This window comes from Metapseudomonas resinovorans DSM 21078, assembly GCF_000423545.1.
Taxonomy (GTDB): Bacteria; Pseudomonadota; Gammaproteobacteria; order Pseudomonadales; family Pseudomonadaceae; genus Metapseudomonas; species Metapseudomonas resinovorans.
In genome coordinates, this window is sequence record NZ_KE384035.1 from 5,354 (window position 1) to 59,708 (window position 54,355).

General features: G+C 63.5%; 56 protein-coding genes and 1 pseudogene (1 of these 57 only partly in view). 27 read left to right on the forward strand and 30 right to left on the reverse strand.

Annotated elements, in window-relative coordinates; genetic code table 11:
• Nucleotides 1–380: 380 nt before the first annotated feature.
• From phnX to G559_RS0127930, 3 genes are all read right to left on the reverse strand, one after another.
• Entirely contained in the window at nt 381–1,208 is an 828-nt protein-coding gene (gene phnX, locus G559_RS0127920; protein ID WP_028631382.1) for a phosphonoacetaldehyde hydrolase, read from the reverse strand.
• A gap of 39 nt (nt 1,209–1,247) precedes the next feature.
• Complete coding sequence (locus G559_RS0127925; protein WP_028631383.1) at nt 1,248–2,576, reverse strand: MFS transporter; 1,329 nt, start codon at nt 2,574–2,576, stop codon at nt 1,248–1,250.
• A 286-nt stretch (nt 2,577–2,862) separates the two neighbouring features.
• On the reverse strand, nt 2,863–4,032 hold the full coding sequence (locus G559_RS0127930; protein WP_028631384.1) for a 2-aminoethylphosphonate--pyruvate transaminase: 1,170 nt from the start codon (nt 4,030–4,032) through the stop codon (nt 2,863–2,865).
• Nucleotides 4,033–4,161: 129 nt separating this feature from the next.
• Between G559_RS0127930 and G559_RS0127935 the strand changes: the two genes are divergently transcribed.
• The 4 genes from G559_RS0127935 to G559_RS0127950 all read left to right on the forward strand — a co-directional run bounded on the left by G559_RS0127935 (nt 4,162) and on the right by G559_RS0127950 (nt 7,406).
• Nucleotides 4,162–5,034 carry a LysR substrate-binding domain-containing protein gene (locus tag G559_RS0127935; protein ID WP_028631385.1) on the forward strand — a complete coding sequence of 291 codons (873 nt, stop codon included), beginning with the start codon at nt 4,162–4,164 and terminating at the stop codon, nt 5,032–5,034.
• Between the two features lie 96 nt (nt 5,035–5,130).
• A complete protein-coding gene (gene mpl, locus G559_RS0127940) occupies nt 5,131–6,483 on the forward strand; it encodes a UDP-N-acetylmuramate:L-alanyl-gamma-D-glutamyl-meso-diaminopimelate ligase (RefSeq protein ID WP_028631386.1) in 1,353 nt (450 codons plus the stop codon).
• 10 nt (nt 6,484–6,493) lie between these two features.
• Nucleotides 6,494–7,123: a flavin prenyltransferase UbiX gene (gene ubiX, locus G559_RS0127945; protein ID WP_028631387.1), complete on the forward strand. Its 630-nt coding sequence runs from the start codon at nt 6,494–6,496 to the stop codon at nt 7,121–7,123.
• Nucleotides 7,116–7,406 (forward strand): YceK/YidQ family lipoprotein, encoded by a 291-nt coding sequence (locus G559_RS0127950; RefSeq protein WP_028631388.1) that lies wholly within the window; start codon nt 7,116–7,118, stop codon nt 7,404–7,406. Before ubiX ends, G559_RS0127950 begins: the two co-directional genes overlap by 8 nt.
• 129 nt (nt 7,407–7,535) lie before the next feature.
• Here G559_RS0127950 and G559_RS0127955 read toward each other — a convergent pair whose 3' ends face one another.
• The 6 genes from G559_RS0127955 to G559_RS0127980 form a co-directional block, all read right to left on the reverse strand.
• Nucleotides 7,536–8,003, reverse strand: coding sequence for a YbaK/EbsC family protein (locus tag G559_RS0127955; protein WP_028631389.1), 468 nt, complete (start codon nt 8,001–8,003; stop codon nt 7,536–7,538).
• 73 nt (nt 8,004–8,076) lie between these two features.
• Nucleotides 8,077–8,943 carry an MBL fold metallo-hydrolase gene (locus tag G559_RS0127960; RefSeq protein WP_028631390.1) on the reverse strand — a complete coding sequence of 289 codons (867 nt, stop codon included), beginning with the start codon at nt 8,941–8,943 and terminating at the stop codon, nt 8,077–8,079.
• 59 nt (nt 8,944–9,002) lie between these two features.
• The gene (locus tag G559_RS0127965) at nt 9,003–9,614 is read right to left on the reverse strand and encodes a class I SAM-dependent methyltransferase (protein ID WP_028631391.1); all 612 of its coding nucleotides are present in this window, start codon (nt 9,612–9,614) and stop codon (nt 9,003–9,005) included.
• Nucleotides 9,615–9,701: 87 nt separating this feature from the next.
• A complete protein-coding gene (locus G559_RS0127970; protein WP_028631392.1) occupies nt 9,702–10,343 on the reverse strand; it encodes an oxidoreductase in 642 nt (213 codons plus the stop codon).
• A gap of 28 nt (nt 10,344–10,371) precedes the next feature.
• Complete coding sequence (locus G559_RS0127975) at nt 10,372–12,099, reverse strand: C13 family peptidase (protein ID WP_028631393.1); 1,728 nt, start codon at nt 12,097–12,099, stop codon at nt 10,372–10,374.
• A gap of 84 nt (nt 12,100–12,183) precedes the next feature.
• On the reverse strand, nt 12,184–12,639 hold the full coding sequence (locus G559_RS0127980) for a MaoC family dehydratase (protein WP_028631394.1): 456 nt from the start codon (nt 12,637–12,639) through the stop codon (nt 12,184–12,186).
• Between the two features lie 212 nt (nt 12,640–12,851).
• Here G559_RS0127980 and G559_RS0127985 point away from each other — a divergent pair, with 212 nt between their 5' ends.
• Genes G559_RS0127985 through G559_RS0127995 form a run of 3 tightly spaced genes read left to right on the forward strand, consistent with a single transcriptional unit; the run spans nt 12,852 to nt 14,527 of the window.
• The gene (locus G559_RS0127985) at nt 12,852–13,214 is read left to right on the forward strand and encodes a CidA/LrgA family protein (protein ID WP_028631395.1); all 363 of its coding nucleotides are present in this window, start codon (nt 12,852–12,854) and stop codon (nt 13,212–13,214) included.
• Nucleotides 13,211–13,927, forward strand: a complete 717-nt coding sequence (locus G559_RS0127990; RefSeq protein WP_028631396.1) for an LrgB family protein — start codon at nt 13,211–13,213, stop codon at nt 13,925–13,927. The genes G559_RS0127985 and G559_RS0127990 overlap by 4 nt, the downstream gene beginning before the upstream one ends.
• 9 nt (nt 13,928–13,936) lie before the next feature.
• Nucleotides 13,937–14,527 carry an LON peptidase substrate-binding domain-containing protein gene (locus G559_RS0127995; protein WP_028631397.1) on the forward strand — a complete coding sequence of 197 codons (591 nt, stop codon included), beginning with the start codon at nt 13,937–13,939 and terminating at the stop codon, nt 14,525–14,527.
• Between the two features lie 16 nt (nt 14,528–14,543).
• On the opposite strand, the gene G559_RS0128000 is transcribed toward G559_RS0127995, so the two are convergent.
• Together G559_RS0128000 and G559_RS0128005 are read right to left on the reverse strand one after the other, a co-directional pair.
• Nucleotides 14,544–15,860 (reverse strand): bifunctional DedA family/phosphatase PAP2 family protein, encoded by a 1,317-nt coding sequence (locus G559_RS0128000; protein WP_028631398.1) that lies wholly within the window; start codon nt 15,858–15,860, stop codon nt 14,544–14,546.
• Nucleotides 15,857–16,567 (reverse strand): DNA-3-methyladenine glycosylase, encoded by a 711-nt coding sequence (locus G559_RS0128005; RefSeq protein ID WP_028631399.1) that lies wholly within the window; start codon nt 16,565–16,567, stop codon nt 15,857–15,859. Before G559_RS0128005 ends, G559_RS0128000 begins: the two co-directional genes overlap by 4 nt.
• A gap of 115 nt (nt 16,568–16,682) precedes the next feature.
• Here G559_RS0128005 and G559_RS0128010 point away from each other — a divergent pair, with 115 nt between their 5' ends.
• Entirely contained in the window at nt 16,683–17,528 is an 846-nt protein-coding gene (locus tag G559_RS0128010) for a class I SAM-dependent methyltransferase (protein ID WP_028631400.1), read from the forward strand.
• Between the two features lie 4 nt (nt 17,529–17,532).
• On the opposite strand, the gene G559_RS0128015 is transcribed toward G559_RS0128010, so the two are convergent.
• Nucleotides 17,533–18,762, reverse strand: a complete 1,230-nt coding sequence (locus tag G559_RS0128015; RefSeq protein ID WP_028631401.1) for an alpha/beta fold hydrolase — start codon at nt 18,760–18,762, stop codon at nt 17,533–17,535.
• A 270-nt stretch (nt 18,763–19,032) separates the two neighbouring features.
• Between G559_RS0128015 and G559_RS0128020 the strand changes: the two genes are divergently transcribed.
• From G559_RS0128020 to lipB, 11 genes are all read left to right on the forward strand, one after another.
• On the forward strand, nt 19,033–20,298 hold the full coding sequence (locus G559_RS0128020) for a glutamate-5-semialdehyde dehydrogenase (protein ID WP_028631402.1): 1,266 nt from the start codon (nt 19,033–19,035) through the stop codon (nt 20,296–20,298).
• Nucleotides 20,298–20,942 carry a nicotinate-nucleotide adenylyltransferase gene (gene nadD, locus G559_RS0128025; protein WP_028631403.1) on the forward strand — a complete coding sequence of 215 codons (645 nt, stop codon included), beginning with the start codon at nt 20,298–20,300 and terminating at the stop codon, nt 20,940–20,942. Before G559_RS0128020 ends, nadD begins: the two co-directional genes overlap by 1 nt.
• 22 nt (nt 20,943–20,964) lie before the next feature.
• Nucleotides 20,965–21,318 (forward strand): ribosome silencing factor, encoded by a 354-nt coding sequence (gene rsfS, locus G559_RS0128030; protein ID WP_028631404.1) that lies wholly within the window; start codon nt 20,965–20,967, stop codon nt 21,316–21,318.
• Nucleotides 21,319–21,330: 12 nt separating this feature from the next.
• Nucleotides 21,331–21,798, forward strand: coding sequence for a 23S rRNA (pseudouridine(1915)-N(3))-methyltransferase RlmH (gene rlmH / locus G559_RS0128035; protein WP_028631405.1), 468 nt, complete (start codon nt 21,331–21,333; stop codon nt 21,796–21,798).
• Between the two features lie 9 nt (nt 21,799–21,807).
• A complete protein-coding gene (mrdA, locus tag G559_RS0128040; RefSeq protein WP_028631406.1) occupies nt 21,808–23,706 on the forward strand; it encodes a penicillin-binding protein 2 in 1,899 nt (632 codons plus the stop codon).
• On the forward strand, nt 23,703–24,848 hold the full coding sequence (gene rodA / locus G559_RS0128045) for a rod shape-determining protein RodA (RefSeq protein ID WP_028631407.1): 1,146 nt from the start codon (nt 23,703–23,705) through the stop codon (nt 24,846–24,848). The genes mrdA and rodA overlap by 4 nt, the downstream gene beginning before the upstream one ends.
• A gap of 35 nt (nt 24,849–24,883) precedes the next feature.
• Nucleotides 24,884–25,873 carry a lytic murein transglycosylase B gene (gene mltB / locus G559_RS0128050; RefSeq protein ID WP_036997987.1) on the forward strand — a complete coding sequence of 330 codons (990 nt, stop codon included), beginning with the start codon at nt 24,884–24,886 and terminating at the stop codon, nt 25,871–25,873.
• A gap of 3 nt (nt 25,874–25,876) precedes the next feature.
• Nucleotides 25,877–26,887: a septal ring lytic transglycosylase RlpA family protein gene (locus G559_RS0128055; RefSeq protein ID WP_036997974.1), complete on the forward strand. Its 1,011-nt coding sequence runs from the start codon at nt 25,877–25,879 to the stop codon at nt 26,885–26,887.
• Nucleotides 26,888–26,948: 61 nt separating this feature from the next.
• On the forward strand, nt 26,949–28,112 hold the full coding sequence (locus G559_RS0128060) for a D-alanyl-D-alanine carboxypeptidase family protein (protein WP_028631410.1): 1,164 nt from the start codon (nt 26,949–26,951) through the stop codon (nt 28,110–28,112).
• A 73-nt stretch (nt 28,113–28,185) separates the two neighbouring features.
• On the forward strand, nt 28,186–28,467 hold the full coding sequence (locus G559_RS0128065) for a DUF493 domain-containing protein (RefSeq protein ID WP_028631411.1): 282 nt from the start codon (nt 28,186–28,188) through the stop codon (nt 28,465–28,467).
• A complete protein-coding gene (gene lipB, locus G559_RS0128070) occupies nt 28,467–29,093 on the forward strand; it encodes a lipoyl(octanoyl) transferase LipB (RefSeq protein ID WP_028631412.1) in 627 nt (208 codons plus the stop codon). Before G559_RS0128065 ends, lipB begins: the two co-directional genes overlap by 1 nt.
• A 150-nt stretch (nt 29,094–29,243) precedes the next feature.
• Here the strand turns inward: lipB and lipA are convergent, their stop codons facing one another.
• The 6 genes from lipA to leuS all read right to left on the reverse strand — a co-directional run bounded on the left by lipA (nt 29,244) and on the right by leuS (nt 36,419).
• Nucleotides 29,244–30,296 carry a lipoyl synthase gene (gene lipA / locus G559_RS0128075; protein ID WP_028631413.1) on the reverse strand — a complete coding sequence of 351 codons (1,053 nt, stop codon included), beginning with the start codon at nt 30,294–30,296 and terminating at the stop codon, nt 29,244–29,246.
• A 142-nt stretch (nt 30,297–30,438) separates the two neighbouring features.
• A complete protein-coding gene (locus tag G559_RS0128080; protein WP_028631414.1) occupies nt 30,439–31,755 on the reverse strand; it encodes a lytic murein transglycosylase in 1,317 nt (438 codons plus the stop codon).
• A 65-nt stretch (nt 31,756–31,820) separates the two neighbouring features.
• Nucleotides 31,821–31,979, reverse strand: a complete 159-nt coding sequence (gene arfA / locus G559_RS29485; RefSeq protein ID WP_036997976.1) for an alternative ribosome rescue factor ArfA — start codon at nt 31,977–31,979, stop codon at nt 31,821–31,823.
• A 71-nt stretch (nt 31,980–32,050) separates the two neighbouring features.
• Nucleotides 32,051–33,088 carry a DNA polymerase III subunit delta gene (gene holA / locus G559_RS0128090; RefSeq protein WP_028631415.1) on the reverse strand — a complete coding sequence of 346 codons (1,038 nt, stop codon included), beginning with the start codon at nt 33,086–33,088 and terminating at the stop codon, nt 32,051–32,053.
• A 40-nt stretch (nt 33,089–33,128) separates the two neighbouring features.
• On the reverse strand, nt 33,129–33,737 hold the full coding sequence (locus tag G559_RS0128095) for an LPS-assembly lipoprotein LptE (RefSeq protein ID WP_028631416.1): 609 nt from the start codon (nt 33,735–33,737) through the stop codon (nt 33,129–33,131).
• A gap of 60 nt (nt 33,738–33,797) precedes the next feature.
• Nucleotides 33,798–36,419 carry a leucine--tRNA ligase gene (gene leuS / locus G559_RS0128100; RefSeq protein WP_028631417.1) on the reverse strand — a complete coding sequence of 874 codons (2,622 nt, stop codon included), beginning with the start codon at nt 36,417–36,419 and terminating at the stop codon, nt 33,798–33,800.
• A 253-nt stretch (nt 36,420–36,672) separates the two neighbouring features.
• On the opposite strand from leuS, the gene G559_RS0128105 reads away from it, so the two are divergent.
• Together G559_RS0128105 and G559_RS0128110 are read left to right on the forward strand one after the other, a co-directional pair.
• Nucleotides 36,673–37,110: a hypothetical protein gene (locus tag G559_RS0128105; protein WP_028631418.1), complete on the forward strand. Its 438-nt coding sequence runs from the start codon at nt 36,673–36,675 to the stop codon at nt 37,108–37,110.
• Nucleotides 37,111–37,134: 24 nt separating this feature from the next.
• Nucleotides 37,135–37,896 (forward strand): YdcF family protein, encoded by a 762-nt coding sequence (locus tag G559_RS0128110; protein WP_028631419.1) that lies wholly within the window; start codon nt 37,135–37,137, stop codon nt 37,894–37,896.
• A 62-nt stretch (nt 37,897–37,958) separates the two neighbouring features.
• Here the strand turns inward: G559_RS0128110 and lnt are convergent, their stop codons facing one another.
• The 5 genes from lnt to miaB form a co-directional block, all read right to left on the reverse strand.
• On the reverse strand, nt 37,959–39,479 hold the full coding sequence (gene lnt / locus G559_RS0128115; protein WP_028631420.1) for an apolipoprotein N-acyltransferase: 1,521 nt from the start codon (nt 39,477–39,479) through the stop codon (nt 37,959–37,961).
• A 109-nt stretch (nt 39,480–39,588) separates the two neighbouring features.
• Nucleotides 39,589–40,428 (reverse strand): HlyC/CorC family transporter, encoded by an 840-nt coding sequence (locus G559_RS0128120; RefSeq protein ID WP_028631421.1) that lies wholly within the window; start codon nt 40,426–40,428, stop codon nt 39,589–39,591.
• A gap of 21 nt (nt 40,429–40,449) precedes the next feature.
• Nucleotides 40,450–40,914 (reverse strand): rRNA maturation RNase YbeY, encoded by a 465-nt coding sequence (gene ybeY, locus G559_RS0128125; protein ID WP_028631422.1) that lies wholly within the window; start codon nt 40,912–40,914, stop codon nt 40,450–40,452.
• The gene (locus G559_RS0128130; RefSeq protein ID WP_028631423.1) at nt 40,907–41,923 is read right to left on the reverse strand and encodes a PhoH family protein; all 1,017 of its coding nucleotides are present in this window, start codon (nt 41,921–41,923) and stop codon (nt 40,907–40,909) included. The genes ybeY and G559_RS0128130 overlap by 8 nt, the downstream gene beginning before the upstream one ends.
• Before the next feature lie 92 nt (nt 41,924–42,015).
• Nucleotides 42,016–43,356, reverse strand: coding sequence for a tRNA (N6-isopentenyl adenosine(37)-C2)-methylthiotransferase MiaB (gene miaB / locus G559_RS0128135; RefSeq protein ID WP_028631424.1), 1,341 nt, complete (start codon nt 43,354–43,356; stop codon nt 42,016–42,018).
• Between the two features lie 134 nt (nt 43,357–43,490).
• Between miaB and G559_RS0128140 the strand changes: the two genes are divergently transcribed.
• Nucleotides 43,491–43,814 carry a DUF1820 family protein gene (locus tag G559_RS0128140; RefSeq protein ID WP_028631425.1) on the forward strand — a complete coding sequence of 108 codons (324 nt, stop codon included), beginning with the start codon at nt 43,491–43,493 and terminating at the stop codon, nt 43,812–43,814.
• Nucleotides 43,815–43,842: 28 nt separating this feature from the next.
• Here the strand turns inward: G559_RS0128140 and G559_RS29490 are convergent, their stop codons facing one another.
• The 5 genes from G559_RS29490 to G559_RS0128175 all read right to left on the reverse strand — a co-directional run bounded on the left by G559_RS29490 (nt 43,843) and on the right by G559_RS0128175 (nt 47,877).
• Entirely contained in the window at nt 43,843–44,391 is a 549-nt protein-coding gene (locus G559_RS29490) for a tetratricopeptide repeat protein (protein ID WP_036997979.1), read from the reverse strand.
• A 93-nt stretch (nt 44,392–44,484) separates the two neighbouring features.
• The gene (locus G559_RS0128160) at nt 44,485–45,132 is read right to left on the reverse strand and encodes a hypothetical protein (RefSeq protein WP_028631427.1); all 648 of its coding nucleotides are present in this window, start codon (nt 45,130–45,132) and stop codon (nt 44,485–44,487) included.
• Nucleotides 45,132–46,421, reverse strand: a complete 1,290-nt coding sequence (gene hemL / locus G559_RS0128165) for a glutamate-1-semialdehyde 2,1-aminomutase (protein WP_028631428.1) — start codon at nt 46,419–46,421, stop codon at nt 45,132–45,134. Before hemL ends, G559_RS0128160 begins: the two co-directional genes overlap by 1 nt.
• Before the next feature lie 32 nt (nt 46,422–46,453).
• A complete protein-coding gene (thiE, locus tag G559_RS0128170) occupies nt 46,454–47,083 on the reverse strand; it encodes a thiamine phosphate synthase (RefSeq protein ID WP_028631429.1) in 630 nt (209 codons plus the stop codon).
• Nucleotides 47,080–47,877 carry a hydroxymethylpyrimidine/phosphomethylpyrimidine kinase gene (locus tag G559_RS0128175; protein WP_028631430.1) on the reverse strand — a complete coding sequence of 266 codons (798 nt, stop codon included), beginning with the start codon at nt 47,875–47,877 and terminating at the stop codon, nt 47,080–47,082. Before G559_RS0128175 ends, thiE begins: the two co-directional genes overlap by 4 nt.
• A 252-nt stretch (nt 47,878–48,129) precedes the next feature.
• Between G559_RS0128175 and G559_RS0128180 the strand changes: the two genes are divergently transcribed.
• The 3 genes from G559_RS0128180 (at nt 48,130) to G559_RS0128185 (ending at nt 52,033) form a co-directional block, all read left to right on the forward strand.
• Nucleotides 48,130–50,526: a hybrid sensor histidine kinase/response regulator gene (locus G559_RS0128180; protein WP_028631431.1), complete on the forward strand. Its 2,397-nt coding sequence runs from the start codon at nt 48,130–48,132 to the stop codon at nt 50,524–50,526.
• 555 nt (nt 50,527–51,081) lie between these two features.
• Nucleotides 51,082–51,720 (forward strand): TniQ family protein, encoded by a 639-nt coding sequence (locus G559_RS31310; RefSeq protein ID WP_394296424.1) that lies wholly within the window; start codon nt 51,082–51,084, stop codon nt 51,718–51,720.
• Nucleotides 51,692–52,033, forward strand: coding sequence for a hypothetical protein (locus tag G559_RS0128185; RefSeq protein ID WP_028631432.1), 342 nt, complete (start codon nt 51,692–51,694; stop codon nt 52,031–52,033). The genes G559_RS31310 and G559_RS0128185 overlap by 29 nt, the downstream gene beginning before the upstream one ends.
• A 597-nt stretch (nt 52,034–52,630) precedes the next feature.
• Here G559_RS0128185 and parS read toward each other — a convergent pair.
• Complete coding sequence (parS, locus tag G559_RS30185) at nt 52,631–53,101, reverse strand: type II RES/Xre toxin-antitoxin system antitoxin (protein ID WP_081668180.1); 471 nt, start codon at nt 53,099–53,101, stop codon at nt 52,631–52,633.
• Nucleotides 53,102–53,359: 258 nt separating this feature from the next.
• Between parS and G559_RS31195 the strand changes: the two genes are divergently transcribed.
• Both G559_RS31195 and G559_RS31200 read left to right on the forward strand, forming a co-directional pair.
• Entirely contained in the window at nt 53,360–53,689 is a 330-nt protein-coding gene (locus tag G559_RS31195; RefSeq protein ID WP_338053637.1) for an inositol monophosphatase family protein, read from the forward strand.
• Nucleotides 53,690–53,757: 68 nt separating this feature from the next.
• Nucleotides 53,758–54,066, forward strand: coding sequence for a hypothetical protein (locus tag G559_RS31200; RefSeq protein WP_338053638.1), 309 nt, complete (start codon nt 53,758–53,760; stop codon nt 54,064–54,066).
• 214 nt (nt 54,067–54,280) lie between these two features.
• On the opposite strand, the pseudogene G559_RS29500 reads toward G559_RS31200, so the two are convergent.
• Nucleotides 54,281–54,355 (reverse strand): annotated as a pseudogene (locus G559_RS29500) (IS630 family transposase) (its annotated part continues 684 nt past the right edge of the window); the annotation flags it as partial.

Consider the following 54,355-nt stretch of genomic DNA (forward strand, 5'->3'; position numbering starts at 1 on the left):
CCCCCGGACGCTGCTTGCAGCGAACGCACTTCAGTGCGGCCCGAAGGGCGAGCGAAGCGAGTAACAACGATGGAGTGAGGGAACCCCGGCGAAGCCGGGGCCGGATGCAGGGGCAAGCCCTTTGGTTCCTTTCGGCGCTTGAGAAAGGGACTCGTCCGGGGGGACGAAACCAGAAACATCCGCAGAACTCGGCAAGCAGCTGGGCTCAGGACGTTCTAGCAACACTTAACGCAGACATAGCCAGTGAATTCGCCCCTACAGCCCAGTCGCCACCCGATGATTGAAAAGCCCGGCCCTCTTGCGAGGACCGGGCTTTTTCACGAGAGGTGCGGGCATCCTTGCCCGCTGGGGGAGGGGCCGACGGCTGACCCCGCTTCCACTCAGTTGGCCTGGGGCATCTCGCCGCGGGCCAGGCGCTGGTTGATGTCGTCGATCACTGCCGGCAGGTCGGCGATGGTGTCGATCAGGTAGTGCGGACGGGAGCCTTCGAACATCTGGCCGATGCGGGCGCGCTCCGCCTCCAGCTTGTCCGCTGGCAGGGCCTTGAACTGTTCGTAGGTCAGGCCGAGGGCGTTGCCCGAGCAGGTCAGGGCCACGGTCCACATGCCGGCGCTGCGGCCTTCGAGGATACCCGGCCAGGTGTCGTCCACCTTCACGCAGGCGGCGACGTCGTCGATGCCCAGGGCGATCACGTTGGCCAGCGCCTGGGCCGGGTGCGGGCGGCCGTTGGGCACTTCGTCGGTGGCGACCACATGGTCGGCGACGTAGCCGTTCTGGCGAGCCAGCTCCACCACCTTGCTCATGACCACGGCCGGGTAGCCGGAGCAGGAGCCGATCTTCAGGCCCTTCTCGCGCAGGGTGGCGATGGCATCGAGGGCACCGGGGATCAGTGCCGAGTGCAGGGCGATCTTCTCGATCTGTAGCGGCATGAAGCGTTCGTAGATGGCGGTGACGTCGTCATCTGTGGGCAGGCGGCCGAAGGCGGCGCGGTAGCGTTCGCCGATGGCCGGAATGTCGCACAGGGTGCGGATGTGGTCCCACTTGCCCATGCCCATCGGGCCGCGGGCTTCTTCCAGGGAGACGGCGACGCCGAACTCGGCGAAGGCCTCGACGAAGATCTGGGTCGGCGCGAAGGAGCCGAAGTCGACGACGGTTCCGGCCCAGTCGAGGATCGCGGCTTTGAGTTGGGTGGGTTGCTTGTAATGCATGGTGATGACTCCAGCGGATTGCAGGTTGGCTAAGGGAATTCAGGTCTTGGCCCCGGCCAGGGCCGGTTGACCGGTGGCCGGGAAGCTTTCCGGCGCTTTCAGGGTTTGCGGGCGGCTGTTCCAGAAGGGCACCAGCATCAGGCTGGCCAGCAGTGCCGCGGCGGTGAACACGACGAATACGGTGGTGGTGTCGAAGTAGCCCGGCAGCAGACCGCCGAGAATCGCGCCGATCGAACCGCAGCCGTTGACGAAGCCAGCAGCAGTGCCGGCGGCTTCCTGGGTGCCGAAGTCGATGGCGGCGGAGCTGCTGATCATCGAGTCCGGTCCGTAGAGGGTCATGCCCATCATGAACAGCAGGCCGACCACCAGATACAGGCTGCCGCTCTGCATGGCCGGCACGAACAGCGCCAGGCAGACGGTGAGGGCGATCAGGCTGAACACGCAGGCTGGCATGCGGCGGGCGCCGAAGAGCTTGTCCGAGGCGATGCCGATCAGGATCGGGCCCACCAGGCCGGCCAGTTCGAAGGCGGTGGGGACGATCGCCGAGGCCACCTTGCCAATCGACGGCATGCGTTCGTAGACGATCACCGGGCCCCACAGGAGGATGGCGTAGCGCGCGGGCTTGAGCAGGAAGTAAGCCAGGCCCAGGACCAGCACGGTGCGGTTCTTCATCACCTTGCGCAGGGCATTCCAGTGGCTTTCGCGAGGGCCGCTGCTGGTGGGCTCCACTTCAACCGGGGCGTGACCGACGTCTTCCGGCCGGTTGCGCTGCAGGAGGAAGAACAGCACAGCGACAACGCCGACCACCAGCGCGCTGGAGAGGAATGCCATGCGCCAGTCGTGGAACACGTCGTAGGCCCACCAGCCGGCGAAGGGCGTGGCCACCAGGCCGCCAAAGGCGTAGCAGGTGCTCCAGTAACCCAGCACGCGACCCCGCTCCTGGGTGGCGTAGAAACTGCCGATGTTCTTGCACAGCCCCGACCAGCCGGTGGATTGGGCCAGGCCCTGGACCAGCATGCAGGTCGCGAAGATCGGCAGGGTGGCGAAGGTGCCCATCACCACAGCGGCCAGGGCCGAGACGACCAGGCCACCGAGTACCACCACGCGGGGGCCGAAGCGGTCGGCGAAGATGCCCCAGGTGAATTGGCCCACGGCATAGGCGGCCAGGTAGAGGGCGTCGAGGTTGGCCATGGCGGCCTTGTCGAGTTCGAAGCTTGGGTCTTCGCCAATACCGAGCTTGGCGACGGAGAAGGCTTTGCGGGTGAAGTAGAAGGCGGCGTAAGCCAGCCAAGTGATGAGGAAAATCTGGACGCGCCAGCGCTGGAGGGACTTCCAGCCGCTTTCGAAGGCACCTGCGTTGTTGTTCATGGTTCTGACCCCGTGTGGGTATGCCGGACAGTGCAAATAGGGAGGTTGTTGTTGTTTTCAGTACTGCTGGGCTGTCTTAACGCACGGCCTTGGTCAGATGGCAGCGGTCGTGGCGTCAGGCGGGTTGATGAAGTTCGGCGCTAACTTTGGCTCCTGCCCGGCGCTGCCGAGCGGCTGGTTTACTACAGCGATGTTTCAGAAAAAGGTCACCGCACCACAGCCCCGCTACCCGCAGCGGGAACCGTCTCAGGACGGTGGGTGACCTTGAAGGGGTCTACCTGTCGACTCAGGCGACCGTTTGCTTCATGTCCACGCCCATGGCCTCAAGGGAGTCGGCGATAGCGCGCAGCAGCTGGCGCACGATGTGTTCGTCGATTTGCCCGATGCAGCCGATACGGAAGCTCTCGGCCACGGTCAGCTTGCCCGGGTAGATGACGAAGCTGCGGGCCTTCAGTTCTTCGTAGAAGCGCTTGAACTCGAAGTTCGGGTGCTCCGGGCTGAAGAAGGTGGTGATGATCGGCGACAGCCACTGGTCTTCCAGCAGCGTTTTGAAGCCGATTTCACGCATGCCGGCCACCAGTACGTCGCGGTTGCGGCTGTAGCGCGCCAGGCGCCCCGGCACACCGCCTTCCGCGGCGTGCTGTTCCAGTGCGGCGCGGAAGGCCACCACGCTGTGGGTCGGCGGGGTGAAGCGCCACTGGCCGGTGCGCTCCATGTAGAGCCACTGCTCGTAGATATCCAGGGCCAGGGAGTGGGCGCGGCCCTTGGCGGCTTCCAGAACCGAGCGACGGATGATCACGAAGCCGAAGCCGGGAATGCCCTCGATGCATTTGTTGGCGGAAGACACCAGCACGTCGAAGGCGACTTCATTCACGGTCAACGGCACGGCACCGAAGGAACTCATGGCGTCGACGATCAGGCTCTTGCCATGAGCCTTCACTACGTCGGCGACCGCACGCAGCGGGTTGAGGATGCCGGAGCTGGTTTCGCAGTGGACCAGGAAGACGTTGGTGACGTCCGGGTTGGCCTTCAGCAGGGCGTCCACTTCATCCGGTTGTGGTGGCAGGTAGTCACCCTTGTCCAGGGTGATGTAGGCGCGGCCCAGATAGTCCAGGGTCTTGGCAGCGCGCTGGCCGTAGGCGCCGTTCATCAGGATCAGGCACTTGCCATCGCGGGGGATGGCGGTGGCCAGGGCGGCTTCCACCGAGAAACTGCCGCTGCCTTGCAGGGGGACGCAGGCGAAACTGTCGTCCTGCACGCCGGCCATGGAGAGCAGTTCCTGGCGCACTTCGGCGGTCACCAGGTTGAAGGCGCCATCCCACGAGCCCCAGTCGCGCAGCATGGCTTCCTTGGTGGCTTTGGACGTGGTGAGCGGGCCGGGAGTCAGCAGGTAGGGCTCGCCGAGGGCGGGGGCTGCCAGCGGTTGGGCGTTGGTGGGGAATTCGGCTTTGGTCATGGTCGTCTCCAGCGTTGTTCTGGTGAGGGCGCGTTGCGATGGAGAGATAAAACCAATTCCTCAAAAATAAATAAAATCGATTTATAGTATTTCAAATATAAGTTGAGCTTATTTATTGAGGGCAAGCAGATGGCGGTTTCCCAGGCACAGCTCAAGGCCTTCCATGCTGTGGCCGTACACGGCAACTTCACCCGCGCGGCCGAGGCGCTCTTCCTCAGCCAGCCAGCGGTTTCCGACCAGGTGCGCAAATTGGAGGAGCGTTTCGGCATCCTGCTGTTCCACCGCAACAAGCGTTCCGTGCAGCTGACCGACTTGGGCGAGCGCCTGCTGACCATCACTCAGCGCCTGTTCGCCGCCGAGGCAGAAGCCCAGGAGCTGCTGTCCACGTCGCGGGCGCTGGAGACCGGCAGCCTGACCCTGGCGGTGGATTCGCCGGTGCACCTGCTGGGGCACATCGCGCGCTTCTGTGAGCGTTATCCGGGGATTCGCGTCAGCCTGGTCACCGGCAACAGCGACGAGTGCCTGCGCCGGCTGCAGGAGTACAAGGCGGACTTCGCCCTGCTGGGGCGGGTGGTTGAGGACGAGGGCCTGATCACCCAGGTACTGAGCAGCGAGCCGCTGGTGGCCTTCGTCGCCCATTCCCATCCCTGGGCATCGCGCGACTCCATCGTGCTCGCCGACCTGGAGGACATGCCCATGGTGCTGCGTGAGCGAGGTTCCATGACGCGGCAGATTCTCGAGGATGAGATGCAGCGCGCCGGTGTCGCCATCCGCCCGGCCATCGAGGTGGAGGGCCGCGAGGCGACGTTCGAAATGGTCGCCGCCGGCCTGGGCGTCGGTTTCGTCTCGTCGGCCGAAGTGGGGGCCAGCGCCAACGTCCATGTGCTGCCGATCCGCGATTGCCTGCAGCGCATGACCGAGACGCTGGTGTGCCTGCGTGAGCAGGGTTCGCGGCGGATCATCGAGACCTTTTTCGAGATGGTGAGGTCCAACGGCGGCTAGTGGGACGCAGTGGCTGAACCATAGGGTCGGCGGGGCCGCTGTGCTAACCTGCGACAGGTTTTTTCCGGGCCGGGCGGCCCGTTTCAGAGGTCATCCATGCATATCCACATCCTCGGCATCTGCGGCACCTTCATGGGTTCGCTGGCGGTGCTGGCCAAGGAACTTGGCCACCGTGTCACTGGCTCCGACGCCAACGTCTACCCGCCCATGAGCACCCAGCTGGAGGCCCAGGGGATCGAGCTGATGCAGGGGTACGAACCCGCCCATCTGGAACCCGCTCCGGACCTGGTGGTGGTCGGCAACGCGCTGTCCCGTGGCAACCCCGCCGTGGAGCACGTGCTGAACAAGGGGCTGCCCTACGTTTCCGGCCCGCAGTGGCTGGCTGACCACGTGCTGCAGGGGCGCTGGGTACTGGCTGCGGCGGGCACCCATGGCAAGACCACCACCAGCAGCATGCTGGCCTGGGTGCTGGAGCATGCCGGTATGAGCCCGGGCTTCCTGATCGGTGGTGTGCCACAGAACTTCGGCATTTCCGCGCGCCTGGGCGGCACGCCGTTCTTCGTGGTCGAAGCTGACGAATACGACAGCGCCTTCTTCGACAAACGCTCCAAATTCGTCCATTACCGCCCACGTACCGCAATCCTGAACAATCTGGAGTTCGATCACGCGGACATCTTCCCCGACCTCGCTGCCATCGAGCGGCAGTTCCACCATCTGGTGCGGACCATTCCTGGCGAGGGCCTGATCATCCATCCCACTTCCGAAATCGCCCTCAAGCGCGTGCTGGACATGGGCTGCTGGACCCCGGTGCAAACCACCGGCGAAGGCGGCCAGTGGCAGGCCCGTCTGCTGGCCGAGGACGGCTCGCGCTTCGAGGTACTGTTCGAAGGCCAGGTGGCCGGCACCGTGGATTGGGAGCTGACCGGCCAGCACAACGTCGCCAATGCCCTGGCCACCCTGGCCGCTGCTCGCCACGTTGGCGTGGTTCCAGAACTGGGCGTGGCTGCGCTGAGTGCCTTCAAGAGCGTCAAGCGGCGCATGGAGAAGGTCGCCGAGGTGAAAGGCGTGACCCTTTATGACGACTTCGCGCACCACCCCACCGCCATCGCCACCACCCTCGATGGCCTGCGTAAGCGCGTCGGTGACGCTCCGGTGATTGCGGTGATCGAACCGCGTTCCAACTCCATGAAGCTCGGCGCGCACCGCGACGGCCTGCCGGAGTCGGTGAAGTTGGCTGACCAGGTGTTCTGGTACGCGCCGCCGAACCTCGGCTGGGACCTGGCGGCTACCGCCATGGCCTGCCCGGTGCCGGCGCAGGTCTGCACCTCGCTGGAGAGCATCATTGCCGAGATCAAGGTGCTGGCGCGCCCGGGCACCCAGGTGGTGATCATGAGCAACGGCGGTTTCGGCGGCCTGCATGGCAAGCTGGCCAAGGCCCTGGAAGATTAAGGAACTGGCGATGACCGGACCCTCCCGCATCACCCTGGCGATGACTGGCGCTTCCGGCGCCCAGTACGGCCTGCGCCTGCTGGACTGCCTGATCCAGGAAGACCGCGAGGTGCACTTCCTGATTTCCAAGGCGGCGCAGCTGGTGATGGCCACCGAGACTGACGTCACCCTGCCGGCCAAGCCCCAGGCCATGCAGGCCTTCCTCAGCGAATACACCGGCGCGGGGCCGGGGCAGATCCGTTGTTACGGCAAGGAAGATTGGATGTCCCCGGTGGCCTCCGGCTCCGGCGCGCCCGCCGCCATGGTGGTGGTGCCGTGCTCCACCGGTACGCTGTCGGCCATCGCCACCGGCGCCTGCAACAACCTGATCGAACGCGCGGCCGATGTGACCCTGAAGGAGCGTCGCCAGTTGATTCTGGTACCGCGCGAGGCGCCGTACTCCAGCATCCATCTGGAGAACATGCTCAAGCTGTCCAATCTCGGCGCGGTGATCGTGCCGGCCTCGCCGGGCTTCTATCACCAGCCGCAGACCATCGATGACCTGGTGGACTTCGTGGTGGCACGCATTCTCAATCTGCTGGATATCCCGCAGGACATGCTGCCGCGTTGGGGTGAGCACCATCAGGGCGTCGATGACTAGGCGCCTCGCTTCGACCTTGCTGGCATTGGCGCTGTTGCAGGGCTGTGCCAGCGTCGGAACCCTCAACGCCGCCAAGCCGGGTGCGCCGATCATTTATTCGGGCACCCGCCTGGACTGGTATTCGCTCCATGGCGGTTGCTGCCCGATGGACCGCTTCGGCGCCTTGCCGCCGAAGTATCCCGCCCTCGACCTCCCCGCCAGCGCCTTGCTGGATACGCTGCTGCTGCCCTTCTCGGTGGCGGCGGAGCTGGGCGTGACGCTGGGCGTTACTGGCGGGTATTGAGCCGTAAACCTGTGGGGGCGAAATCATTCACCAACCGGGCCGTAGGCTCGGCCCTTGGGTTTGCAGGGGGATGCTGCGCATCCCTTGGCGAATGAATTCGCCCCCACAAGAGCGGTTGCCGCTCGTGATTCAGCCCGGCTCCTGGCAGACATCCACCCATTGGGCTTCCACCAGTTCGGCCATGTACGCCGGGGCGATACGTACCGCGCTGTGCACCGCGCCAGCCGCCGGCACCACTTCATCGAAGGCCCGCAGGGAACGGTCGCAGTAGACCGGCAGCGGGGTGGCGAGGCCAAACGGGCAGACGCCGCCAACCGGGTGGCTGGTAAGCGCTTCCACCGTTTCAGCGTCGAGCATCTTGGCCTTGGCGCCGAAGGTTTCCTTGAACTTGCGGTTATCGATGCGCGCGTCGCCGCGGGCGACCACCAGCACGGCGTCTTCTCCGACTCGGAAAGCCAGGGTCTTGGCGATTCGGCCGGGCTCGACACCATGGGCTTCGGCCGCCAGGGCCACGGTGGCGGTGCTGGTCTGCAGTTCGATGATGTCGATTTCCGGCGCCTTTCCAGCGAAGAAGGCGCGGACCGATTCAAGACTCATGGGCGATCCCTCTGGCTATAGGCCGAATCCTTGTCGACGGCTGGTCCGGCGTCAACCGCGCCTGCATGTCGCTTCAGGCGGCCAGCCCGCGAACCTCGGCGAGGCTGTCGGCCAGGCTGTAGCGGCCCTTGGCATCACGCACCACGCGGCCCATGGCGATGGCTGGGTCGTGGGTGAAGACCAACCGGCCGTTGCGTGTGAGCAGGTCGGCCAGCAGGGCTTCCTTCTCTTCGATCAGACCTTCGGGGAAGCGGTCGTAGCCCATGGTGATGGGCAGGTGTACCCAGGGCGCGCCGGGAATCAGGTCGCCGCTGAACAGCACCGGGCCGTCGGGCATATCCACTTCCGGCAGAAGCTGACCGGGCGTGTGGCCGTCGCTCCAGTGGAAGCGCCAGCCGGAACCGAGGGTGTCGCTGCTGCCACCTTCCTCGATCAGCTCCAGGCGACCGCTGCTTTCCAGCAGCTCGAGCAATTCCGGAATGTAGGAGGCGCGGTCACGGGCGTGAGGCTTGCAGGCCCGATCCCACTGACGTCGGCCCGTAACGAAGCGCGCCTCGGGGAATAGCAGGCGCGCGGGCTGGCCGTCTTCCCAGGGGGCGAGCAGGCCGCCGGCGTGGTCGAAGTGCAGGTGGGTGAGCAGGACGACGTCGATGTCAGCGTCGGTGAGACCCACCTCGGCCAGGCTGTCGAGCAGCACATGGCGCGCTTCCTGGACGCCGAAGCGTTGCTTCAGTTCAGGGGAGAAGAAGGCGCCGATGCCGGTTTCGACCAGGATGTTGCGGCCGTTGTCCTGGACCAGCAGGGCGCGACAGCCGAGGTCGATGCGGTGCTCGGCGTCCGGGGTCATCCAGCGCTCCCAGAGCGCGCGAGGGGCATTGCCGAACATGGCGCCGCCGTCGAGTTTCTGGCTGTTGCCGAGCAGGGTGGTGAGGGTACGCATGGCTGGGGTTCGCATTCGCTAGCAAGGGGGCAAGGCTAACCTGAACGCTGGGGCAGTGGTCAATCCGCCCATCCGCGATGGACGAATGTCATGGGGCGCGGGCCCGGCAGGTAGCTGCTGTGCAGTTCGCCGATCTTGAAACCGCCTGCTTCGATCAGGCGCGGAATGTCGCGGTCGAGGTGACAGCCGCCAGCCAACGGCTTCCACAGCGGGGTGAGCCGGTGCTGCCAGCGAACCACGGAAAGATCCGGCGCCAGCCCGTGTTCGGCGAAGTGCAGGCGCCCGCCGGGTTTGAGCACGCGGCGCATTTCGCCCAGGGCGGCCAGGGCATCGGGAATCGTGCAGAGGGTGAAGGTGCAGACGATGCTGTCGAAGCTGGCGTCGGCGGCCTGGATCTCTCCGAGTTCCAGGGCGATGGTCTCCACCGGGATGGCAATGGCCTCTGCACGTCGACGTGCCAGGGCCTGCATCTGTGCGGCAGGGTCTACGCCGGTCACCCGGCTGACCCGGGTCGGGTCGTAGAAGGCGAGGTTCAGGCCGGTACCGATGCCGATCTCCAGTACTTGCCCTTCGGCACAAGGCACCACCAGGGAACGGGTCTTCATGACGTGCCCCATTCCGCAGGCGAAGTCGATCAGGCGTGGCAGGACGTAGCGATCATAGAGGCCCATGACGGTTCTCGACGGTGAGTGATCTCGCTCACCTTAGCAGTGGGCTTCATGCGGGGCGCGGGGATTTCGGCCAATCACTGGTCGTCGTCAACGACCGAGGCGGCGCAACTCATCCGACTCGATGATGCGTACGCCGTCTTCTTCTTCGAGCGCCAGACGCCAGAGCGCACGGGCCAGCGTGCAGACGCCGATGCCGCGGTATTTTCCCGGCAGCCATCGCATGAAGGCCGCGGCCAGGCGTTCGCCGAGGCGGAACTCGCTACGCGGCCCCACTAGTAGTGAGGGGCGGGCGATGGTCAGCTGCGGCCAGTCCATGGCTTTGAGGGCTTCTTCCATCTCGCCCTTGACCTTGTTGTAGAAGATCGAGGATGTGCGATTGGCGCCTACCGCGCTGATCACGATGAAGTGCCGTGCACCCAGTTCACGGGCGCGCCGGGCGACGTCCAGGACCAGCTCCAGGTCCACCGCGCGAAAGGCTTCCTGGGAGCCGGCCTGGCGAATGGTACTGCCCAGGCAGCAGAAGGCGACGTCAACCCGGTCTTCCAGCTGCGGCAGCAGTTCGGCCAGCGGACCGACAGGGTTCTTCAGGTGCGGGTGCTCGGCCAGTGGGCGACGGGTCGGCGCCAGGACTCGGGCGACCGTGGGTTCGTTGAGTAGCCGGTCAAGCAGGTGCTCGCCGGTCAGACCAGTGGCGCCGGCGAGCAGTATGTGCTGGGGCGTCAAATGCATGCTGTTTCTCCGCTGATACACGCTGAGCTTAGTGGCTACGCACGGTTTTGTCGGGGTTCGCGGCGCTTTGGGCCGTCAGAGCCTGCTCCGCCTGATGCTCGCGTAGTGCGCGCCAGCGGGCAGTGACGGCCTTGGGAGCCCAGATCTGCGGTTCCGAGGCTTCGAAGTCGTCGGCCTTCTCGCGCTCGGCGACTTTCTCCTTGGCGATTCCGAATGCACGTTCCAGATCGTCCGTCTCGCTGAAGGCGTCGGCGAACAGGGCGCGCCCGAAGTAGGTGAAGTCGCTCTCCTCGGAGCAGCCAAAGGACACGCGGTCGGAGCGGGCCGCCGTCATGATCAGGGTCTTCTCGTCCTTCAACGGTGGAATGAAGCCGCCGGAGTAGCAGGCGGAGATCACCAGCACCTTGTACCTGTCCTTGAGGGGAGCAAGCAGGTCGGCAAGTTCCTGCGCCGGCAGGTGGCCGAGCTGGAGGCCGGGTTGCTCCAGGGCCAGTTCGTGGGTCGGTGAGCCGTGGCTGGTCAGGTAGATGAAGACGAGGTCTTCCGGGCCACTTCGCCTGGCGACGGCCTGGATCGAGCGGGACAGGCTTTCGCGGGTGGCCAGGGGGCGGTTGGCCATGTGTTCGCGGTGGTTGACCAGGTTGATCTGGCCGTGGGCGCCGAAGCGTTCGGCCAGGAGTTTGGAGACGTAGTCCACTTCACGCAGGAACACGCTCTGACGACCGTCGCCGGCGAGCGTGATGGAATAGAGCTCCACCGCAGGCGTGGAGGCCGGCAGCGCGTCGATCGCCTGATCGAGCAAGCGGCCCTGGGCCAGCAGGCCGAGTTCCAGGGGATTAGGCAGGGCCTTGCCCTGTTCGTCGCGGATGCGAGTGCCGTCCTGCCAGATGCCGGTCTCAAGCTTGCCATCCGATTGAGTCAGGCTGCCGATGCCGCTGTAGAGCCCTTCGTTGAAATGGCCGTGGTAGCGGCTGCCGTCGGCCAGCGACAGCGTGCCCTCGCCCTGGTAGCGCCAGTGCCGGAAGTGACCCTGGTAATGGCTGCCATCGGCACCGATGAACTCGCCCTGGCCAATCAGGTTGCCTTCCTTGAAGGTACCGCTCCAGACATCGCCATCAGCACTGGTGAAACGCCCCTTGCCGTCGAACAGGCTGTTCTTGAATTCGCCGATGTAGTGGGAGCCGTCTTCGCCCTGGTAGGCGCCCTGTCCTTGCAGTTGTCCCTTCTTGAAGCGTCCGCTGAAGCGGTTGCCAGCCTCGTCGGTACGAACGCCTTCGCCGTCCGGCTGACCGGCGCGGAACAGGCCCTGGTAGTTACTGCCGTCTGGCCATTCGAGGCTGCCGAAGCCTTGGTACTTGTCGTTGCGGAACTGGCCGCGATAGGTCACGTCACCCTGGCGCAGGGTGCCTTCGCCATCGAACTGGTTGCGGGCGAAACCGCCTTCGTAGGTGGTGCCATTGCCGTAGCCGAGGCGCCCTTGGCCGTGAAACAGGCCGGCCTTGAATTCGCCGGAATAGACCAGGCCGTTGGGGCCGTGCCATTCGCCCCGACCTTCCGGCTGGCCGTCCTTGAACTGACCTTCGAACCAGGTGCCGTTGTTGTAGTCCAGGCGCCCAGGCCCCTGCAGCAGACCGTTGACCAGTTCGCCGCGATAACGGGAGCCGTCCGGCAGGCGGGCGTCCGGCGGGGTCAGGGGCTCTCCCTCTCCGCAGGCCGTGAGCAGCAGGGCGAGGGTCAGGGGCAGAAGCGGTTTCATCGAGTGTCCTTGTCCAAACAGCTGCCTTTCAGTGTGGCGCAAAAAAGCCCGCGATTGCGGGCTTTTTTACCGTTGGTCTCTGGCTCAGACGAAGCAGAGGCTCAGGGATTCGGCGATGTAGGCGGGCTTCTGCTGGCCTTCGATTTCGAGGGTGCAGAGGGCTTTGATCAGCCACTGGCCGGGGTTCTTCTCGGTGATGTCGATGACCTTCACGGCCAGTCGCACGCGGGAGTCCACCTTCACCGGCTGGATGAAGCGCACAGTGTCCAGGCCGTAGTTGACCACCATCTTCACGCCTTCGGGCAGGACCAGCAGGCCGTCGATCAACTTGGGAATCAGAGACAGGCTGAGGAAGCCGTGGGCGATGGTGGAGCCGAAGGGCGTCTGCTTGGCGCGCTCCGGGTCGACATGGATGAACTGGTGGTCTTCGGTGCACTCGGCGAACTGGTTGATGCGGTTCTGGTCGATGGTCACCCAGTCCGAGTGGCCCAGTTCCTTGCCAACGTAGTTCTTCAGTTCAGCTACTGGTACGAACGCCATGCGTCATCCTCCGTGGATGCAGTGTTGTAATTTTTGTAATCCGGGGGCTTTGCCCCTCCCTTGCGTGCAGGGCGTAGATCAGCATGTCGGGCGGGCCCGGTCAAGACGGCATGCCCCCTGCGAATGGCGGGTTATAGCGTGAGGGCAGGCAAGCCTATAATGCCCCGTCCCGGCCGAAGCCCGCCCGACCGGACTGACCCATGGAGATTTTCATGCTGTTGCGCGGACTGACCTTGCTGGTGCTGTTCCAGCTGATCGGTAGCGGGCTCAATGCCCTGTTCCTGTCCATGCTGCCCGGGCCCATCATCGGCCTGGTGCTGCTCTTTCTCTATTTACTGGTGCGTGGCGAGGTGAGCGAGCCTCTGAGCCTGGCCGCCAGCAGCCTGTTGCGATACCTGCCGCTGCTGCTGGTGCCGCCGGCGGTGGGCGTGATGGTTTATGCCCAGGCCATCTGGGCGGACTTCTGGGCCATAGCCGGCGCTCTGGTGCTGTCGCTGCTGGCGGCGTTCCTCTTCTGCGGCTGGTTGATGCAGAAGCTGATCGATCGCCAGGTGCGCCGCCGGGAGGACGCATGAACCTCGACTGGCAAGCCGCGGTGCAGGCGGTGGTGCACCATCCGTTGTTCGGTTTCGGCGTGACCCTGGCGGCGTACCAACTGGCCCTGGCCGCCTACGAGAAGACCCGCTGGGTGTTCTTGCAACCGGTGCTGCTGTCCATGTTGCTGCTGATCGGCGTGCTGCTGGCCTTCGGCATCAGCTATCAGGAATACCGTGAGAGCACCCAGTTGCTGACGGTCTTCCTCGGCCCGGCCACCGTGGCGTTGGCGGTGCCGCTATTTCTCAACCTGCGGCGGATTCGCCAGTTGTTCTGGCCAACCCTGCTGACGCTGGTTTTCGGCGGGCTCTTCGCTACGCTGTCGGTAGCTGCGCTGGGCTGGTGGTTCGGCACCGAGCGCATGGTGCTGATGACGCTGTTGCCGAAGTCGGTGACTTCGCCCATCGCGATGCTGGTGGCCGAGCAGCTCGGTGGGGTAGCGGCCCTGGCGGCCGTGTTCGTGCTGATCACCGGCGTGCTGGGCGCGATCCTCGGACCGGAACTGCTGCGCCGCTGTGGCGTGCGTCATCCCGCTGCCCAGGGCATGGCACTGGGGCTCACTGCCCATGCCGTGGGTACTGCGCGGGCATTGCAGGAAGGCGAGGAGTGCGGTGCTTTCGCCGCCCTGGCAATGAGCCTGATGGGCGTTGCCACTGCGGTATTGCTGCCGCTCGTCGTTGCCATGATTGCTTGAGGTCGATGCATGAAGTTGCCGTTGTTTCCGCTCAACACTGTGCTGTTTCCGGGCTGCGCGCTTGACCTGCAGATATTCGAAGCACGCTACCTGGACATGATCGGGCGCTGCATGAAGCAGGGCGAGGGCTTCGGCGTGGTCTGCATTCTCGAAGGCCAGGAGGTCGGCGAGGCGGCCAGCCGCTTCGCTGCCATCGGTTGCGAAGCGTTGATCCGCGACTGGCAGCAGCGCCCCAACGGCTTGCTGGGCATCCGCGTAGAGGGCGGCCGGCGTTTCCACGTCGGCAAGGCGGAGGTGCTACGTGATCAGTTGACCCTCGCCGAGGTGGAGTGGCTGGATGATGAGCCCGAGCGGCCGCTGCGTCCGGAACATGCTGACCTGGCGGCATTGCTCAATGCCCTGGCCGAGCATCCCATGGTCCAGGGGCTGGGCATGGGCGGAGTGGTGGAAGGGCAACAGGCGTTGGCCAATCAGCTGTCGTACCTGTTGCCGTTCCACATCAAGGAAAAACTGCACCTGCTGACCCTGGCCGATCCCGTTGAGCGCCTGGACTTCCTCCAGGGCTTGCTGGATCAGTTGCAGGGTGAGTCCATCGCTTAAAGCGCTTGTCTGTCCCTCAATAGCTGTAGCGCGCCAGCGCATCCGGCAGGGCCCAGGTTGCGATGCCGCCCAACAGGGCCAGGCAGGCTGGCAGGATCAGCACCCATACACGTGGGTTCATGGCCGTCAGGGGCGCCGCGCGTTGCATCAGCGCCAGCCCGGCGGCCGCGATTCCGCCTGCCAGCAGACCGCCGGCGAGGATGTCCGTGGGCCAGTGCACGCCGAGATAGACCCGAGACAGGGCGATGGCCAGGGCCGGCAGGCTGGCCAGCAGCAGCCAGGTCAGTCGTAGTCTCCCGGGCTGGCCGCGGCCAGCGAGAATGCCCAGCACCAGGAAGAAGGCGAAGGCCGCTGAGCTGTGCCCGCTGGGGAAGCTGAAAGTGTTCAGCGGCTCGGCGAGAACCTCGGGCCGAGCCCGCGCAAAGAGATGCTTGAGTCCGGTGTTGGCCAGTGCCGTGGTCACCAGGGTGCCGATGGCGAAGCAGGCCGGGCGCCATTGACGCAGTACCAGCAGCAAGGTCGCGAGCAAAGCGCCGGCAAGGAGCTGGGTCTTGAAGTCGCCCACGCGGGTGACCAGCACCATCAGTTGGTCCAGGCTGGTGTGACGCTGTTCCTGGACCAGAGACATCAGCCCCTGATCCAGCGCTTGCAGATGTGGCCAACCGATCAGCAGGGCGGCCAGGGCCAGCAGGCAGAGCCCAGCCGCCAGTGGATTGGCCGAGCGTTTCTCGCGCAGGGTGCTGTGAACGATCAGCCCGAGCATGGCCAGTACCACGACAATCACCACCCCCGCTTCGCCCCAGAAACCCTCCGGCAGCGGCAGGCGCAGGGCCGCACCTGTGGCCCAGCCGGGCAGGAGGTAGGCCACCGCCCAGCCGGCGGCGGCCAGCATGCTGACGGCAATGAAGCGTGGGAAGGGCATGTCGAGCATGCCGGCCACCATCGGCAACATGGGACGCAGCGGGCCGATGTAACGGCCCACCAGCAGGCTGGCGACGCCGTATCGCTGAAAGTAATTCTCAGCGCCGCTGATCCACTCCGGGTGGTCGCGCAGCAGCGGTAGCCCGCGGATGTTCTGGTGGAAACGCCGGCCCAGGCCGTAGGAAATCAGGTCGCCCAGCAGGCCTCCGGTGTAGGCCAGGAGCAGCGTTTCCCAGAGTTCCAGGGCGCCGCTGCCGGCCATCACGCCGACGGCAAACAGCAGGGCGACGCCGGGCACCACAATGCCGGCGATGGCCAGGCACTCGATGCAGGCGATCAGGAAGATCGCCAGGCCCAGCCATTCCGGGTTGGCGCCTAGCCAGGTGGTGACCTGGTCGAACCATTGACTCATGGGTGTTTGTCCTCGATCAGCAGGTAGTCGCGTCCTTCGACCTGTCCGCGGCGCAGTGGGTTGCGCGAGCAATGGCGGGCGTAGGCAGCATCGACGAAGCGGTAGGGCAGGTGTTCATCGCGGCCGTGGGGAATGCCCAGGCGCGCGGTCTGGATGATGCGTGTCGGGCGCTCGCCAACGTCTTCGACGAACAGGCGTTGCCAGTCGAAGCGCTGGCCGTCCCAGACCGGTACCTTGAGGCCGAGAGCCTTGCACAGCAGGGTCTGGCCGGCGCAGAGGCGTTCGGCCGGGCGCGCCTGGCCCTGGGCGTCGGGGTTGTTGCGTTGCATGGTGGCCAGGGCGTCGGCGGGGGAAATGGCGTCGACCCAGGGGTGGCCGGATTTGATCAGCACCGCGTTACCGGCGCCATGGGCGCTGAAGTTCAGTGAGTCGCCGCCACGGGCGTAATACATATAGATGTGTCCGCCATCGAGGAACAGCGCGCGGCGCTTGTTGGTGTAGCCGAGGGATGCGTGGCTGCCCTTGTCCAGCAGGTAATAGGCCTCGGTTTCGATGATGCGTGCCGACAACCAGCGCCCGTCGACCCGGTGACGGATGACTTTGCCCAGCAGTTCCCGCGCAACGTGCTGGGCGTCGCGGTCGAAGAAGGCGTCGGGCAGTGGACGGGCGCCGGGCCAGGGCAAACTTAGGATGGGATCGCGGGACATGGGGCTGTCGCAGGGTCACGGGTCGGAATAGGCTCGCGATTATACGGAAGCATGCTGAGCCGAAGCTGAACACCGGCGTCGGAATCGTCACGCAAAATAACAAGAGCCCGTTGCCATGTCCCGAGCTGCCCGTCTTGACAGTGCCCACATCACCCCCAGTGCGCACTACACCGGTTACGTGTGGTATCGCCACCACCTGGCCGAAGAGCCTTTCGTCACTTCATTTGGGCGATTTGCCCATGGCGTGCTGACGCCCATCAGTTGGGGGGCGCGGGTGGCGTTCGGGCTGGATGTCGAGCGTTTCCTCCTGCAGCGTCACCTGCTGATCGATGCCCTGTTGCGCGAGGCCATCGAGCAGCGTGGCGTGCGCCAGGTGGTGGAGATTGCCTGCGGCCTGTCTCCCCGGGGGCGGCGTTTTTGCTCCCGCTACCCGGAGCTGCGTTACCTGGAGGCCGACCTGCCGCCCATGGCCGCCCGCAAGCGCCTGCTGTTGCACGAGGAAGGCTGGCTGGATTCACGGCATCAGGTGCGCCCTGTGGATATCCTCGCCGAACAGGACGCGAACGACCTGCAGGCACTGTTCTCCGGGCTGAATCATGACGAGCCGGTGCTGGTCATCACCGAAGGGCTGGTGAACTACTTCGAGCTGCCGGTGATTGAGGCCTTCTGGAGCCGGCTGGCAACGCAATTGCGACAGTTCCCATCGGCCACTTACCTCACTGACCTCTATCCCGACCTGCGCGAGCATCCGCGTTACCGTCAGTTGCGTTGGGGCATCGACCTCGTCGGCCGTCTGACCCGGGGCCGGTACTACCTGCACTACCGGGGAGACGCCGCCATAGTCGAGGGGTTCGAAGGCTGTGGTTTCGGCAGGGTGTGTGTGCATGACCCGAAGGAGCTTGAGTCGGCCCCGCTGGATGCCTGGCCGGCGCTGGTGCGGGTGGTGGAGGCTCGTACCTGATGTCTCAGGCGTAGGCCACCGCCCGTGGTTCCGTTTGGACCACCTGGGATGCCAGCGCGTCGCTGGCCTGCGCGTCGGTGTGGGGAAAGACCAGGGCCAGGCTATCGCCTTCATGGCGCAAGGGAAGCGCATCCAGCGACGGCAGGTCGCCAGCTTGCAGTCGCCAGCCCCGATTCGGTAGATTGGTCGGCAGTTCGCCGCGCACCAGCCCGCCAAAGAAGCCCAGTTCGCTGACCTCCACATGGAACTCGCCAGCCTCGGCATGCAGCAGTCGGCCGCGCCGGTTCAGTGGTGCTACGCGTGCCTCCTGGCGTCGTTCCAGGTGATCCAGGCGGTTGCGTGCCAGGCGGGTCGCGCCGGGGTTCGCCAGCGGCAAGGCTACGCCCTGGAGAAAGGGGCGATAGAAGCTGGCGCAGGCTTCGCGTTGTTCGAACTGGGCCAGGTGATCGCCGTTGTGGATAAGGGCGCAGTCGGCATCGGCGCAGGCGGCGGCAAAGCCAGCATGTTCCCATGGCTGGGTGAAATGATCGTATTCGCCGGCCAGGACCAGGGTAGGGCAGGCTGGGTGGTGATCGAAGCCGGAGAAGTCCAGCAGACGGCGGCTGTTCTGCCGGTAACGTTCGAGTTCCAGCGGTGAAAGGCGCTGCATCTGCCGCAAAAGAGCCTTTCGGAACACCGGCGAGATGCCGGTTTCCTCCAGGCGCAACGGGTTGATCAAACCGGTCAGGGCGCCTTGGGCGAAGTGCAGCACCTGGCCCTCGGACAGCAGTTCGAGTCCTTCTTCCAGCATGCGCCGGGCGCCAGGACGGCCGAATGCGGTGATCCCAGCGAGCAATAGGCGTGCGCAGCGTTGCGGATGGCGTACCGCGAACAATGCCGCCAGGGCCGAGCCATAGGACAAGCCGATGGGCATCAGCGGCGGCAGTTGGAATTCTTCGGCAAAGGCGGCGATCAGGTCGGCCAGTTGTTCAAGAGAGAGCTCCGGCGCGAGTTGCAGATTGCCGCCCTGGCTCGGCAGGTCGAGGAGGACCACCGGGTGGCGCGGCAGAAGCTCCTGCACCTCGGCACCGAAGGAGCGGAAGCTCTGGAAGGCGCCGCCAAGCATCAATATGGGTTCGCGCTTGTCCGTAACGTGCTGCGAAAAGGCCTGATAGTGCAGGGTCCAGGGGCCGATCTGGATGGTGCGGGGCGCGTCGGCCAGTTGTTGGGCGGCGAAGTCGGTCTGGTAACGCATGGCGGATTCTCCGGCGCCGGGGCGCTTCTTGTTCTTCTGCGACGACTGCAATTGGAAGGTAAACAGCGGAGACACTTTTGTTTACCCAACCTTCGGGCGGGCGTGTTTTCCGGGTGTCACCGTCCCAGCCGCGGCCCGCCTGGGCCGCGGCCTGCACCGTTACCGGTAAGGCCCGTGGAATGACCTGTCTACCATCCGCCCGGCGCCGCTGGGCGCGGGCGAGCGCGACCGCTATAATCAGCCGCTTTCCTTTCGCCAGAACCCGAGACCATGACCGAGTCCGTTCTCGATTACATGACCCGCCTTGGCCGCGCCGCCCGCGCCGCCTCGCGTGTGGCCGCCCGCGCCAGCACCGCGCAGAAGAACCGCGCCCTGCTGGCTGCCGCCGATGCCCTGGATGCAGCTCGTGCCGAGCTGACCGCCGCCAATGAGCAGGACCTGGCCAACGGCCGCGCCAATGGCCTTGAACCCGCCATGCTCGATCGCCTGGCACTGACCCCAGCACGCATCGACGACATGATCGAGGGCCTGCGCCAGGTCGCCACCCTGCCGGACCCCATCGGCGAGATCCGTGACATGCGCTATCTGCCGTCCGGCATCCAGGTGGGCAAGATGCGCGTGCCGCTGGGTGTGATCGGGATCATCTACGAGTCGCGGCCGAACGTGACCATCGATGCCGCCAGCCTTTGCCTTAAGTCCGGCAACGCCACCATCCTGCGCGGCGGTTCCGAGGCGATCCATTCCAACCAGGCGATTGCCATCTGCATCCAGAAGGGCCTGGCTGAAGCCGGCCTGCCGAGCGAGTTGGTGCAAGTGGTGGAAACCACCGACCGTGCCGCCGTTGGCGCGCTGATCAGCATGCCGGAATACGTGGACGTGATCGTTCCGCGCGGTGGCAAGGGCCTGATCGAACGCATCAGCCGCGAGGCCAAGGTGCCGGTGATCAAGCACCTGGACGGCATCTGCCACGTCTACATCGACATTGCCGCCGATCTCGACAAGGCCATTCGCGTGGCCGATAACGCCAAGACCCAGCGTTACGCGCCGTGCAACACCATGGAAACCCTACTGGTGCATGCCGGCATCGCCGCACGCGTGCTGCCGCCGCTGGCCGCCATCTACCGCGACAAGGGTGTTGAGCTGCGCGGCGACGCCGCCACCCGTGCGCTGCTGGGCAATGATGTGCTGGAAGCGACCGAGGAAGACTGGCGCACCGAGTACAACGCGCCCATCCTCTCGATCCGCATCGTCGACGGCCTGGATCAGGCCATCGAGCACATCAATGCCTACGGCTCGCAGCACACCGACGCCATCATCACCGAGAACTTCAGCGATGCGCGGCGCTTCCTCACCGAGGTGGATTCCGCTTCGGTGATGGTCAACGCCTCGACCCGCTTTGCCGATGGTTTCGAGTACGGCCTGGGCGCTGAGATCGGCATTTCCACCGACAAGCTGCACGCCCGTGGCCCGGTCGGTCTGGAAGGCCTGACCAGCGAGAAGTATGTGGTCTTCGGCGACGGTCACGTACGCACCTGATGGGCAAGCGCATCGGCCTCTTCGGCGGCACCTTCGATCCCGTGCATATCGGCCACCTGCGGAGTGCGGTTGAAGTGGCCGAGCAATTCGGTTTCGACGAGTTGCGCCTGATTCCCAGTGCGCGCCCGCCGCACCGGGAAACACCTCAGGTGTCGGCATCCCAGCGCCTGGCGATGGTGCAGCTGGCAGTGACAGGTGTCGCACCATTGGCAGTGGATGATCGCGAGCTCAAGCGCGAGCGGCCATCCTGGACCATCGAAACGCTGGAGTCCCTGCGCGCCGAGCTGGATGCCGAAGATCAATTGTTCCTGCTGGTCGGCTGGGACGCGTTCTGCGGTCTGCCGAGCTGGCACCGTTGGGGCGAGCTGCTGGACCATTGCCACATCCTGGTCCTGCAGCGTCCGGACGCCGACAGCGAGGCGCCGGAAACCCTGCGTGACCTGTTGGCCGCACGCAGCGCGGTCGATCCGCATTCCCTGCAGGGGCCTGCCGGGCAGATCTCCTTTGTCTGGCAGACGCCCCTGGCGATTTCCGCCACCCAGATTCGCCAATTGCTGGGGGAGGGGCGCTCGGTGCGCTTTCTCGTGCCCGACGCCGTATTGGCCTATATCCATGCGCACGACTTGTATCGTGCGTCGAACTGATTCACTGAGGTAGTTGAACCCGATGCAAAACGAAGAACTCGTCAAGGTCGCCATTGCGGCCCTGGAAGACCTGAAAGGTCAGGAAATCACCACCATCGACGTGCGTGGCAAGACCAGCATCACCGACTTCATGGTGATCGCCAGCGGTACCTCTGGCCGTCATGTCAAATCCCTGGCCGAAAACGTGCTGGAGAAGGTCAAGGAGCAAGGCGTCCGCGCGCTGGGTAGCGAAGGCCTGGACGGCGGCGAGTGGGCCCTGCTGGACCTGGGCGACGTGGTGGTGCATGTGATGCAGGTCGCCACCCGCCAGTTCTACGACCTGGAGCGCCTGTGGCAGGGTGCCGAGCAGAGCCGCGCCCACCACAGCCACGAGTAAGCGGGGCATCCCTTGCGTCTACGTCTGATTGCTGTTGGTACGCGGATGCCGCGCTGGGTGGAAGAGGGATGGCAGGAGTACGTCAAACGCCTGCCGTCCGAGCTCAGCCTGGAACTGGTGGAAATTCCCCTGACCACGCGCGGCAAGAATGCCGACGTGGCGCGGATGATCCGCCAGGAAGGCGAGGCGATGCTGGCCAAAGTGCAGCCGGGGGAACGCATTGTCACCCTGGAAGTCGAAGGTCGACCCTGGAGCACCGAGCAACTGGCGGTTGAACTGGACCGCTGGCGCCTGGATTCGCGCACTGTCAACCTGATGGTCGGCGGCCCGGAAGGGCTGGCGCCGGAGGTCTGCGTCCGTAGCGAGCAGCGCTGGTCGCTGTCGCCGCTGACGTTGCCGCATCCGCTGGTCCGCATCCTTGTTGGTGAACAGATCTACCGTGCCTGGACTGTGCTGTCCGGCCACCCTTATCACAAGTAAACCCTGTCCATGCCGCAACCGATCCGCCTGAAAGACCACGAGAAAGATGCCCGCCTGGTGCGTCAGCGCGTGATCGTGGGCGCCGTGGCAGTGCTGTTGCTGACTTGCGTGCTGATTGCCCGTCTTTATTACCTGCAGGTGATCCAGTACGAGTACCACTCGACCCTTTCCGAGAACAATCGCGTCCACGTGCAGCCGATACCGCCCACCCGTGGGCTGATTTTCGATCGCAATGGCGTAATCATCGCCGACAACCGGCCCAGTTTCAGTCTCAGCGTTACCCGCGAGCGGGCTGGCGACTGGAAAGCAACGCTCGATGTGATTGTCGAAGTGCTGCAGCTGACACCGGATGACCGTGCCCTGTTCGAGAAGCGCATGAGGCAGGGGCGGCGGCCGTTCGAGCCGGTGCCTATCCTTTTTGAACTGACCGAAGAGCAGATCGCCCGAGTGGCGGTGAACCAATTCCGCCTGCCCGGCGTAGAAGTGGTGGCGCAGTTGGTGCGGCACTATCCGCAGGGCGCGCACTTTGCCCACTCGGTGGGTTATGTCGGCCGCATCAATGAGAAAGAGCTGAAGCAGCTCGATCCGGTCAACTACAGCGGCACCCACCATATCGGCAAGACCGGGATCGAGCGCTTCTACGAAGACCAGCTGCATGGCGAGGTGGGTTACGAAGAAGTCGAAACCAACGCTCGCGGCCGCGTACTGCGCGTGCTCAAGCGCACCGACCCGAAACCTGGAAAGGACCTGGTGCTGACCCTCGACGTGCGTCTGCAGGAGGCCGCCGAGCAGGCCCTGGCGGGGCGTCGTGGTGCCATCGTCGCCATCGAGCCGTCCAGCGGCGACGTACTGGCGATGGTCAGTCAGCCGAGCTTCGACCCGAACCCGTTCGTCACCGGCATCAGCTTCAAGGCTTACGCCGAGCTGCGCGATTCCATTGACAGACCCTTGTACAACCGCGTGTTGCGGGGCCTGTACCCGCCAGGTTCGACCATCAAACCGATGGTGGCGGTCTCCGGCCTGGACTCGGGGGTGGTGACGCCGGCTTCGCGAGTCTTCGATCCGGGCTTCTACCAACTGCCGAACTACGACCACAAATACCGCAACTGGAACCGTTCCGGTGACGGCTGGGTGAACATGGAAACCGCGATAATGCGGTCAAACGACACCTACTTCTACGATCTTGCCCACAAGATGGGGATCGATCGTCTGCATGACTACATGAGTCGCTTCGGTTTTGGCCAGCGCGTGGCGCTGGATATGTTCGAAGAATCCGCGGGCCTGATGCCCTCCCGCGACTGGAAGCGCGCCCGCTACCGCCAGGCCTGGTACCCGGGGGAAACGCTGATCCTCGGTATCGGTCAGGGGTACATGCAGGCAACTCCGCTGCAACTGGCTCAATCGGTGGCGCTGATGGCCAACCGCGGCAAGTGGATCCGCCCGCACCTGGCCAAGACCATCGAAGGCCAAAGGCCGCTGGACCCCAATCCGATGCCAGACATCATCCTGCGTGACCCGAAGTTCTGGGATGCCGGGCGTATCGGTATGGAGCAGGTAGTCCATGGTGCCCGCGGCACGGCGCATAAGGTCGGCGCTGCGTCGGTCTACCGCATCGCCGGCAAGTCCGGCACCGCGCAGGTCGTAGCGATCAAGCAAGGCGAGAAGTACGACCGCTCCAAGGTCCAGGAACGGCATCGCGACCATGCGCTGTTCGTCGCCTTCGCTCCGGCCGAAGACCCGAAGATAGCCGTTGCGGTAATGGTGGAGAACGGCGAGTCCGGCTCGGGCGTTGCCGCACCTGTGGTCAAGCAGGTCATGGACGCCTGGCTCCTCGGTGAGGACGGCCAGCTGAAACCCGAGTTCCGCCCGCCGCAACCGCTGGCGGACCAGCAGAGCGCCATTCGATGAACAGCAACTTCGATCGCACCATCTCCCAGGAGGACGTGCTCAAGCGCCGAGCCACCCTCCTGCAGCGCCTGCACATCGATGGCTGGCTGCTGCTGATCATCCTGATGCTGGCGGCCGGTAGCCTGTTCGTCCTCTATTCGGCGAGCGGCAAGCACTGGGATCTGTTGATGAAACAGGCGAGCTCCTTCGGCCTGGGGATCGGGGCGATGATCGTCATCGCCCAGTTCGAGCCGCGCTTCATGGCGCGCTGGGTGCCGCTGGCATACGTGGTCGGGGTGGCCCTGCTGATAGCAGTGGAGGTCATGGGCCACACGGCCATGGGCGCTACCCGCTGGATCAATATTCCCGGGGTGATCCGCTTCCAGCCCTCGGAATTCATGAAGATCATCATGCCGGCGACCATCGCCTGGTACCTGTCTCGACACAACCTGCCACCCAAGCTCAAGCACATCACCGTCAGCCTGGTGCTGATCCTGGTGCCTTTCGTGCTGATCCTGAAGCAACCGGACCTCGGCACCTCTCTGCTGATCCTCGCCTCCGGTGCCTTTGTGCTGTTCATGGCCGGCCTGCAGTGGCGCTGGGTCTTCGGCGCGGTGGCGGCGGTGGTGCCCGTGGCAGTGGCCATGTGGTACTTCGTGTTGCACGACTACCAGAAGCAGCGAGTGCTGACCTTCCTCGATCCGGAGAGCGACCCGTTGGGTACCGGCTGGAACATCATTCAGTCCAAGGCAGCCATCGGCTCGGGTGGGGTATTTGGCAAAGGCTGGCTGCTGGGCACCCAGTCGCACCTGGATTTTTTGCCCGAAAGCCACACGGACTTTATCATTGCGGTCCTCGGCGAAGAGTTCGGCCTGGTGGGCGCCTGCCTGCTGCTGTTGGTCTATCTGCTCCTGATCGGCCGCGGCCTGGTGATTACCGCCCAGGCCCAGACCCTGTTCGGCAAGCTGCTGGCGGGCAGCCTGACCATGACCTTCTTCGTATACGTGTTCGTCAACATCGGCATGGTCAGTGGACTGTTGCCGGTCGTGGGGGTACCCCTGCCCTTCATTAGCTACGGCGGAACCCATCTGGTGACGCTGCTGTCAGGGTTTGGGGTGTTGATGGCGATCCATACCCATCGCAAATGGATCGCCCAGGTTTGAAACGAGTGAATGATTTGAAAGCACTGCGCAAGTTGATGCAGTTTGGGGCCACCGGGGTGGCCTTGGTCGGACTGCTGGGGGCAGCCGCACCGGCACTTTCCGGGGACTACGAGGGGTCGCCGCAGGTGGCCGAGTTTGTCGCCGAGATGACTCGCGACTACGGCTTTGCTGGCGAGCAACTGGTGGACCTGTTCCGTGAGGTGAATCGCAAGCAGTCCATTCTCGACGCCATCTCCCGGCCCGCCGAACGGGTCAAGCCGTGGAAGGAATACCGGCCGATCTTCATCACCCCGGCACGTATTCAGAAAGGCGTGTCCTTCTGGAACCAGCACGCCGAGGCGCTGGCTCGCGCCGAGAAGGAATATGGCGTACCGGCCCAGGTGATCGTCGCGATCATCGGCGTCGAGACCTTCTATGGTGGGAATACCGGCAACTTCCGCGTGATCGACGCCCTGTCTACCCTGGGTTTTGACTACCCGCCGCGTGCCGATTTCTTCCGCAAGCAGCTGAAGGAGTTCCTCTTGCTGGCGCGCGAGGAGCAGGTCGATCCGCTGATGCTCAAGGGCTCTTACGCCGGGGCCATGGGGCTGCCTCAGTTCATGCCGAGCAGCTTCCGCGCCTATGCTGTGGATTTTGACGGCGACGGCCATATCGACATCTGGAAAAACCCGGTGGACGCCATCGGCAGCGTCGCCAGCTACTTCAAGCGCCATGGCTGGGCAACCGGTGGTCCGGTGGTCAGCCGTGCCCAGGTTCGTGGTGATCGAATCGACGAAGGGTTGACCCAGGGACTGGACCCGGTGAAGAACGTCGGCGATCTTAGGACGCTGGGCTGGGCAAGCAGCGCCGCACTGCGCGATGATGTGCCGGTGACGGCCTTCAGGCTCGAGGGGGATGAAGGAGCGGAGTACTGGATGGGATTGCCGAACTTCTACGTCATTACCCGCTACAATCGCAGCGTGATGTACGCAATGGCCGTGCATCAGCTTTCCGAATTGCTGGTCAACGCAAGGGGCGGGCGTTAACCGATGCCACAACCGATAAGAGTCGTCGTCTACGGCGCCGTAGCATTGTTGCTGGCCAGTTGCTCGAGCAGTCGCGCACCCGAGCCGGTCCAACCCGGCGGCGCGATCTCCGGTCCCGGTGATTATTCGCGTCCGCACAAGGATGGCGCGCCTTGGTGGGAGGTCGACGTCTCGCGCATTCCCGATGCCGTCCCCATGCCGCACTATGGCTCGTTCAAGGCCAACCCTTACACGGTACTTGGCAAGACCTACTACCCGATGAGCGACGCGCGTCGCTATCAGGCAGTGGGCACTGCCTCGTGGTACGGCACCAAGTTCCACGGCCAGGCCACGGCCAACGGCGAGGCCTATGACCTCTACGGCATGACCGCTGCACACAAGACCCTGCCGCTGCCCAGCTACGTGCGGGTTACCAACCTGGATAACGGTCGCACGGTGATCCTGCGGGTCAACGACCGCGGGCCGTTCTACTCCGACCGCATCATCGATCTGTCCTTCGCCGCGGCGAAAAAGCTCGGTTACGCCGAATCGGGTACCGCCCGAGTCAAGGTGGAAGGAATCGACCCTCACGAGTGGTGGGCCGCTCAGGGGCGTCCGGTGCCGATGGTCCTCGCGCAACCGAAGATGGTTGCCCAGCCACAGCCGCAAGCCAAACCCCAGTCGGCCGTCCAGGTGGCCAGCGCGCCGATCGAGCAGTACACCCCGCCGCCGCAGCAACACGCCGCCGCGGTTCTGCCCGTACAGATCGACGCAAAAAAAAACGATTCACTCGCAGCGTCTGGCCTGTATCTCCAGGTGGGCGCCTTCGCCAATCCGGACGCTGCGGAGCTTCTCAAGGCCAAGCTGAGCGGGACGGTGAGTGCGCCGGTCTTCATCAGCTCGGTCGTGCGCAACCAGCAGATACTGCACCGGGTGCGCCTGGGGCCGATCGGAACTCAGGGTGAGGCCCAGCAGCTGCAAGACAGCCTGCGCCTGGCCAATCTCGGCCAGCCTACCCTGGTGAAGCCGGACTGACGGCTTCCTCAATTAGCCTGCAAGGGCCTGTTAGACCATTAGCTACTTCTCAGAGAGACGGATGAACATCTTCAGCTTCGCCAAACGCCTTTTACTGCCCGCAGCCCTGCTCATCGTCGCGCCGGCCTCCATGGCGACCCAGCAGATCGTCCCGTCGCCGCCCCAGTTGGCTGCCAAGTCCTATGTGCTGATGGACGCCCAGAGTGGCCAGGTGCTGGTCGAAAACAACGGTGACCAGCGTCTGCCGCCGGCCAGCCTGACCAAGCTGATGACCGCTTACATCGCCACCCTGGAAATCCGCAAGGGCCAGGTCGGCGAGAACGATCCGGTCACCATCAGTGAGCACGCCTGGCGTACCGGTGGTTCGCGCATGTTCGTCCAGGTCAATACTCAGGTGTCCCTGAGCGACCTGCTGCACGGCATCATCATCCAGTCGGGCAACGACGCCAGCGTGGCCGTGGCCGAGCACATCGCCGGCAGTGAAGACGCCTTCGCCGACATGATGAACACCACTGCCGAAAAGCTCGGCATGACCAACAGCCACTTCATGAATGCCACCGGCCTGCCCAACCCGGAGCACTACTCCACCTCCCATGACATGGCGACCCTGGCCCGCGCGATCATCTACGAAGACCCGGCCCACTACGCCATTTACTCCCAGAAGGAGTTCTTCTGGAACAACATCAAGCAGCCCAACCGCAACTTGCTGCTGTGGCGAGACAAGACCGTCGACGGCCTGAAGACCGGCCACACCGACGAAGCCGGCTACTGCCTGGTGGCTTCCGCTGTGCGTGACAACATGCGCCTGATCGCTGTGGTGTTCGGTACCAACAGCGAGCAGGCCCGTGCCGCCGAGACTCAGAAACTGCTGACCTACGGCTTCCGTTTCTTCGAAACCCAGACCTTCTATCAGAAGGGCGCCGAGCTGGCGAAAGCCCAGGTGTGGAAGGGCGCTACCCGGGAAGCCAAGGCGGGCCTGGCCCAGGACCTGACCCTGACCCTGCCGAGGGGCCAGGCCAAGAAGCTGCAGGCCAGCATGACCTTGAATCCGCAGCTGATCGCCCCCATCAAGCAGGGTGACGTGATCGGCAAGGTGGAGGTCAAGCTGGAAGACCAGGTAGTCCACAGCGCCGACCTGATCGCCCTCGAGACCGTTGAGGAAGGTGGTTTCTTCCGCCGCCTGTGGGATAGCATCCGCCTGTTCTTCTTCGGCCTGTTCAATTGACCTACTGAGCCGCCGCCTCGTGCCTTACCAAGCCCGGGGCGTCCGCATCGCGGATCACGAGTCCGCCGCCGCCATGACCGACACTCCTGACGTACAACCTCCAAAAATCGAGTTCCCCTGCGAGCGTTACCCCATCAAGGTAATCGGCGATTCAGGCGAAGGCTTCGCCGACCTGGTGATCGAGGTCATCCAGCGCCACGCTCCTGACCTCGACTCCACCACCCTGGTGGTGCGTGACAGCCGCAATGGTCGTTTCCTCTCGGTACAGGTGCTGATCACCGCCACCGGCGTCGACCAGCTGCAGGCGATCCACATCGACCTGCGTGCCACCGGTCGTGTGCACATGGTGCTCTAGTGGCATCTGCCGAACTTGTCGTGCGCCATCTGGGGTTGGTGGACTATCTGCCGACCCTCGAAGCGATGCGACGCCTGACTGCCGAGCGCGACGAACGGACACCTGACGAAATCTGGCTGCTGCAGCACCCCCGGGTATTTACTCAGGGTCAGGCTGGCAAGGCCGAACATCTGCTCGCACCGGGAGACATCCCGGTGGTGCAGGTTGATCGCGGCGGCCAAGTCACCTATCACGGCCCCGGGCAACTGGTGGCCTACCTGATGCTCGACCTGCGCCGTCTCGGACTGGGCGTACGCGAGCTGGTCACGGCCATGGAGCAGAGCCTGGTCGATGTCCTGGCTGCCTATGGCGTCGAAGCCGCGCCCAAGGCGGATGCGCCCGGTGTCTATGTCGACGGCGACAAGATCGCCTCGCTGGGGCTGAGGGTCAGCCGTGGCTGCTCCTTCCACGGCCTGGCGCTCAATGTGGACATGGACATGTCGCCCTTCTGGCGGATCAATCCCTGCGGCTACGCCGGGTTGAAGATGGTGCAGCTCAAGGACCTGCTTGAGACGGCACCACCCTTCGAAGAGTTGGCTCAGCGCCTGGAACGTGCTCTACGCCAGCGGCTGGGCTACGCCAGCTAGGCTGCGCGAGGCGTCTCGAACACGCGGAAATGAAACGCCCCCCTCCCTTTGGGAGGGGGGCGAGTCTTTTATGGGCTTTCGGATGGCGCCTGATTGCTGGGTGAAAACACCCTTTCGCCGACTTGCCGTAGCGGGCGGCGAATCGCCAGCTCAGCTCAGGTTGAGTGCCGGAATGATGCTGACGTCGAGGGGCTGGCCCGGCACCGGAACCGGCGCTGCCAGGCCCAGGTTGTTCTTCTCGAACACCCGGTCTGCCCGGTAACTGGAGCGCACCAGCGGGCCCGCCGCGACTTCCATGAAACCCTTCTGCAGGCCGATATCACGGAAGCGGTTGAACTCCTCCGGGCTGACCCAGCGCTTGACCGGCAAATGGTTGCGGGTGGGCTGCAGGTACTGGCCGAGGGTGAGGATGTCCACGCCAATGGCGCGCAGGTCATCCATGGTCTCGATGACTTCCTCGTCAGTCTCACCCAGTCCGAGCATCAGGCTGGTCTTGGCCAGCACGTCAGGACGGTGACGCTTGGCATGCTCCAGCACGCGCAGGGTCTTCTCGTAGCCGGCGCGCGGGTCGCGCACCACGTGGGTCAGCCGCTTGACCGTCTCGACGTTCTGCGCGAAGACCTCAAGGCCGGAGTCCACGACCCGTTCGATGGCCTGAAGGTCGCCGTTGAAGTCCGGGGTCAGGGCCTCCACGACCACTTGCGGCGTGCGCTCCTTGATCGCGCGCACGCAGGCGGCGTAGTGACTGGCGCCGCCATCATGCAGGTCGTCGCGATCCACCGAGGTCAGCACGATATAGCGCAACGCCATCAGCTCGACGGATTTGGCAGTGTTCTGGGGTTCTTCCTGGTCCAGCCAACCGTTGGGGTTGCCGGTGTCCACGGCGCAGAAGCGGCAGGCGCGGGTGCACACCGAACCCATCAGCATGATGGTGGCAGTGCCGTTGGACCAGCACTCGCCCATGTTCGGGCAGTGCGATTCCTGGCACACGGTGCTCAGGCGATGTTCACTGACATTGCGCTTGACCGCCTCGAAGCGGCTGCCGCCCGGCGCCTTGACCCGCAGCCACTTGGGCTTGGGTTCGAATACCTGCGCCTCGGCCGAGGTTCGGCGCTTCTGGCCATCCTTGATCGCGGTGATGCCCTGCGCAGTACGGAACTTTTCGCCGCTGGCGACGGGTTTGGAGGTGTCTGTATCGGACATGGGAAAACTGGCTCCGCTAGAGGCTCCGTGGGCTGCCGCAGGGGCAAAAAAGGGTGGCGCAGTGTATCACAAAGGCGTCTGCACGAACTGGCCGCCGTCCGGAAGCGAGCGCGCCGGAGGCTGCGAGGAAGGCGGGGGGGGCTTAGCGCCCCTCGCGCAACTGCATGAGCAGTTCCAGATTGGGGTAGCCGTCCGCTGGCCAGCCCAGGCGCTGCTGGTAGCCGCGAATGGCCTTGCGGGTGTTGGCGCCGATGATGCCGTCCGGCGCACCCGGGGAGTAGCCGGCGGCCGTCAGCGATTCTTGCAGTTCCACGCGCTCGCTGCGGCTCAGCGGGCGTTCGTCGCGAGGCCAATTGGCAGTGAGTTCGCCACGACCATCGAAGCGTTCGCCCAACAGGCTCACGGCAAGGGCGTAAGACGAAGAGTTGTTGTACTTGAGGATGGCGCGGAAGTTATCCAGCACCAGGAAGGCGGGGCCGCGATAGCCGGCAGGGAGCAACAGCGAGGCGGACTCCCCGGACAGGGATGCTGCTTGTGCGCCGGTCTGTACGCCCAGGGCTTGCCACTGTGCCACGGGCCTGCGGATGTCGGCGTCGGCCTGGGCATAGTCGAAGCCTTGGGGCAGTTGCACCTGCAGCGCGGCAGGCTGGCCCTTGCGCCAGCCGGAGGCTTGCAGGTAGTGCGCGGCAGAGGCCAGGGCATCGGCCGAGGAACTCCAGATATTGCGGCGGCCGTCGCCATCGAAGTCCACCGCGTGACTGTTATAGGTGGTGGGGATGAATTGGGTCTGGCCCATGGCGCCGGCCCAGGAGCCCAGCATATTGGCGGGCTGGATATCGCCGTGCTGGAGGATCTGCAGGGCAGCGAGCAGCTGTGCGTGAGCGAACGCCGGGCGACGACCTTCGTAGGCCAGTGTCGCCAGGGAGCGGATTACCGACTTGTCGCCCATGAACTGGCCGAAGCTGCTTTCCATGCCCCAAATGGCGACCAGGGGCTCGCGGTCTACCCCGAAACGCTGTTCGATAGCGTCCAGCGTGGCTGCGTGTTCGGTCATCAGGGCCTGGCCCTTGCGCACACGGTAGGGCGAGATGGCGCCTTCCAGATATTCCCAGACCGGCCGAGTGAACTCGGGTTGGCTGCGATCGGCGGAAATCACGCTGGGGTCTGGGGTGATGCCGGCAAAGGCTCGATCGAAAGTGTCGGGGTCTATGCCGCTGGACAGGGCTTCGCGACGAAAAGCGTCACGCCAGGCACTGAAGCTGACGGCCGGCATCACTATCGGGGCCTGGGCGGATAGTGCCGAGGTTGTGATGGGGGCGCTGGCGGGTTGGCTGACCTGGGGCTGTGGAGCGGAAGCGGGCTTCTGTGCCGGGGCGTCGGCGCAAGCGCTGAGCAGAGTGAAGGCAGAGGTCGCGGCCAGGCTGCGAAACATCAGGCTGGTGGCGGGAGCATCGAACATACGCGAGTCTCGAGGCAGACGAATCAAGCCGCGACCTTAACACGTCCGAGCCGATTTACGCCTACTCAGGCGGCCATAAGCGACGAAGCCTCCCAATCTTGGGAGGCTTCGCGGCGGTAACTTCCTTTGCCTTTCTGGGGCTTCTCCCGACGGCAGCGGAAGAGTGGCTGGGCTACCAGGGACTTTGCGCGTTCGGGCGCGCCTTGCTTGCGTTTCTTGGCCATGGCCGATCCTCGATTGCACCCGCACCACTGCGGGCGCGCGCATCATCAGCTTCTGTTCAGAAAATGTCCAGCTACTCGGCGGCCAGGGGCAGGCGTTGGCCGGCCAGCAGCAAGGCGAGACGGGCGAGGCCGTTCCAGGGATCACCTGGTGCCTGGCCCTTGATCTGCGCGTCAATGCGCTGGGCGTCCTGCAGCAATTGATTCCAGCGCGACGCCGGATGGCGCTGCAGGGCGCGGGTAACCAATGGGCGGCGTTTGTCCCACACGGGGGGGCGCGCGGCAGCAAAGGCCTTTTCCAGGGGGACGCCCTGGCTGTATTGCTGGGCCAGGCCAGCGAGCAGGCGCAGTTCGCGGGCCAGTGCCCAGAGGATTACCGGTGGCTCGACACCCTCGCCGCGCAAACCTTCCAGGGTGCGCAGGGTATGAGCGGGCTCGCCGTTGAGGGCCGCGTCTATCAGGCCGAAGATGTCGAAACGGGCACTGTCGGCCACTGCTGCCTGGACGGTAGCGGCATCGATCTGCCCACCTTCGGCCACCAGCTTGAGCTTTTCGATTTCCTGGGCGGCTGCCAGCAGGTTGCCTTCTACCCGTGCGGCTATCAGGTCTACCGCTTCCTGGTTGGCGGCAAGCCCGGCCTGGGACAGGCGCTGGCGAATCCATTGCGGCAGGTTGTGCGCGTCGATGGGCCAGATCTGGATGAACTGGGTATCCGGCCCGTCGATCAGTGCCTTGGCCCACTTGGTCTTCTGGGTGCTGCCGTCGAGCTTGGGCAGGTTCAGCAGGAGAACGGTGTCTTCCGGCGGTCGTGCCAGGTATTCCAGCAGTGCGGCGGCGCCCTTGTCCCCAGGCTTGCCCGAGGGCATGCGCACTTCCAGCAGTCGCTTCTCGGCAAACAGCGAAAGACTGGCGCCGGCTTCCAGCAGCAGGCCCCAGTCGAAGTTGGCTTCGGCATTGAACACCTGGCGCTCGCTGAAGTCCCGTGCTCGGGCGCTGGCGCGAATGGCGTCACAGGCTTCCTGGCAGAGCAGCGGCTCGTCGCCGCTGACGATGTAGACCGGTGCCAGCGGGCCCTGCAGGTGTTTGCCCAGTTGTGCGGGATTGAGCTTCATAGGCGCAAATGACCGGGGCCGCTCGTGCGGCCCCGTGTACTCACTGGATGGGCAGTTGCAGCGGCGATTGCTGCGGTTGCTGGGCCTTCTCGGCCTGGCGCGCGGCTTCCAGCGCTTCGGCTTCGGCCTTGGCCTTGGCTTCTGCGGTCTGTTGCAGCTGGTCGAGTTGGGACGGGGTGATCAGCTGCAGGCGCATGAGCATCTGCTGGACCATTTCCTGGCGCATTTCCTGGCGCAGCTGTGCAGCTTCCTGGTCGGAACCGATCAGGTTGTTGCTGTCGTGCACGTAGTACTTCTGCACGGTCAGCTTGTCGTCCATCAGCAGCAGGTCGTTGTTGCCGTGGATTTCGTATTGCAGGGTCTGGGTCAGTTCGTACTCTGCGCTGCGGGCGCCAGTGGTGTAGGAAGCAGTGCGCTGGGATTCGTCCTCGCGGGCCAATACAAGGGTGTAGGGTGCGCCGGCGTGGACATTCACGCCGTTGTCTTCCAGTGCTGCGCGCACGGCCTTGACGGTCGGGCCGTACAGGTTGCGAGCGGTCACGTCCATTTCGGTCAGGGCGAAGCTGGCGTCGCCAGTGCCGCGCAGCTGAAAACCGCACGCACTCAGCAGTGCGGCAAGGCCTAGGACCAGCAGATTCCGTTTCATCATTTCTTGCTTTCCCCTTGCGAGCAGTCCGGCGCCGTTCCTGGAGGAGGGCGCCGGCTTCGATCAGTTGGCGACGATATTGACCAGTTTGCCTGGTACGACGATGACCTTGCGGATGGTCAGGCCGTCGGTGAAGCGCAGTACGTTTTCGTTGGCGCGCGCAGTGGCTTCCACCGCCTCGCGGCTGGCGTCGGCCGGCACTTCGATATGACCACGCAGCTTGCCGTTGACCTGAACCACCAGTTGCAGGCTGTCCTGCACCAGGGCGGCTTCGTCCACGGTCGGCCAGGTGGCGTCGATGGAAGCACCGGAGTGGCCCAGTTCGCGCCAGACCACGTGGCTGATATGCGGAGTGATGGGGGCCAGCAGCAGCGCTACGGTTTCCAGGCCTTCCTGCAGCAGTGCGCGGTCTTCAGCGCTGGCTTGCGGAGCTTTCTCGAGCACGTTCATCAGGGTCATCACGGCAGCGATGGCAGTGTTGAACTTGTGGTGCTGGCCAATATCCTGGCTGGCCTGCTTGATGGCCAGGTGGATGGCGCGGTGCACGGCTTTCTGTTCGTCGTTCAGCGCGCTGCGATCCAGGGCGGCCGGCAGACCCGCGGCGACATGCGCCTGGGCCAGTCGCCAGACGCGACGGAGGAAGCGGCTAGCGCCCTCGACACCGGAGTCGGACCACTCGAGGCTCATGTCCGGCGGCGAGGCGAACATCATGAACAGGCGGCAGGTGTCGGCGCCGTAGGCGTCGATCATGGCTTGCGGGTCGACGCCGTTGTTCTTCGACTTCGACATTTTCTCGGTGCCGCCGATTTCCACCGGCAGGCCGTCGGTTTTCAGGCGGGCGCCGATGACCTTGGCCTTGGCGTCGCGCTCGACTTCGACGTCGGCCGGGTTGAACCAGTCCTTGCCACCGTTGGCTGCAACGCGGTAGTAGGTCTCGGCCACCACCATGCCCTGGGTGAGCAGGTTCTTGAACGGCTCGTCGGAGCTGACCAGGCCTTCATCACGCATCAGCTTGTGGAAGAAGCGCGCGTAGAGCAGGTGCAGGATCGCGTGTTCGATACCGCCGATGTATTGGTCCACCGGCAGCCAGTGGTTGGCTGCGGCCGGGTCGACCATGCCCTTGTCGTAGTTTGGCGAGGCGTAGCGGGCGAAGTACCAGGAGCTCTCCACGAAGGTATCCATGGTGTCGGTTTCGCGCTTGGCCGCTGTGCCGCATTTCGGGCAGGTGCAGTTATAGAATTCGGGCATCTTCGCCAGCGGGCTGCCGGCGCCGTCCGGCACCACATCTTCCGGCAGGATTACCGGCAGTTGGTCTTCCGGCACGGGCACGTCACCACAGCTCGGGCAGTGGATGATCGGGATCGGGCAGCCCCAGTAGCGCTGGCGGCTGATGCCCCAGTCACGCAGGCGGAACTGGGTGCGGGCTTGGCCGAGGCCTTTCTTTTGCAAGGCCACTTCGATGGCGTCGAAGGCGCCCTGGTAGTCCAGACCGTCGAACTCGCCGGAGTTGATCAGTTGCCCGTGCTCGCCATAGGCGTCTTGCCACGGGGCGGGCGTTTCGTCGCCGGCAGCGGTGCGGATCACCGGTTTGACCGGCAGGTCGTACTTGTGGGCGAAGGCGAAGTCGCGCTCATCGTGGGCCGGCACGGCCATCACGGCACCTTCGCCATAATTCATGAGGACGTAGTTGGCGACCCAGACGGGCAGCTTGTCGCCGGTCAGCGGGTGTTCGACGAACAGCGGAGTGGGCAGGCCCTTTTTCTCCTGGGTGGCGATGTCGGCTTCGGCGACGCCACCGCGTTTGCATTCGTCGATGAAGGCTTGCAGCTCAGCGGCCTTGTCGGCCGGCAGCTTCTGCACGGCCAGGGTGGCCAGCGGGTGCTCGGCGGCGACAGCGACGTAAGTGGCGCCCAGCAGGGTGTCCGGACGAGTGGTGAAGACTTTCAGTGCCCCGGCCTGGCCAATGCTGGATGGGTCGTAGGGGAAGCTGACTTCCATGCCGCGGGATTTGCCAATCCAGTTGCGCTGCATGGTCTTGACCTGCTCGGGCCAGCCGTCCAGGTCGTCGAGGCTGCTCAAGAGTTCATCCGCATAGGCGGTGATCTTGAAGTAGTACATCGGGATCTCGCGCTTCTCGACCAGCGCACCGGAGCGCCAGCCGCGGCCGTCGATGACCTGCTCGTTGGCAAGGACCGTCTGGTCTGCCGGGTCCCAGTTGACGGTGCCGTTCTTGCGGTAGATCACGCCTTTTTCGAACAGTTTGGTGAACAGCCACTGCTCCCAACGGTAGTAGTCGGGCTTGCAGGTGGTGACTTCACGGGACCAGTCGATGGCCAGGCCCAGGCTTTTCAGCTGGGTCTTCATGTAGTCGATGTTTTCGTAGGTCCACTTGGCCGGTGCGACGTTGTTCTTCATGGCGGCGTTTTCTGCCGGCATTCCGAAGGCGTCCCAGCCCATGGGCTGCAGCACGTTCTTGCCCAGCATGCGCTGATAGCGGGCGATCACGTCGCCGATGGTGTAGTTGCGCACGTGCCCCATGTGTAGCTTGCCGCTCGGGTAGGGGAACATCGACAGGCAATAGAAGGTGTCCTTGCCGGGCTGCTCACTCACTTCAAAGGATTTATGCGCGTCCCAGTGGGCTTGCGCGGCGGCTTCGATTTCGCGGGGCTGATACTGTTCGTGCATGGCTACTGGCGCTGGAGGATGGGGTTCCTCGGGTCCGGGGGCGCTGGCCTTGGCCACGCTGCCGGACCCTGGAGGAAACAGAAATTCAAGCGACGTAGCATACATGACCCCTGTCGGCCTAGGGAAACCCTGAATGCACGGCCGGCGTCCGTCGGCAATCCCCGCGCCGTTTGTCGCTGGCACCTTGCAGCGGAGAACCGAACGCTAAGCTTTTCATAAGCAACGCAAGCGTTTACGCAGTTCGAGGTGTTGGATGGGTGAGTTGCGGCGGACGGACTCAGGGAGCGGGCTCTACGAGCGGTTGTTACACCGGCTGGCCCTGGCGCTGGATGAAGCGGATACGGCGGTTCGCTTGCGCGACGAGGAACCGCTCGAACTGGAGCTCAAGGGACTGACTCCTGCCGAGATGGAGTTGATCCGCGCCTATCTGGATCGCGACATGCGCTGGTTGCGTGGCTGGCATGCCGCCGCCGAGGAGCTGGCGGCCATCGAGGAGTTGCCCCGTCGATCCCCGCGTGCCGACAGTGGCCCACCCAAGAGCTTCGCCCTCAAGCCTAAACCCCAGTTCAAGCGCCGCCAGCAACTGTGCTGCGCCATGTGCGGTACGCCGGCCATCTGGCAGCGCGGCCAGGGTGTGCCGGCCTGCATGTCCTGTGGGTCACAGCTTTTCCGCACGTCCAATCCCCGTTAGGCTCCGGGCACCCTGGAGGTGCCCATGCCGATTCGCTACATCATCAAGCAATTCCTGCTCCCGCCCGGTGGCCTGCTGCTCTTGCTGCTGCTGGCCTGGTGGTTGCGTCGGCGCATGCCGCGCCTGTCTCTGGCCTGTTTCATTACGGGGCTTGGGGGGCTCTGGCTGATGAGCCTGCCGATCGTGGTCGAATGGTCGGCCAAGGCGCTGGAGCGCGAGCCGCCCCTGGCCATGGCGGAGTGGGCTCAGTTGGCTGGGCGGGTGGACGCCATCGTTGTGCTGGGTGGTGGCCGTGAACAGGCCGACCCGGCCTGGGGTGCGGATCAGCCTTCGCCCATGGCCATGGAACGCCTGCGCTATGCCGCGCGTCTGGCCCGTGCAAGTGGCCTGCCGCTGTTGACCAGTGGCGGCCTGCACTATGGCGAACCGCCCTCCGAGGCGCGGATCATGGCCGATACACTTGGGCGCGATTTCGGCCTGGAGGTGCGCTGGCAGGAGGGGGAGAGTCGTACTACCTGGGAGAACGCCACCTACAGCGCCGCGCTGCTCCAACCTGCCGGGGTGCGCCGGGTTCTGCTGGTGACTCAGGCTTCGCACATGCCCCGGGCCCGCTGGAGTTTCGAGCGGGCGGGGTTCGAGGTGGTGGCGGCGCCCGTGGGTTACCTCGGCGTACCCAATGGCCGCCCGCTGGGCGGCTGGTTGCCGGAGTCCAAGGCCGTCTGGCAGAGCGGAATGCTGCTGAACGAGGTCGTCGGACTGCTGGCCTATCCACTGGCCTATGACTGAGAGGGCCGCGTTCCTTGTCGGGTGTGAGTGCGTTCACCCCCAACAAGGAGCGGCCAGCGCCGCTAAACCGTCTTGGCGATGCGGCTGGCCAGCAAGGCCCAGGCGAACAGCAGGCCGCAGAGAATGACCAACGGCCAGGCGCGCCACTGCAGGTAGGGCGTCATGCCCTGCATGGGCAGGACTTCGCCGTAGAGCACGCCTTGCTGGAACTGCGGGATGCCTTCGGTGACCTGGCCGAACGGGTCGATCAGTACGGTTACGCCGTTGTTGGTGGCGCGGATCATCCAGCGGCCGGCCTCCAGGGCGCGCATCTGGGCCATTTGCAGATGCTGCAGCGGGCCGATAGAGGTGCCGAACCAGGTGTCGTTGCTCACCGTCAGGAGGATGTCGCTCTGGGCGGCCAGTCCGGCAGCGAATTCCGGATAGACCACTTCGTAGCAGATGTACGGGGCGATGCGGTACCCCTTGGCCATCAGCGGCCCCTGGCTGGAGTCGCCGCGGGCGAAGTCGGACATGGGCAGGTCGAAGAAGGCGATCAGCCCGCGCAGCACTTCCTGTAGCGGCACGTATTCGCCGAACGGCACCAGCTTCTGCTTGAGGTAAGTCCCTTCGCCCTGGCCGACCACGGTGATGCCGTTGTAGTAGCGCTTCTCGCCCCGTTCATTGTTCTGGCGGATCGGTACGCCCGTGATAAGGGCGGACTGTCGATCAGTGGCGAAGCGATTCATCACACCGAGGTAGCCCTCGACGAATTCCTTGAGCACTGGCACGGCGGTTTCCGGCCAGATGATCAGGTCGGCCTTCTGCGCGCTGAAGGTCATGTCGCGGTAGAGCGCGAGCTGAGCGTTGAGTTGCTCCGGGTCCCATTTCAGGTTCTGTTCGATGTTGCCCTGCATGGCGGCGACCTTCAGCGGCGCGCCGGCAGGCTGGGTCCAGGCGTGGTCCTTGAGTGCCAGGCCGCCGACCCAGGGCGCGATCAACAGCACGATGCCGGCACCAAGGAACGCGGGACGGCTGCGCAGGCGAGCAAGGTTCACCAGCACGGCGGCGGACAGTGCCAGCGCGAAGGACACCAGCCAGACGCCGCCCACCGGCGCAAGGCCGGCGAGCGGGCCGTCGAGCTGGCTGTAGCCGGCGTAAAGCCAGGGGAAGCCCGTGAGGAACCAGCCGCGGAAGGCTTCCTGGGCCAGCCATAGGGCGGCGAACGCCAGGGTGTCGGCCAGGGCTGCTTCGCTGCGACGTATCCAGCGAGCCCAGACCAGTGCGGGCAGGGCGAAAAACAGGGCGACACCGGCGCTGAATCCGATGGTAAGGAAACTCGCCAGCGGCACCGAGGCGGCGCCGTAGTCGTGAATGCTGACGTAGATCCAGCTGGTACCGGTGCTGAACAGGCCAAAGCCATAGCACCAGCCGCGCCAGAAGGCTGCCTTGGGTGCCAGGTCGCGCAGGCCAAGGTAGAACAGGGCCAGGGACAGCAGTTCCAGGGGCCAGAAGTCGAAGGGGGCGAAAGCCAGGGGTGTGAGGGCGCCGGCGGCCAGGGCCAACAGGTTGCCCGGCCAGCCGGGGCGAGTGATCCAGTTCATGCTCGGTCCTTGGGCGGATAGGGAGCTGGAATAGCGAGCGAGCGGAGCCTTTTTCCGGCTCCGGGCGCGATTATCCACGGGCGCCCCTCCGCTGTGGAGGGGGCGCGTATCAACGGGAAAGCGGGGAAAGGCGCAGCAGATGAATGCGGCGGCTGTCCGCGTTGAGCACGCGGAAGCGGAACTCGCCGATCTCGGTGGTTTCGTTGCGTTTGGGTAGATGGCCAAAGGCACCCATGACCAGACCGCCTACGGTGTCGAATTCGTCCTCGGAGAATTCCGTCTCGAAGAACTCGTTGAAGGCATCCACCGGAGTCAGCGCCTTGACGATGAAGTCGCCACTGGGCAGCGGCTTGATGTAGCTGTCTTCCTCGACGTCGTGCTCGTCCTCGATATCGCCGACGATCTGCTCCAGCACGTCCTCGATGGTCACCAGGCCAGCAACGCCACCGTATTCGTCGATGACGACGGCCATGTGGTTGTGGTTGGCGCGGAACTCCCGCAGCAGCACGTTGAGGCGCTTGGATTCGGGCACGAACGTGGCCGGGCGCAAAAGGTCCTTGATGTTGAACGACTGGCCGTTGTCCTGAAGGATCAGTGGCAACAGGTCTTTGGCCAGGAGGATACCCATGACGTCATCCAGGCTTTCGCCGACGACCGGGTAGCGGGAGTGAGCGGCGTCGATGATCGACGGGAGGAACTCCTTGGGCGTCTGATTAGCCCTGATGCTGATCATCTGCGAGCGCGGCACCATGATGTCGCGTACTTGCAGATCAGCGACCTGTATGGCGCCTTCGACAATCGACAGCGCTTCGCTGTCGAGCAGTTTGTTCTGGTGGGCTTCGCGCAGCAGCTCGAGGAGCTCCTGGCGGCTTTTCGGCTCATGGGCAAAGGCCTGGGTCAGCTTTTCCAGCCAGGACCTGTGCCCGTTGCTCGATCGATCTTCGCTCATATGTCCTTTGCTCGGTGCTTCTTATTGGTCTTCGTCGTCGCGGTAAGGGTCGGGGTGGCCAAGTTCAGCCAGCAATTCCCGTTCCAGTGTTTCCATTTCCTCGGCTTCCGCATCTTCGATGTGGTCGTATCCGAGCAGGTGCAGGCAACCGTGGATCACCAGGTGCGCCCAATGTGCCTGAAGGGCCTTGCCCTGTTCGGCTGCTTCCCGTGCCACCACCGGCGCGCAGACCACCAGGTCGCCGAGGAGCGGGATATCCAGCAACTCGTCCGGTACATCGGCAGGGAAGGAGAGCACGTTGGTAGCGTAGTCCTTGTGTCGCCAGGTGCGGTTCAGTTCGCGGCCTTCGGGCTCATCCACCAGTCGGATGGTCAGCTCGGAGTCGGCGCTGCGCTGGCGCAGGGCCAGCTCGCACCAGCGACGGAAGTCCGCCTCGCTCGGCAGGCCCGGGGCCGTGCTTGCGAGTTGCAGGTCAAGTTCAAGCATTGTCGTTTATCGCGCCCGGGTCGTTGTCGGCCGGCTTGGCCTTGGCTGGCTGCTGGCGGCTGTCGAAGCGGTCGTAGGCTTCCACGATGCGTTGCACCAGCGGGTGGCGCACCACGTCCTGGGACTTGAAGTGGGTGAAGCTGATGCCCGGAACATCGCGCAGCACATCGATCACATGGGTCAGGCCGGATTTCGTGCCGCGCGGCAGGTCGATCTGGGTGATGTCGCCAGTGATCACGGCGGTGGAACCGAAGCCGATACGGGTCAGGAACATCTTCATCTGCTCGAGGGTCGTGTTCTGACTCTCGTCGAGAATGATGAAGCTGTTGTTAAGGGTGCGGCCGCGCATATAAGCCAGCGGGGCGACTTCGATGACCTGCTTCTCGATCAGCTTGGCTACCTGTTCGAAGCCGAGCATCTCGTAGAGTGCGTCGTACAGCGGGCGCAGGTAGGGGTCGATCTTCTGCGAGAGGTCGCCAGGGAGGAAGCCGAGCTTTTCGCCCGCCTCGACCGCCGGTCGAACCAACAGGATGCGTCGCACTTGCTCGCGTTCCAGGGCGTCCACGGCGCAGGCGACTGCCAGGTAGGTCTTGCCGGTGCCGGCCGGGCCGATGCCGAAATTGATGTCGTGATCGAGGATCGATTTCACGTAGCTCTGCTGGTTGGCACCGCGGGGGCGGATGTTGCCTTTGCGGGTGCGCAGTGTCACGGCTTCGGTCCTGGGGCTGGCTTCTTCCATTCCCGTCTCGCGGAGGAAGAGGTGCACCAGGTCGGGCGACAATTCGATGGCTTCGGTTTCGCGGTAGAGGCGACGCAGGAGGTTTTCCGTGGCGCGGGTGCGTTGAGGGTCGCCAACCAGTTCGAACTGGTTACCTCGGTTACGGATCTCGATTTCCATGCGTTGTTCGATCAAGCGCAAATGCTCGTCGAACTGGCCGCAGAGATTGGCGAAGCGGCGGGCTTCAAAGGGTTCCAGGGTGAAGCGGTGCAAATCCAGGGAGGCGTTCAATGTCGTGTGTTCGCCCTTGGGCGGTAGGAGTGGAGTGACATGAAGAATAACCCCGGGGGCCCGCCTGGAAAAGCACGGACCCCGAAGGTCGATCAGTGCGGGGCTTCCTCGAGCAGGCTGCCGCGCAGGGAGTGGGGCAGGGCATCGTCGATGCGCACATCGACGAACTGGCCGATCAGACGCGGGCTGGCGCTGCGGAAGTTGACGATGCGGTTGTTTTCGGTGCGGCCCTGGAGCATGCCCGGGTCCTTCTTGGAAAAGTCGCTGACCAGGATGCGCTGGATGCTGCCAACCATTCGTCGGCTGATCTCGAAACCCTGCTGGTGGATGCGGCCCTGGAGTATCTGCAGGCGCTGCTTCTTCACCTCTTCCGGGGTGTCATCCACGAGATCGGCTGCCGGGGTGCCCGGACGCGAGCTGTAGATGAAGGAGAAGGAGAAATCGAAGCCGACGTCTTCCACCAGTTTCATGGTGGCTTCGAAGTCCTTGTCGGTCTCACCCGGGAAGCCGACGATGAAGTCCGAACTGATGCAGATATCCGGTACCGCGGCTTTCAGCTTGCGGATGCGCGACTTGTATTCGAGTGCGGTGTGGTTGCGCTTCATGGCCGCCAGGATGCGGTCGGAGCCCGCCTGCACTGGCAGATGGACGAATTTCACCAGCTCTGGCACTTCGGCGTGGGCCTGGATCAGCGCGTCGGAGAACTCCAGCGGGTGCGAGGTGGTGTAGCGGATGCGGTCGATCCCCTCGACGGCGGCGACCACGCGGATCAGCTCGGCGAATTCGGCGATGCGCCCATCATGGGTCAGGCCGCGATAGCCGTTGACGTTCTGGCCCAGAAGGGTCACTTCGCGGACGCCGTTCTCGGCCAGGTGGATGACCTCGGCCAGTACGTCGTCGAATGGACGGCTGACTTCTTCGCCGCGGGTGTAGGGCACGACGCAGAAAGTGCAGTACTTGCTGCAGCCTTCCATCACCGAGACGAAAGCGCTGGGGCCATCTACACGGGGCTCGGGCAGGCGGTCGAACTTCTCGATCTCGGGGAAGCTGATGTCAACCTGGGGTTTGCGGGTGAGGCGTGCGGCGTCGATCATTTCCGGCAGGCGGTGCAGGGTCTGCGGGCCGAACACCACGTCCACGTAGGGCGCGCGCTCACGGATGGCGGCGCCTTCCTGGCTGGCCACGCAGCCACCGACGCCAATCACCAGTTCCGGGTTCTGCTGTTTCAGTTCGCGCCAACGGCCAAGTTGCGAAAACACCTTCTCCTGCGCCTTCTCGCGGATTGAGCAGGTGTTGAGCAGAATCACGTCGGCTTCTTCCGCGCGTTCGGTGACCTCCAGTGCCTGATGTTCGCCGAGCAGGTCGACCATGCGCGACGAGTCGTACTCATTCATCTGGCAGCCGTGGGTTTCGATATAGAGCTTCTTGGCCATGCACTTCAGATCAGGTGGTTCGAAGAACCGCGCATTATAGTCGCCATCCCCCTGCGTTCCTAGCGCCGGCTGCCTGATGGCTATGCTATGATCTGCGCCCCCGAAAACGCCCCGCGACGACCCGCCGAACCGCCATGAGCAAGTCCACCCCAATCTACAAGGTGATCTTCCTGAACCAGGGCCAGGTGTACGAGATGTACGCCAAGCAGATCTACCAGAGCGATCTGTGGGGCTTTCTGGAGGTGGAGGAATTTGTCTTCGGCGAGCGCACTCAGGTAGTCGTCGACCCCAGCGAAGAGAAGCTCAAGGCCCAATTTGAAGGCGTCGTGCGCAGTTTCCTGCCGATGCATTCGATCATTCGCATCGACGAAGTGGAGCGCCTGGGCACGCCGAAGATCAGCGAAGCGAAAGGCAGCGGCAACGTAATGCCATTCCCCATGCCGATGCCGGAGAAGTAAGCGGGTATCGGTATGTGTGCCGCTGCCGTCAGGGCAGGGGCGAGAAAGGCGAGCCGCCGTCAGCGGCCTGCAGTTCCAGCAGGTAGTTGCGGAAGATCTGTCCCAGTACCTGGGTAGCGATTTCCAACTCATCACTACGCATCTGCGCGGCCACCAGGTCGGCGCTGTCCATTGCCTCGTCCGAACCGTTCACTGCGGCCATCTTCAGCACGATGTACGCCTGCACGTTGTTGGCCGGTACGCCTTCGCCCCGGAAGAACATGTTGCCCAGGCGCAATTGGGCCACGGCATGACCATTGAGGGATGCTTGCTCGAACCATTGCAGGGCCTGGGCCAGGTCGCGTGGGGTGCGTTTGCCGTCGTAGTAGAACTCGCCGAGCTCATACTGGGCTTCGGCGTCGCCACCCTTGGCGGCCTGTTGGCAGGCGGAAATGGCTTCCGAGAGGTTTTCCGGCAGGCTGTTCAGGTTGCAGCGGCCGGTTGCAGGGATCAGCAGGGAGTTACCGCCGGCATTGGCCAGCAGCGGCAGGAAAAGCAACAGGCAGCCCAGAATAAGGGTGCGGCCGGTGCGGTTCATGGGGATCACAGCGCCTCGGAAGCAGTGCAGGCATCATGCCCGGTCGGCGAGAAACGCGCCGACCGTCACATTATGAAATAAGCCGGGGCGATCTTACAAAGCCTTTACTTTGTTTGCGTTTGTCTCGGTGCCGCGAAGGTGCAGCAGCAGCCAGGCTAGAAGCGGATAGGCGGGGGTGAGCAGGGCGTGGAACAGGTCGACTCGGCGTAACGGACCGATAAAGCCGTCAGTCCCCACGATCAGCCCAGCCGCCAGGAACAGACCAATGGTCGCCAGCGCCGCCAGCAGCGGCAGGAGCGGCTCCGGTAGCCGGCCAAGGCTGGCCAGTAGAATCAGGGCGAAGGCGGCGAGACTCAACAGGAGGCGGTATTCGCTCAGCAGCCCGAAGCGCCGGGCCAGTTCGAAGAAGACGCACAAGCCGATCACCAGGCGACCCCAGCCAGCGCGACTCCCGATAGTGCCCCTTGCGAAGGCGAAGATCGCCAGGGCGACCAACGGTAGCGCGAGGAAAGTCCCGGCCTGGCTGAACAGGCTGTGGATTTCGTGCCAGGAAGGATCGAGCGAGAAACGCACCGCCCCGCACAGGGCGGCGGCGGCCGGGATCAGCAGTCCGAGCAAGGCGCAGAACCAGGCCGGCCGCTCTGCTTCGGCGAACGTCTTGCCCGCTCGGACCAGCGCGAAGGCGCTGGCCAGGCAGGCGAGGGCGAGAATGCCGTCGGAGAGGGCCGTGCTGTACTGCATCAGGCCTGCTTGAGTTTGGCGAAGGCGCGCTCGGCGGCGTCCAGGGTGATCGCCAGTTCCTTGTCGCCGTGGGCGATGGAAGTGAAGCCCGCCTCATAGGCGCTTGGCGCCAGGTACACGCCGCCGTCCAGCATCAGGTGGAAGAAGCGCTTGAAGCGTTCGGCATCGCTGGCCATTACGTCCTGGAAGGTGATGATGTCGTCGGCGCCGCTGAAGTAGAGGCCGAACATGCCGCCCACCTGGGTGGTCACGAAGGGGATGCCGGCGGCATCCGCGCGCTGCTGCAGGCCGTCGAGCATGCGGGTGGTGTAGTCGGTCAGCTCTGCGTGGAAGCCAGGGCGGCTGATCAGTTTCAGGGTGGTCAGGCCGGCGGCCATGGCCAGCGGGTTACCGGACAGCGTGCCGGCCTGGTAAACCGGGCCCAGCGGGGCGATGCACGACATGATTTCGCGCTTGCCGCCGAAGCAGCCCACCGGCATGCCGCCGCCGATGATCTTGCCGAAGGTGGAGAGGTCCGGGGAGATGCCGTAGTGGGCCTGGGCACCGCCGAGGGCGACGCGGAAGCCGGTCATCACTTCGTCGAAAATCAGCACCACACCGTGCTTGTCGCACAGGCTGCGCAGACCTTCGAGGAAACCCGGGGCCGGCGGCACGCAGTTCATGTTGCCGGCCACCGGCTCGACGATGATGCAGGCCACCTCGTTGCCCACTTCGGCCAGGGTCTTTTCAACCGCGTCGATGTCGTTGAACGGTAGGGTCAGGGTGTGCTGGGCGAAGGCCGCCGGCACGCCGGGGGAGCTTGGCACGCCTAGCGTCAAGGCGCCGGAGCCGGCTTTCACCAGTAGGGAATCAGAGTGACCGTGGTAGCAGCCTTCGAACTTGATGATGCTGTCGCGGCCGGTGTAGCCGCGCGCCAGGCGAATGGCGCTCATGGTGGCTTCGGTGCCGGAGCTGACCATGCGCACCATCTCCATGGACGGCACCAGGGAGCAGACCAGATCGGCCATCTCCACTTCCAGCGCGGTGGGCGCGCCGTAGGACAGGCCGTGTTCCAGTTGCTTGCGCACCGCGTCCAGCACGTCCGGATGGCTGTGGCCGAGGATCATCGGGCCCCAGGAGCCGACGTAGTCCACGTAGCGCTTGTCATCCTCGTCCGTTACGTAGGCCCCGATCGCATGCTTGAAGAACAGAGGGGTGCCGCCGACGCTCTTGAAGGCGCGGACCGGCGAGTTGACACCGCCGGGGATGTGTTTCTGGGCGTTGGCGAACAGGGTTTCGGAACGGGACATGGGCAGGACTCTCTTTACAAGCGAATTCGGGTTCAGGCGGCGTCGAACAGGGCGCTGAAGGCGTGGGCGCGGCGTTCTACTTCAGCGGCAGAATCTGCGCCGAACAATGCGTGGACCACCGCCACCATGCTGGCGCCGCGGGTGATCAATTCGGGAGCGTTATCCAGGGTCACGCCGCCGATGGCGACAATCGGCGACTGGAAGCGCTGCTTTGCCTGGTCCAGCAGGTCCAGGGTGGCAGCCGGTGCGCCCGGTTTGGTCTGGGAATTGTAGAAGCGGCCGAAGGCGATATAGCTGGCGCCTTCCTTGATCGCTGCGGCAGCCAGGTCGAGGCTGGCGTGGCAGGTGCCGCCGATGATGGCCTGGCGGCCGAGCAGGGCGCGGGCTGCTGCCAGGGAACCGTCACCCTGGCCCAGGTGCAGGCCGACGCCCAGGCGTGCGGCCAGTTCAGCGTCATCATTGATGATCAACTGGGCACCGTGGCGAGTGCACAGCTCGCCCAGTGCCTCGGCCTCGCGCAGGCGGCGGGCGTCGTCACTTGATTTGTCGCGATACTGCAGCAATTTGGTGCCGCCCTTCAGTGCGGCCTCGACATAGGGCAGCAGCTTGCCGCCGGCCAGCAGTTGGCTGTCGGTTATGGCGTAGAGACCGCGCAGTTTCATGGGCAGAAGTCCAACGGCAAGCGGCGCGGCACGTACTGGCCATGGCCGGGTTGTTCGGCGTCACGCAGCGTGCGCCAGGTGTAGTCGAGCGCGGTGCGCACGGCGCTGGACAGTTCCTCGCCCAGGGCCAGGCGGCCGGACAGGGCGCTGGCCAGGGTGCAACCCGAGCCGTGGTAGCTGCCGGGCAGGCGCTGGCAGGTGAAGGTGTGGCGCTGACCGTCCTGGGTGTAGAGGCGGTTGTGCACTTCGGTCTCGTCGCCGTGGCCGCCGGTGATCAGCAGGTTGCGGCAGAAGGGCAACAGCTTCTCCGCGCATTCGTCCGGTGTGCCTTCCGGCAGTTCGGCGAGGATGCGCGCTTCCGGCAGGTTCGGGGTGGCGATGGCGGCCACCGGTAGCAGGCGTTCGCGGATCGCGTAGCCCACCTCGTCCTTGCCCAGTGCACCGCCGCCTCCGGCACGCAGCACCGGGTCGCAGACCAGCGGAATGCCTGGCAACGACTGCATGATTTCCAGTACGGTTTCGACCATCTGCACCGAGCCGAGCATCCCCAGCTTGACGGCGGCCACCGGCAGGTCGGCGATCACGGCATGGGCCTGGGCCAGCACCCATTCGCGATCCAGAACGCGGAAGTCGGAAACGTTGACGGTGTCCTGCACAGTCAGGGCGGTCACCGTCGGAGCGGCGTGGCAGCCTTGTGCGATCAGGGCTTCGATATCCGCCTGGAGGCCGGCGCCACCACTGGGGTCGTGGCCGGAAAGGCAGAGGACTACGGGGCGAGAGTTGGTCGTTTTCATGGTCGGCGAGCTTACCATTAAACACCTCGCCGAGCCGCACCGGCGGCGCTTTGCCTCAGGGGTGTTCAGGGTGGCTTTGTTCTTCAGTCTGTAAGGCCCGGAATAGAGCTGTTTCGGCATGATGGCAATGTGCAGCTTTCAGCCGCCTTGCGCTGTGCTAGAGTGCTGTTTTTGAACAACCTGGCCCCGGGTGGCGCGCCGAATAAGGAGGTGGGGCTCCCGGACGCGGTCAAGAGGCCATTGCGGGGCTGCATGCGTATCCTCCTTTTCCTATCTCTTTGCCTGCTCGCGGGGCTGGCCAATGCCGTGGAGTTCGACGAGCAGCTGCGCAGTCTTCCGCTGGGCAAGCACATGGACGTGTTCGAAGACGTTCGTGGCGATGCCGAGATCGACGACATCACGTCCCCAGCCCTGGCCAGTAGCTTCCGTCGCAATGACAAGTCCGTGCTCAATGCCGGTTACTCTCGCTCAGTCTTCTGGCTGCGGGTCGACCTGACCTACCGCCCGCTCGACCGGGGTGGCCAGCAGGACTGGCTGCTGGAACTGGCTTACCCGCCGCTGGACCACCTCGACCTCTACCTGCCTGACGGCCAGGGTGGTTATCGCCTCGCCCGACGCACCGGCGATGCGTTGCCGTTCAACAGCCGTCAAATCAAGCAGAACAACTACGTCTTCAGCATCAGCCTGCAACCCAATCAGACCAGGCGTATCTATCTGCGGCTGCAGAGCGAGGGTTCCATCCAGGCGCCGCTGACGCTCTGGTCGCAGAAAGCCTTCCTCGAGGAACAGCCGGAACGCATTTATGTGCTCGGCATCATTTATGGCGTGCTGCTGGTGATGCTGTTCTACAACCTGTTCATCTTCCTCAGCGTCCGCGACACCAGCTACCTCTACTACATCCTCTATATCGGCTCTTTCGGGCTCTACCAGATATCGGTCAATGGCGCGGGCATCCAGTACTTCTGGCCGGACAACCCTTGGTGGGCGAATGCGGCGACGCCTTTCCTGATTGGTTCGGCGGCACTGTTCGGCTGCCAGTTCTCCCGTAGTTTCCTGCATACCGCCGACCACAGCCCCTGGATGGACCGCGCCCTGCTGGGCCTGATGGCCCTGGGCGGACTGGCAATGGTCTTGGCGTTGACCGCCAGCTATGGCCTGGCCCTGCGTCTGGCCACCTCCCTGGCGCTGATCTTCACGGTGGTGATTTTCGCCGCCGGTGTGCTGGCCTGGCTGCGCGGGATGCGTGTAGCGCGCTATTTCATCATTGCCTGGAGCGCCTTCCTCGTTGGCGGCGCCATCAACACCCTGATGGTGCTGGGTTACCTGCCGAACGTCTTCTTGACCATGTACGCCAGCCAGATCGGTTCGGCACTGGAGGTGGGTCTGCTGTCCCTGGCCCTGGCCGATCGCATCAACGCCATGAAGGAAGAGCGTGCACGCATCCTCCTGGACGCCGGCCGCAAGCTGGAAGCGCTCAACCAGGAACTGGCCAACAGCAACCGCCTGAAAGACGAATTCCTCGCCACCGTCACCCACGAGTTGCGCACGCCGATGAACGGTGTCATCGGTTCCCTCGAGCTGATGCAAACCCTGCCACTGGACGACGAACTGGAGCAGTACCAGCGCACCGCCTCCGGTTCAGCGCGGGACATGATGCGGCTGGTCAACGACATTCTCGCCATGACCGAGCTGCAGGCCGGCAAGCTTTACCCGCGGCGCGAGCCGTTCAGCTTGCGCGGTCTGGTGGACAGCCTGCGGGTGCAATACGCCCCCCGCGCCGAGGAAAAGGGGTTGATGTTCGACCTTACGCTCGACCAAAAGCTGCCGGACACTCTCGAGGGTGATGCCGGCAAACTTGCCCAGGCGCTGGGCTACCTGCTGGATAACGCCATCAAGTTCACCAATCACGGCCGAGTCGGCCTCAAGGTCAGTGGCGAGGAACCGGCCAACGGCAGTCTGGCGTTGCGCATTGAGGTCACCGACACCGGCATTGGCTTTGCCACTCCACCGGATGGCCTGATCTATCGGCGCTTCTACCAGCTCGACGGTTCCATGACCCGCGAGTACGGCGGTCTCGGCATCGGTCTTGCGCTCAGCCAGCAACTGGTGGCGTTGCTCGGCGGCAAACTTTCCCATCAATCCCAGTCCGGTCGTGGCAGCACCTTCAGCCTGGACCTGAGCCTGGCATTGCCGGCCCAGGCCCTGGTCGTGCCGGCGCGTCGTCCCGCTGGTCAGCCACAACGTCGACCGGAGCAATGCACCGTGCTGGTGGTGGAAGACAACGCCATCAACCAGTTGGTGACCCGCGGCATGCTGCTCAAGCTCGGCTACCGCGTGCGCACCGCGGACAACGGCGCCGAGGCCCTCGAACAGATCCGTCGCGAGCCCATCGACGCCGTATTGATGGACTGCCAGATGCCGGTGATGGATGGGTTCGCTACCTGTCGCGCCCTGCGCGCCATGCCCGGCTGTGCCGATCTGCCGGTGCTGGCCATAACCGCGCACAGTCATAGCGGCGACCGCGAACGGTGCCTCGCGGCTGGCATGAGCGACTACATGGCCAAACCGGTGAAGTTCGAGGAGCTGCGCGCCCTGCTCAACGACTGGCTGCTGTGCAAGCCGGTCGAGGCTGCAAGGTCGTTGAGCTGATCGCTTCGGCAGGCGTATGGCTTTGGGTGGCGGCGCATATGTCACCATGGTTGTTAACAATATATTTTGACAATCGATGCACCAGTATTCGGGGTCTCCAGACGTGTCCTGCTTACATGCGCTCAGAATATATTTTGACAATTTCGACTCGGTGCCCGCTAAAACGGCGTGTTTCTCAGACAAAATATTCTGACAATTTCTCGCGAATCGTCCTGGACGCTACTGCTACCGGTCCGAAGGCACGCAGCATCGCTGCCCAACAGTTTCAACAGCGCCTCATCCTTGACTCGTTGACGTCGGTCCAACGGGTCTTGTGTTCGCAACTATCTGCATATCGAAGGTGTCGTGGCAACACTGGGGCACCACATGGGCCCCCCTCCTAGCTTGCCCTTGAGTTTCTGTAGACGTTCACTTGGCAAGATCGCTGCTCCCCTTGGCGGCGCAGCTTTTTGTACGCCGGAGTGTGGGCCTGGAAAAGCATTGATCGGCCAAGGCCAGTGTTTAAGAAGTGCTGAGGTAGAATGGAGTTTTACACTCGCACAAATACCTCTTTCAATGACAAGTGCTAAGCTGGGTTTTTTCCCAACTCCTTTTCCAGATGAGACCCTCCACTCCGTAGTCACAAGGTACAATCTTCTGACGGCGACTACGTCAGCAGCGACCTATAAGGCTTTGTATGATGGAGTGATGATGGGGCTTTCAATGATCGTCCCCAAAAATTTTAGTGTCCTGGCTGATAGGATTCCAGGAAATAGCAGAGTCAATCGCTATGATTTATTGAGAAATAATACGCTACTGCCGCTATTCGTCCCCTTCCAAGACCCACTCACCGAGAATAAAACTGGATACGACCTTCTGCTTGATTCGAATTATTCACAGCAGTGGATAATGCCGCAGGGTTTGGGTTTTGTCAGAACTTGTTTGCTGTGCGCAAAGGATGACTATTCCAGATTCGGGGTTAGTTTTTGGCATCGCTCACATCAGATACCAGGCGTAACCTGCTGCTGGAAGCATGGGGCTAAGCTCTTCGATACTTGTCCTGCCTGCAATCTGAATTTATATCAAGGTCCATATAAACTAAGGCCGCTTGTAAGAGGGTGTGAGTGCGGCTGGGGTCCGTTGGACGATGGATACAGTGACGTCGCCCTAAGTGGAGCAAAAAAATATGCCATCTTTTCAAAAAAAAGTTCTTGATGAAGGCCTGCCCCCAATTGGGGTAAAAGTAATTGAAGAGATGTATGTTCGTAAGATGAACAGCATTGGTCTTCTCAGCAAAAAATACATCCCCAATAGTGCGCTTATCAAAGCTGTCAAAAACTCTCTCGGCGAGGACTTTATAAGCTCCTCCTATCCTTCCAGACGCATGGCCGACAGAAAGGTGTTCTATGCAGGCAGTAGTAGTCCAATAAATGTTCAGTTAACAATTGCACTACTTCTCTACGGTGACATTGAAAGCTTTAAAGAGGCGCTTCAAATCGCCAGTGGTATGCACTTCGATAAAGATTAATTCCGAAATGCTGACTTCGGCGAGCGGGCGGCAGAGTAGGAGGTCTTTTAGGGCAATAATGAGGAGTCATTAGCTTGCAATGCTTATCCCGATTTTTTGCACTTGGGATGAGATGATTTGGACGCTGGGCATAGTATTATTCTCTAGGCGTGTCCAAATGACCACTGTTGGGCCAGGCTGCGTAAAAAGCGCAGCTAGTGATGAGCGGCACGATGTTGGATTGTTTCTGCGATGCCTAGGGGCCCCGCAGACGCCTAGGCGTCACCCCGAGTCTTTCAACTGGTCTTGGAGGTGTGGTTTCGCGGTGCTGGTCAATGAGTTAATGAGGTTCTAGGTCTTCATCGCTGCGATCAGTGCACTATTGCACCCGTTTGAGGTTGTGCGCGAGCACGTACAGCCTCATCTCGATACTCCCCCCCCCCCCCGCTCGAGCATTTGGGGAAAGAAAAGGGGGCGCCCATCTAGGTCTTCAGCGTGTCAACTTGATGCTCGCTCGTCTGGCGGTTTATGCCCGTCTGTGTGGCGTCAGCATGGCCTGTTTTTATAGCCTAGGTATCGACGAAATAAAGTCCGTGAGTTCGGAGTAGTCGACAGTATCTACTGATACACACCATAGTATAGGCGAGAAAGAAATTCATCTACGAGCTCATAGCCGATTGGATTTGTGAGTAGATCAATCGGGGTTCGGCCGTTTAGGCCAAGCTGTGGCTTTACCATCCAGTGCTCAGCATTTGTTTGGTTTCCCAAGACAGTTTCTGCTTTTGCTAGCACCTCGACAAATTGTAAAGCGCGAGAGCTTTGCTCAGGGGTGAGAGGTTCCTTCGGTTTTTTCATTCGCCGGCTTAATGTTCGACCCGAAATTCCGAGAATCTTAAGTCTCAGGGTCTTATCATCCAGTACGCGGATGAGTTCGAATGATTTTATTACATCCTCTATGGCAAAGCCTCGTTCTATCAGTTGATAGATCTTGTATCTGTCGCCTGCTTCTGCTTGTCCTTTCAGCAGGCATTCTAATGGTTCGAAGCTTTGTACTTGCTGGTCGGTTTTAGATGGGGTCATTGAAATCATGTCTTCACCCTCTACGCCAGATCCTGATCTACCATATGGAGTCAATTGTTGCCCATAATAACTTAATTTTACTCCAATTTTCCAGGTTCTGATCAGTAGGGGCTAGGTTTTGTTCTCGCTCGGTACGTTAGGCAGCGTCGGGGCTGGTAACGAGTCTCACCCGATGCTTTTCTAAGATGTGAGCCAGACTTCTAAGCATTGTCGCTTGGTTGCTCTGCCGCGTGCATCGCGCCCGGTACTGCGTTGATTGGAGGGTTCATGAGTTGTGTAGGCCTACTGGAGCGAGTGGTCGAAACGGTCCTTTCAGCCGGGTGCCTACTGGCCGCTGAGTGGGAGCGTCCTGATGGTCCCCGAGGCAAAGGCGACAAGGCCGAAGTGGACGTCGAGATTGAGGAACAGTTACGTGCCAGCCTGCTCCGGCTGCTGAATTGCGATTTTTGGGGCGAGGAGACAGGACTTAGTTTCACGGAGGCCGAGTTCTGTTGGGTGGTCGATCCCAATGATGGGACGAGCGATTTCCTGCAAGGGCGTCGAGGATCAGCCATATCCGTTGGGCTGCTCCGCAATGCTGTTCCTGTCCTGGGGTAGTCTACGCGCCAGTCACCCCGGACCGTGGGCCCGATTGCATCTCCTGGACGAAAGGCCTTGGAGGCATCATGCGCAACGGCAAGATGCTCTTCAGTAGGTTGGATCACCTCGACCTTATGCCAGGCAGCAAGGTCCTGATGAGTACAGCCGCCGCTTCCAAACCGGAGCTTAATTCCGAACTCTGCGCGCCTACCAACTTCATCCCTATGCCAAGCATCGCTTATCTTCTGGCTCTTGTGGCCGCTGGCGACGCTATTGCGGGTGCCTCACTCGTTCCTGTGTCAGCACACGATGTAGTGGCTGGTCACGCTCTCTTGATCGGGGCGCGGGGCGTGCTGCTCGACCAGGAGGGTGCTCTCATCAGTTACGAGTCATAGGAGCGGATGTCACAGACCTCGATGCGGTGTTTCGGTGGAGCGCCCCGAGCATGCCAGGAGCTGTCTCAAAGGCGCTGGGACAAGCTGTTCATCAGTTGATTGTTACGCTCCGACATAGCGCCCAAGACACCGGTTATGGACATTGGCACTTGCCGATTGAATGACTGCTAGCAGCCTTTGGCGACTGGACGCGATAGTTGCTAATGTCTCATTCAATCGCGAGCACCTTGCGGCCCTGGGCATCACGAATCAGGCGGCCCAGGAAGCGGATCAGTACCTGGGCGGTCAG

Coding starts and splice junctions, on each gene's coding strand:
- phnX (WP_028631382.1), bottom strand. CDS start 1,208: ATGCATTACAAGCAACCCACCCAACTCAAAGCCGCGATCCTCGACTGG.
- G559_RS0127925 (WP_028631383.1), bottom strand. CDS start 2,576: ATGAACAACAACGCAGGTGCCTTCGAAAGCGGCTGGAAGTCCCTCCAG.
- G559_RS0127930 (WP_028631384.1), bottom strand. CDS start 4,032: ATGACCAAAGCCGAATTCCCCACCAACGCCCAACCGCTGGCAGCCCCC.
- G559_RS0127935 (WP_028631385.1), top strand. CDS start 4,162: ATGGCGGTTTCCCAGGCACAGCTCAAGGCCTTCCATGCTGTGGCCGTA.
- mpl (WP_028631386.1), top strand. CDS start 5,131: ATGCATATCCACATCCTCGGCATCTGCGGCACCTTCATGGGTTCGCTG.
- ubiX (WP_028631387.1), top strand. CDS start 6,494: ATGACCGGACCCTCCCGCATCACCCTGGCGATGACTGGCGCTTCCGGC.
- G559_RS0127950 (WP_028631388.1), top strand. CDS start 7,116: ATGACTAGGCGCCTCGCTTCGACCTTGCTGGCATTGGCGCTGTTGCAG.
- G559_RS0127955 (WP_028631389.1), bottom strand. CDS start 8,003: ATGAGTCTTGAATCGGTCCGCGCCTTCTTCGCTGGAAAGGCGCCGGAA.
- G559_RS0127960 (WP_028631390.1), bottom strand. CDS start 8,943: ATGCGTACCCTCACCACCCTGCTCGGCAACAGCCAGAAACTCGACGGC.
- G559_RS0127965 (WP_028631391.1), bottom strand. CDS start 9,614: ATGGGCCTCTATGATCGCTACGTCCTGCCACGCCTGATCGACTTCGCC.
- G559_RS0127970 (WP_028631392.1), bottom strand. CDS start 10,343: ATGCATTTGACGCCCCAGCACATACTGCTCGCCGGCGCCACTGGTCTG.
- G559_RS0127975 (WP_028631393.1), bottom strand. CDS start 12,099: ATGAAACCGCTTCTGCCCCTGACCCTCGCCCTGCTGCTCACGGCCTGC.
- G559_RS0127980 (WP_028631394.1), bottom strand. CDS start 12,639: ATGGCGTTCGTACCAGTAGCTGAACTGAAGAACTACGTTGGCAAGGAA.
- G559_RS0127985 (WP_028631395.1), top strand. CDS start 12,852: ATGCTGTTGCGCGGACTGACCTTGCTGGTGCTGTTCCAGCTGATCGGT.
- G559_RS0127990 (WP_028631396.1), top strand. CDS start 13,211: ATGAACCTCGACTGGCAAGCCGCGGTGCAGGCGGTGGTGCACCATCCG.
- G559_RS0127995 (WP_028631397.1), top strand. CDS start 13,937: ATGAAGTTGCCGTTGTTTCCGCTCAACACTGTGCTGTTTCCGGGCTGC.
- G559_RS0128000 (WP_028631398.1), bottom strand. CDS start 15,860: ATGAGTCAATGGTTCGACCAGGTCACCACCTGGCTAGGCGCCAACCCG.
- G559_RS0128005 (WP_028631399.1), bottom strand. CDS start 16,567: ATGTCCCGCGATCCCATCCTAAGTTTGCCCTGGCCCGGCGCCCGTCCA.
- G559_RS0128010 (WP_028631400.1), top strand. CDS start 16,683: ATGTCCCGAGCTGCCCGTCTTGACAGTGCCCACATCACCCCCAGTGCG.
- G559_RS0128015 (WP_028631401.1), bottom strand. CDS start 18,762: ATGCGTTACCAGACCGACTTCGCCGCCCAACAACTGGCCGACGCGCCC.
- G559_RS0128020 (WP_028631402.1), top strand. CDS start 19,033: ATGACCGAGTCCGTTCTCGATTACATGACCCGCCTTGGCCGCGCCGCC.
- nadD (WP_028631403.1), top strand. CDS start 20,298: ATGGGCAAGCGCATCGGCCTCTTCGGCGGCACCTTCGATCCCGTGCAT.
- rsfS (WP_028631404.1), top strand. CDS start 20,965: ATGCAAAACGAAGAACTCGTCAAGGTCGCCATTGCGGCCCTGGAAGAC.
- mrdA (WP_028631406.1), top strand. CDS start 21,808: ATGCCGCAACCGATCCGCCTGAAAGACCACGAGAAAGATGCCCGCCTG.
- rodA (WP_028631407.1), top strand. CDS start 23,703: ATGAACAGCAACTTCGATCGCACCATCTCCCAGGAGGACGTGCTCAAG.
- mltB (WP_036997987.1), top strand. CDS start 24,884: ATGCAGTTTGGGGCCACCGGGGTGGCCTTGGTCGGACTGCTGGGGGCA.
- G559_RS0128055 (WP_036997974.1), top strand. CDS start 25,877: ATGCCACAACCGATAAGAGTCGTCGTCTACGGCGCCGTAGCATTGTTG.
- G559_RS0128060 (WP_028631410.1), top strand. CDS start 26,949: ATGAACATCTTCAGCTTCGCCAAACGCCTTTTACTGCCCGCAGCCCTG.
- G559_RS0128065 (WP_028631411.1), top strand. CDS start 28,186: ATGACCGACACTCCTGACGTACAACCTCCAAAAATCGAGTTCCCCTGC.
- lipA (WP_028631413.1), bottom strand. CDS start 30,296: ATGTCCGATACAGACACCTCCAAACCCGTCGCCAGCGGCGAAAAGTTC.
- G559_RS0128080 (WP_028631414.1), bottom strand. CDS start 31,755: ATGTTCGATGCTCCCGCCACCAGCCTGATGTTTCGCAGCCTGGCCGCG.
- arfA (WP_036997976.1), bottom strand. CDS start 31,979: ATGGCCAAGAAACGCAAGCAAGGCGCGCCCGAACGCGCAAAGTCCCTG.
- holA (WP_028631415.1), bottom strand. CDS start 33,088: ATGAAGCTCAATCCCGCACAACTGGGCAAACACCTGCAGGGCCCGCTG.
- G559_RS0128095 (WP_028631416.1), bottom strand. CDS start 33,737: ATGATGAAACGGAATCTGCTGGTCCTAGGCCTTGCCGCACTGCTGAGT.
- leuS (WP_028631417.1), bottom strand. CDS start 36,419: ATGCACGAACAGTATCAGCCCCGCGAAATCGAAGCCGCCGCGCAAGCC.
- G559_RS0128105 (WP_028631418.1), top strand. CDS start 36,673: ATGGGTGAGTTGCGGCGGACGGACTCAGGGAGCGGGCTCTACGAGCGG.
- G559_RS0128110 (WP_028631419.1), top strand. CDS start 37,135: ATGCCGATTCGCTACATCATCAAGCAATTCCTGCTCCCGCCCGGTGGC.
- lnt (WP_028631420.1), bottom strand. CDS start 39,479: ATGAACTGGATCACTCGCCCCGGCTGGCCGGGCAACCTGTTGGCCCTG.
- G559_RS0128120 (WP_028631421.1), bottom strand. CDS start 40,428: ATGAGCGAAGATCGATCGAGCAACGGGCACAGGTCCTGGCTGGAAAAG.
- ybeY (WP_028631422.1), bottom strand. CDS start 40,914: ATGCTTGAACTTGACCTGCAACTCGCAAGCACGGCCCCGGGCCTGCCG.
- miaB (WP_028631424.1), bottom strand. CDS start 43,356: ATGGCCAAGAAGCTCTATATCGAAACCCACGGCTGCCAGATGAATGAG.
- G559_RS0128140 (WP_028631425.1), top strand. CDS start 43,491: ATGAGCAAGTCCACCCCAATCTACAAGGTGATCTTCCTGAACCAGGGC.
- G559_RS29490 (WP_036997979.1), bottom strand. CDS start 44,391: ATGAACCGCACCGGCCGCACCCTTATTCTGGGCTGCCTGTTGCTTTTC.
- G559_RS0128160 (WP_028631427.1), bottom strand. CDS start 45,132: ATGCAGTACAGCACGGCCCTCTCCGACGGCATTCTCGCCCTCGCCTGC.
- hemL (WP_028631428.1), bottom strand. CDS start 46,421: ATGTCCCGTTCCGAAACCCTGTTCGCCAACGCCCAGAAACACATCCCC.
- thiE (WP_028631429.1), bottom strand. CDS start 47,083: ATGAAACTGCGCGGTCTCTACGCCATAACCGACAGCCAACTGCTGGCC.
- G559_RS0128175 (WP_028631430.1), bottom strand. CDS start 47,877: ATGAAAACGACCAACTCTCGCCCCGTAGTCCTCTGCCTTTCCGGCCAC.
- G559_RS0128180 (WP_028631431.1), top strand. CDS start 48,130: ATGCGTATCCTCCTTTTCCTATCTCTTTGCCTGCTCGCGGGGCTGGCC.
- G559_RS31310 (WP_394296424.1), top strand. CDS start 51,082: ATGACAAGTGCTAAGCTGGGTTTTTTCCCAACTCCTTTTCCAGATGAG.
- G559_RS0128185 (WP_028631432.1), top strand. CDS start 51,692: ATGCCATCTTTTCAAAAAAAAGTTCTTGATGAAGGCCTGCCCCCAATT.
- parS (WP_081668180.1), bottom strand. CDS start 53,101: ATGATTTCAATGACCCCATCTAAAACCGACCAGCAAGTACAAAGCTTC.
- G559_RS31195 (WP_338053637.1), top strand. CDS start 53,360: ATGAGTTGTGTAGGCCTACTGGAGCGAGTGGTCGAAACGGTCCTTTCA.
- G559_RS31200 (WP_338053638.1), top strand. CDS start 53,758: ATGCGCAACGGCAAGATGCTCTTCAGTAGGTTGGATCACCTCGACCTT.